Here is a 52149-nt window from a genome sequence, read left to right on the forward strand (position 1 = left end):
CATCTTAATCCTGACGGAGTTATGTTGTCAAATGGACCAGGTAACCCAGAAGACGTTCCACAAGCACTCGACATGATTCGCGGTGTGCAAGGGAAAATTCCAATCTTTGGTATTTGTATGGGGCATCAACTCTTCGCTATGGCAAACGGGGCTAAGACTTACAAGATGAAGTTTGGTCACCGTGGCTTTAACCATGCAGTACGTGAAATCGCAACAGGACGAGTAGACTTCACCAGCCAGAACCACGGTTATGCAGTCAGCCGTGAGGATTTGCCAGAGCACTTGATTATTACCCACGAAGAAATCAATGACAAGTCAGTTGAAGGTGTACGTCACAGATACCAGCCTGCTTTCTCTGTTCAATACCACCCAGATGCAGCACCTGGTCCACACGATGCAAGCTACCTATTCGACGAGTTTATTGAGATGATGGAAGCTTTTAAACAATCAAACTAAGAACGAGTAAAAGCTCGTCGGAGAATTTATTTAACTGAACACGGACGGAAAGCTCGGAATTTAGAGAAACCAACTTGGATTTTCAATCTTTCCTTGGTTTCCTAAAATTCAATCGCTTTCTATTCGTCCTTTGTATCTTATTTAATGGCAACCCGAGAGTTGCCGAATAGAAAGGCAGGTCGTTTCTTTTAGTCGCTATTTGGCGAACTAAAAACTCCCTGCACTAGATTTTTTACCGAAAAATATCGTTTCGCTAAAAAATCGTCGGAGAATTTATTTAATGTCGCTCAGTGAGGCGACGAATAGAAAGGAGAAGATACATTGTTCGCGGAAGTGAACACGCCCTAAGAACTGTGTGAAAAAGATAAACATCGTCTTGACGCTAAAGGCGTCTGCATCGAGTTTCCTATTTTCACTGTGTTCTTTACGGGCTTTGTATCATAAACTATGCCTAAACGTACTGATATTCAAAAAATTATGGTGATTGGTTCTGGTCCGATTATTATTGGTCAGGCTGCTGAGTTTGACTACGCTGGGACCCAGGCTTGCTTGTCTTTGAAAGAGGAAGGTTATGAGGTTGTCTTGGTTAACTCAAACCCTGCAACTATCATGACCGATAAGGAGATTGCGGACAAGGTCTATATCGAACCGATTACACTTGAGTTTGTAACGCGTATTCTTCGTAAGGAGCGTCCAGATGCCTTGCTACCAACCCTTGGTGGTCAGACAGGACTCAATATGGCCATGGAATTGTCTAAAAATGGTATCCTAGATGAGCTTGGAGTGGAGCTTCTAGGAACTAAATTATCCGCCATTGACCAAGCGGAGGACCGTGACCTCTTTAAACAATTGATGGAAGAGCTCAACCAACCAATTCCAGAATCTGAAATTGTCAACACAGTAGAAGAAGCAGTTGCCTTTGCAGCGACAATTGGCTACCCAGTCATCGTCCGTCCAGCCTTTACCCTAGGTGGTACTGGTGGTGGTATGTGTGCCAATGAGGAAGAATTGCGTGAAATTGCTGAAAATGGTTTGAAATTATCGCCTGTGACCCAATGTTTGATTGAGCGTTCTATTGCAGGTTTCAAGGAAATCGAGTACGAAGTCATGCGCGACTCAGCTGACAATGCCTTGGTTGTTTGTAATATGGAAAACTTTGACCCAGTTGGGATTCACACAGGGGATTCCATTGTATTTGCCCCTGCGCAAACCATGTCAGACTATGAAAACCAAATGCTTCGTGACGCAAGCTTGAGCATTATTCGTGCCCTCAAAATTGAAGGTGGATGTAATGTTCAGCTGGCCCTTGATCCCCACAGCTTCAAGTACTATGTCATCGAAGTAAATCCTCGTGTATCGCGTTCGTCAGCCCTTGCCTCTAAAGCGACAGGGTATCCGATTGCTAAGTTGGCTGCCAAGATTGCAGTTGGCTTGACCTTGGATGAGGTTATCAACCCAGTTACAGGTTCAACCTATGCCATGTTTGAGCCAGCCCTTGACTATGTAGTTGCCAAGATTCCACGTTTCCCATTTGACAAGTTTGAAAAAGGTGAACGCCGTCTTGGTACCCAGATGAAGGCTACTGGAGAAGTCATGGCGATTGGTCGAAACATCGAAGAATCTCTTCTTAAGGCTTGTCGTTCACTTGAAATTGGAGTTCACCACAATGAAATGCCTGAGCTTGCAGCAGTTTCTGATGATGCCTTGATTGAAAAAGTTGTTAAAGCCCAAGATGATCGTCTCTTCTATGTATCAGAAGCCATTCGCCGTGGCTACACACCAGAAGAAATTGCTGAATTGACTAAGATTGATATCTTCTATCTTGATAAACTCTTACATATCTTTGAAATTGAGCAAGAATTAGGTGCCCATCCACAAGATCTTGAAGTTTTGAAAACTGCAAAATTGAATGGATTTTCAGACCGTAAGATTGCTGAACTTTGGGAAATGACAGCTGACCAAGTTCGTCAACTTCGCTTGAAAAATAAGATTGTCCCAGTTTACAAGATGGTTGATACCTGTGCGGCAGAGTTTGACTCTGAAACACCATATTTCTATTCAACCTATGGATGGGAAAATGAATCTATCCGATCTGATAAGGAATCTGTACTTGTCCTAGGTTCTGGTCCAATCCGTATCGGTCAAGGAGTTGAATTTGACTACGCCACTGTTCACTCGGTTAAGGCGATTCAAGCTGCTGGCTATGAAGCTATCATCATGAACTCAAACCCAGAGACCGTTTCTACAGACTTCTCTGTATCAGACAAGCTTTACTTTGAGCCATTGACATTCGAAGATGTTATGAATGTCATCGACTTGGAGCAACCAAAAGGGGTTATCGTTCAGTTTGGTGGTCAAACAGCTATTAACCTTGCGGAGCCATTGGCAAAAGCAGGTGTAACCATCCTTGGTACACAGGTTGCTGACCTAGACCGTGCGGAAGATCGCGACCTCTTTGAGCAAGCTCTTAAAGACTTAGATATTCCACAGCCACCAGGACAGACAGCAACCAATGAAGAAGAGGCAGTGCTTGCAGCTCGCAAGATTGGTTTCCCAGTTCTTGTCCGCCCATCTTATGTACTTGGTGGACGTGCCATGGAAATCGTGGAAAACGAGGAAGATCTCCGTTCTTACATGCGAACAGCAGTTAAGGCTAGTCCAGACCATCCGGTTCTTGTTGACTCATACATCGTTGGGCAAGAGTGCGAGGTTGATGCCATTTCAGACGGAGAAACTGTTCTTATCCCTGGTATCATGGAGCATATCGAACGTGCTGGTGTCCACTCAGGTGACTCAATGGCTGTTTACCCACCACAAACCTTGTCGCAAAAGGTTCAGGAAACTATCGCAGACTACACCAAACGCCTAGCAATTGGTCTTAACTGTCTTGGTATGATGAACATCCAGTTTGTCATTAAGGATGAAAAAGTCTACGTTATTGAAGTCAATCCACGTGCCAGCCGTACGGTTCCATTCCTTTCTAAGGTGACCAATATTCCTATGGCTCAGGTAGCAACCAAGCTTATTCTTGGTCAAAGTTTATCAGAACTTGGCTACCAAGATGGTCTTTACCCTGAAAGCACCCGCGTTCATATTAAAGCACCAGTCTTCTCCTTTACCAAACTAGCTAAGGTAGACAGCTTGCTTGGTCCTGAAATGAAGTCAACAGGTGAAGTTATGGGTTCTGATACTACTTTGGAAAAAGCTCTCTATAAAGCCTTTGAAGCTTCTTACTTACACTTGCCAACCTTTGGTAACGTTGTATTTACTATCGCTGATGATGCAAAAGAAGAAGCCTTGGATTTGGCTCGTCGTTTCCAAAATATTGGCTATGGAATCCTCGCGACAGAAGGGACAGCTGCCTTCTTTGCCAGTCATGGATTACAAGCTCAACCTGTTGGTAAGATTGGTGATGACAATAAGGATATTCCAAGTTTTGTTCGCAAAGGAAGAATTCAAGCTATCATTAACACAGTTGGAACCAAACGAACTGCTGATGAAGATGGTGAGCAAATCCGCCGTTCAGCCATTGAACACGGAGTGCCTCTCTTCACAGCCCTAGATACAGCTAATGCCATGCTCCAAGTATTGGAAAGCCGTAGTTTTGTCACAGAAGCGATTTAAATAGAAAAATAAGTCGAACAAAAAATCTTGTAAGATAAGAAAAACGTATAATATCAGGTGTTGAAATCCTTGATATTATGCGTTTTGTTGTGAGAATATTTACTTCATTTACTGTAGAAGAATCAATCTTAAGCTGCTAAAAGGATCTATTTTTTGTACAATAATGCTATGAAAAAACTAAAACAATGTAGTCTTGGCTTTCTTAGTTTCATTCTTTTGTTCTTACTTGCTACATTTATCTTTCATCGTATCAGTTTAGAAAAGGAACAAGCCTCACTAACACCTATGGGGCAACAAGTTCTCGTCAATGGACATCAAATGAAGGTTTACGTTGAAGGGAATGGTCCTGAGACTATAGTACTTCTGTCAGGTGCTGGTATTGCATCTCCTATATTGGACTTTAAAGAAGTGTCGGAATCCTTATCGAAACTGTATAAGGTAGTCATCGTGGAACGAGTAGGGTATGGTTATAGTGATGATAGCAATCATTCCAGAGACGTGATGGAGGTTTTATCTGAGACGCGTCAAGCTCTTTCACAAGCAAATGTCAAAGGTCCTTTTATCATTTCGTCTCATTCCACGGCTAGTCTAGAGAGTCTGGCTTGGCAGAAGAAGTATCCTGATGAAGTAAAAGCTTTGATAGGACTTGATTGGGTACTGCCATCAAGTTATGAAGATTTAAAGGAGAATCAGACCTTGTTCACTGTGGCATATTGGAGCAGCAAGATTGGTTTATTACGCTACTTTCCTGAGTCTTTTTATATAAAAAATCCAACTCTGACCGAAAATGAACTAGAACAATATAAACTCCTAGCTTATAAGCAATTGATGCCACAAGCTATACTTCATGAATCCCGTTTAGTAAAGGAAAATGCTAAGAAAGTTCCCTCAAGTATCAATCCGAAAATTTCAGCCTTACTAATGGTTTCTAATGGTGATTGTACTAGCTTTAGCCAATCTGAGTGGTAACGTTATGCAGAGAGATTGACAAGCGACCAGCCTAATGTTCAAGTTGTGTATGTTAATGTACCTCATGATTTGTACTATTATCAAAGTAATGAAATAGCTTCTCAGATTGAAGATTTTTTAAAGAGTAATTGAGGGGTTAGAAATCTATTTATGTTGATGATATAGTTGCTTAGTTTTAAACGAGCATGTTATAATAAAGCTATGGCATATAGTACAGATTTTAAACAACGAGCATTAGATTACATAAAAGAAGAACATAGCCATGTCGAGGCTCATCCAGACGCTTTTTTACGGGAAATTGCGGCACATTTTGATTGTGCTGTCCCTTCAGTATGGGTAGCTTTAAAGCAGATTAAGGTCACTTTAAAAAAAGACGACTAGCTTTAAGGAATAAATACCACCTTATTCACCAGATTTGAATCCTATTGAGCAAGCTTGGGCTATCTTGAAAAAGAAAGTAACGGATTTATTAAGGGAAGTCCCAAATGTTTTTGAATGTTTGGAGTGCTTTTTTAAAACTAAATGACTATAATCACTTTGAAGTCTCAAATCTTAATTTTAAGTTTTCTTTAAGGAAACTATATTATTCTGAAGAACTCTAAAATTTCACAGCATTTATTAGTAATGACTACAGAATTCCTAGTAATTACTAGAAATGGTCCTGTTTCTTTGAATAATAGAACTGCTTAATCCTTCTATTCTAGAAAGGGAGGTCTAGTATTTCTTTTATGATAGGAATAGATTGTGGTATAATAGAGAGAATAAGTTTTTTTAGTAAGACAAAGGAGAAAATAGATGATTTATGCAGGAATTCTCGCTGGTGGAACTGGCACACGCATGGGAATCAGTAACTTGCCAAAACAATTTTTAGAGCTAGCTGATTGACCTATTTTGATTCATACAATTGAAAAATTTCTCTTGGAACCAAGCATTGAAAAATTGTAGTTGGGGTTCATGGAGACTGGGTTTCTCATGCAGAGGATCTTGTAGATAAATATCTGCCTCTTCATAAGGATCGTATCATCATTACAAAAGGTGGAGCTGACCGTAATACGAGTATTGAGAAAATCATTGAAGCCATTGATGCTTATCGTCCGCTTACTCCAGAGGACATCGTTGTTACCCACGATTCTGTTCGTCCATTTATTAGGCTTCGCATGATTCAGGACAATATCAAACTTTGTCAAGATCATGACGCAGTGGACACAGTAGTAGAAGCGGTTGATACTATCGTTGAAAGTACCAATGGTCAATTCATTACAGATATTCCAAATCGTGCTCACCTCTATCAAGGACAAACACCTCAAACATTCCGTTGCAAGGACTTCATGAACCTTTACGGCTCTCTCTCTACTGAAGAGAAGGAAATCTTGACAGATGCATGTAAGATCTTTGTAATCAAAGGAAAAGATGTGGCCTTGGCTAAGGGCGAATACTCAAACTTAAAAATCACAACAGTGACAGATTTGAAGATTGCAAAAAGTATGATTGAGAAAGACTAGTGATATGATTAATCAAATTTATCAACTAACTAAGCCTAAGTTTATCAATGTCAAATACCAGGAAGAGGCTATTGACCAAGAAAATCATATCCTTATCCGTCCCAACTACATGGCTGTCTGTCATGCGGATCAGCGTTACTATCAAGGAAAACGTGATCCAAAGATTTTGAATAAAAAGCTTCCAATGGCAATGATTCACGAGTCATGTGGAACCGTTATTTCTGACCCGACAGGAACCTAGGAGGTAGGGCAAAAAGTTGTTATGATTCTCAATCATCCTCCTATGAAGAGTGATGAAGAATTCTATGAGAACTACATGACAGGGAGCCATTTCTTGTCTAGTGGCTTTGATGACTTTATGCGAGAGTTTGTTTCTCTCCCTAAAGACCGTGTGGTGGCTTATGATGCTATCGAAGATACGGTTGCAGCCATTACAGAGTTTGTAAGTGTCGGTATGCACGCTATGAATCGTCTATTGACTCTTGCTCATAGCAAGCGGGACCGAATCGCCGTTATCGGAGATGGAAGTTTAGCTTTTGTGGTTGCTGATATTATCAACTATACTTTGCCAGAAGCAGAGATTGTGGTTATTGGTCGTCATTGAGAAAAATTGGAACTCTTCTCATTTGCTAAAGAATGTTATATTACTGATAATATTCCTGAAGATTTGGCCTTTGATCATGCTTTTGAGTGTTGTGGTGGGGATGGTACTGGACCAGCTATTAATGACTTGATTCGCTACATTCGTCCTCAGGGAACGATTCTCATGATGGGGGTTAGCGAGTATAAAGTCAATATCAATACACGCGATGCCTTAGAAAAAGGCTTGCTCTTGGTTGGGTCCTCTCGTTCTGGTCGCATTGATTTTGAAAATGCAATCCAAATGATGGAAGTCAAGAAATTTGCTAATCGTCTTAAAAATATCCTTTATCTAGAAGAGCCTGTAAGAGAAATTAAAGATATTCATCGTGTCTTTGCAACCGATTTAAATACAGCCTTTAAAACTGTGTTTAAGTGGGAAGTATAAGTGCTGGAGGTTAATTGTGGAGAAAATCATTAAAGAAAAAATTTCTTCCTTACTTAGTCAAGAAGAGGAAGTCCTCAGTGTTGAACAACTGGGGGGGATGACCAATCAAAACTATTTGGTCAAAACAACAAATAAGCAATACATTGTTAAGTTCTTTGGTAAAGGGACAGAAAAACTGATTAATCGTCAAGATGAAAAGTACAATCTTGAACTACTAAAAGATTTAGACCTAGATGTAAAAAATTATCTTTTTGATATTGATGCAGGTATCAAAGTAAATGAGTATATTGAATCTGCTATTACGCTCGATTCAACTTCAATCAAGACCAAGTTCGATAAAATTGCACCAATTTTACAAACCATCCATGCTTCTGGTAAGGAATTAAGAGGAGAATTTGCTCCTTTTGAAGAAATCAAAAAATACGAATCTTTGATTGAAGAAAAAATCCCTTATGCCAACTATGAAGCTGTTCGAGAAGAAGTCTTCTCTTTAGAGAAAAGACTGGCTGACTTAGGTGTTGACAGAAAATCTTGTCACATCGATTTGGTGCCTGAAAACTTTATCGAATCACCTCAAGGAAGACTTTATCTGATTGACTGGGAATATTCATCAATGAATGATCCAATGTGGGATCTGGCTGCCCTCTTTTTAGAGTCTGAATTCACTCCCCAAGAGGAAGAAGCCTTCTTATCTTACTATGAGAGTGACCAAACACCTGTTTCTCGAGAAAAGATTGCTATTTATAAAATTTTACAAGACGTTATTTGGAGTTTATGGACAGTCTACAAAGAAGAGCAAGGTGCAGATTTTGGTGACTATGGTGTGATTCGTTATCAAAGAGCTGTTAAAGGCTTGTCATATTATGGAGGTTCAGATGAAAAATAAAAATGGAGTTTCCTTCGGTCTACTCTCAGGTGTTTTCTGGGGATTAGGTCTAACGGTTAGTGCTTATATCTTTTCGATTTTTACAGAATTGTCGCCCTTTGTGGTGGCTGCTGCTCACGATTTTTTGAGTATCTTTATCTTACTAGCTTTTCTTTTAGTAAAAGAAGGAAAAGTTCGTCTCTCAATTTTTTTAAATATTCGCAATGTTAGTGTGATCATCGGAGCCTTGCTAGCTGGTCCTATCGGTATGCAGGCCAATCTTTATGCGGTTAAGTATATCGGAAGTTCCTTAGCTTCATCTGTATCGGCTATTTATCCTGCGATTTCAGTTTTATTGGCTTTCTTCTTTTTGAAGCACAAGATTTCAAAAAATACTGTATTTGGAATTGTCTTGATTATTGGAGGAATTATTGCTCAAACTTATAAGGTTGAACAGGTCAATTCCTTCTACATTGGGATTCTCTGTGCATTGGTTTGTGCCATTGCATGGGGAAGTGAGAGTGTTCTTAGCTCCTTTGCCATGGAAAGTGAATTGAGTGAAATCGAAGCCCTCTTGATTCGTCAAGTGACTTCATTCTTGTCCTATCTTGTGATTGTGCTCTTCTCTCATCAGTCCTTTGCAGAAGTAGCCAATGGACAACTGCTAGGTCTCATGATTGTCTTTGCAGCCTTTGATATGATTTCCTACTTGGCTTATTATATCGCTATCAATCGCTTGCAACCAGCCAAGGCTACAGGCTTGAACGTGAGCTATGTAGTTTGGACTGTCTTGTTTGCAGTTGTTTTCTTGGGTGCACCGCTAGATATGCTGACAATTATTACGTCACTTGTCGTCATTGCTGGAGTTTATATTATTATTAAAGAATAAAGGAGATTCGTGTGAAAGCCATCATCTTAGCAGCGGGATTGGGAACTCGCTTGCGTCCTATGACTGAAAATACCCCTAAGGCCTTGGTTCAAGTTAATCAAAAACCCCTGATTGAATACCAAATTGAGTTTCTAAAAGAAAAAGGAATCCATGACATCATCATCATTGTTGGTTACCTTAAAGAACAATTTGATTATTTGAAAGAAAAATACGGAGTTCGTCTCGTTTTCAATGATAAATACGCTGACTACAATAACTTTTACTCTCTCTATCTCGTAAAAGAAGAATTGGCTAACAGCTATGTTATTGATGCCGATAATTATCTCTTTAAAAATATGTTCCGCAATGATTTGACACGTTCGACTTATTTTAGTGTCTATCGTGAAGATTGTACCAACGAATGGTTCTTGGTCTATGGAGATGACTACAAGGTTCAAGACATAACTGTTGATAGCAAGGCTGGTCGCATCCTTAGTGGTGTATCATTCTGGGATGTTCCAACTGCAGAAAAGATTGTCAGCTTTATCGACAAGGCTTATGCAAGTGGTGAATTTGTTGATCTCTACTGGGACAATATGGTTAAGGACAATATCAAAGAGCTAGATGTCTATGTTGAAGAATTAGAAGGCAATAGCATCTATGAGATCGATAGTGTCCAAGACTACCATAAATTAGAAGAAATTCTTAAAAACGAAAATTAAAGATTTCAACATCTGACTGAAATAGTCGGATGTTTTTTTGATTTTTTACGAATAGATAGATGAGTAGAAAAAGAAATGGAGTTATTTATGAAAATCACAAACTATGAAATCTATAAGTTAAAAAAATCAGGTTTGACCAATCAACAGATTTTGAAAGTCCTAGAATACGGTGAAAATGTTGATCAGGAGCTTTTATTGGGTGATATTGCAGATATATCAGGTTGCCGAAATCCAGCTGTTTTTATGGAACGTTATTTTCAGATAGACGATACGCATTTGGAGAAGGAGTTTCAAAAGTTTCCATCTTTCTCTATTTTAGACGACTGTTACCCTTGGGATTTGAGTGAAGTATACGATGCTCCTGTACTTTTATTTTACAAGGGAAATCTTGACCTCTTGAAATTTCCTAAGGTAGCTGTCGTGGGCAGTCGTGCTTGTAGCAAACAGGGAGCTAAGTCAGTTGAAAAAGTCATTCAAGGCTTGGAAAATGAACTGGTTATTGTCAGTGGATTAGCTAAGGGCATTGACACAGCAGCGCATATGGCTGCTCTTCAGAATGGCGGAAAAACTATTGCAGTGATTGGAACAGGGTTGGATGTGTTTTATCCTAAAGCCAACAAACGTTTGCAAGACTATATCGGAAATGACCATCTGCTTCTAAGTGAATATGGGCCTGGTGAACAACCTCTGAAATTTCATTTTCCTGCCCGTAATCGCATCATTGCTGGACTTTGCCGTGGTGTGATTGTCGCAGAGGCTAAGATGCGCTCAGGTAGTCTTATTACCTGTGAGAGGGCAATGGAAGAAGGGCGCGATGTCTTTGCTATTCCTGGTAGCATTTTAGATGGCCTATCAGACGGTTGCCATCATTTGATTCAAGAAGGAGCAAAATTGGTCACCAGTGGGCAAGATGTGCTTGCGGAATTTGAATTTTAAGACGAAATTTTGCTTAATAGACAAACTTTTCTTCCATATATAGGAGCTAAGTCTTGACAGTTATGCCAAAATGGTTTACACTTTATAAAGTTTATTACTTTGAAAAGGTGTGATACTGTGGCTACGGCAACAAAAAAGAAAAAATCAACAGTTAAAAAAAATCTAGTCATCGTGGAGTCGCCTGCTAAGGCGAAAACGATTGAAAAATATCTAGGCAGAAACTACAAGGTTTTAGCTAGTGTCGGGCATATCCGTGATTTGAAGAAATCCAGTATGTCCGTCGATATTGAAAATAATTATGAACCGCAATACATCAATATCCGAGGGAAAGGTCCTCTTATCAATGACTTGAAAAAAGAAGCTAAAAAAGCTCATAAAGTCTTTCTGGCAAGTGACCCGGACCGTGAAGGAGAAGCGATTTCTTGGCATTTGGCTCATATTCTAAACTTAGATGAGAATGATGCCAACCGTGTGGTCTTCAATGAAATCACCAAGGATGCGGTCAAAAATGCTTTTAAAGAACCTCGTAAGATTGATATGGACTTGGTCGATGCCCAACAGGCTCGTCGTGTCCTAGACCGCTTGGTGGGGTACTCGATTTCGCCTATTTTGTGGAAGAAGGTCAAGAAGGGCTTGTCAGCAGGTCGCGTTCAGTCTATTGCGCTTAAGTTAATCATTGATCGTGAGAATGAAATCAATGCCTTTCAGCCTGAAGAATACTGGACCATTGATTCTATCTTTAAAAAGGGAACCAAACAATTTCAGGCCTCCTTCTATGGAGTAGACGGCAAAAAGTTGAAACTGACTAGCAATGATGATGTTAAGGAAGTCTTGTCTCGTCTGACTAGTAAAGACTTTTCAGTGGATCAGGTGGATAAGAAAGAGCGCAAACGCAATGCTCCTTTACCCTATACCACTTCATCTATGCAGATGGATGCGGCTAATAAAATTAACTTCCGTACTCGAAAAACCATGATGGTTGCCCAACAGCTTTATGAAGGGATTAATATTGGTTCTGGTGTTCAAGGTTTGATTACCTATATGCGTACAGATTCGACTCGTATCAGTCCTGTGGCGCAAAATGAAGCAGCAAGTTTCATTACGGATCGTTTTGGTAGCAAGTATTCTAAGCATGGTAGCAAGGTAAAAAATGCATCAGGTGCTCAGGATGCCCATGAGGCTATTCGTCCGTCAAGTGTCTTTAATACACCGGAAAGCATCGCTAAGTATTTAGACAAGGATCAGCTCAAGCTTTATACTCTTATCTGGAATCGTTTTGTAGCGAGTCAGATGACAGCTGCTGTCTTTGATACCATGGCTGTTAAATTGTCTCAAAATGGGGTTCAATTTGCTGCCAATGGTAGTCAGGTTAAGTTTGATGGTTATCTTGCCATTTATAATGATTCTGACAAGAATAAGATGTTACCAGATATGGCTGTTGGAGATGTGGTTAAACAGGTCAATAGCAAACCAGAGCAACATTTCACTCAACCGCCTGCTCGTTATTCTGAAGCGACACTGATCAAGACCTTGGAGGAAAATGGGGTTGGTCGTCCGTCAACCTACGCACCAACCATTGAAACTATTCAGAAACGTTACTATGTTCGCCTTGCAGCCAAACGTTTTGAACCAACAGAGTTGGGAGAAATTGTTAACAAGCTCATCGTTGAATATTTCCCAGATATCGTAAACGTGACCTTTACAGCTGAAATGGAAGGCAAGCTGGATGATGTCGAAGTTGGAAAAGAGCAGTGGCAACGTGTTATTGATGCCTTTTACAAACCATTTTCTAAAGAAGTCGCCAAGGCTGAAGAAGAAATGGAGAAAATCCAGATCAAGGATGAACCAGCTGGATTTGATTGTGAAGTGTGTGGCAGTCCAATGGTTATTAAACTTGGTCGATTTGGTAAGTTCTACGCTTGTAGCAATTTCCCAGATTGTCGTCATACCCAAGCAATCGTGAAAGAAATCGGTGTAGAGTGTCCAAGTTGTCATCAGGGACAAATCATTGAGCGTAAAACAAAACGTAACCGCCTCTTCTATGGTTGCAATCGCTATCCAGAATGTGAATTTACCTCTTGGGACAAGCCTGTTGGTCGTGACTGTCCAAAATGTGGCAACTTCCTCATGGAGAAAAAAGTCCGTGGTGGTGGCAAGCAGGTTGTTTGTAGCAAGGGTGATTACGAGGAAGAAAAGATTAAATAAGAGGAGGAGCCCGAAAGTAAATTTCAGGCTCTTTTTGAGTAAGTGCTTGACAAAATTCACCATTGTATGCGAAACTAGAAGAAGATTATTTTATACTCAATGAAAATCAAAGAGCAAACTAGGAAACTAACCGCAGGTTGCTCAAAGCACTGCTTTGAGGTTGCAGATAAGACCGACGAAGTCAGGAACCATACCTACGTCAAGGCGACGTTGACGCGGTTTGAAGAGATTTTCGAAGAGTATTAACTAGGAGAAGTTATGCGTTTTATCTATCTGATTATTGGTTTTTTATCGCTGGCCTTGGCTATTGTTGGGGTTGTCTTGCCCTTGTTGCCTACAACTCCCTTTCTTTTGCTGTCTATTGCTTGTTTTTCCAGAAGTTCCAAGCGTTTCGAAGACTGGCTTTATCATACCAAGCTCTATCAAGCATATGTAGCTGATTTTCGTGAGACTAAGTCTATTGCGCGTGAACGTAAGAAAAAAATTATCGTATCTATCTACATTTTGATGGGAATTTCAATTTATTTTGCCCCTCTCTTACCTGTCAAAATTGGTCTGGGAGCTTTGACCATCTTTATCACCTATTATCTCTTCAAGGTCATTCCTGACAAAGAATAAAAATAGTAGCTGTTTTCCTTGATATAAATGAAAGCATATTCACAACAATATGATATAATAAATTTAAAGTAATAATCAAGGAGAATCAAATGATTTACGAATTTTGTGCTGAAAATGTGACCTTGCTTGAAAAAGCGATGCAGGCTGGAGCTCGTCGAATCGAACTTTGTGACAATCTAGCAGTTGGTGGGACAACTCCCAGCTATGGAGTGACCAAGGCAGCGGTTGAATTGGCAACTAACCACGATACGACCATCATGACCATGATTCGTCCACGTGGTGGCGACTTTGTCTATAATGACCTAGAAATTGCTATCATGCTAGAAGATATTCGGTTGACTGCTCAGGCTGGAAGTCAAGGAGTTGTATTTGGAGCTTTAACTGCTGATAAGAAGTTGGATAAGTCTAATCTGGAGAAGTTAATTGCTGCATCAACAGGAATGGAAATTGTCTTCCACATGGCCTTTGATGAATTGAGCGATGATGATCAACTGGAAGCCATTGACTGGCTTAGTCAAGCTGGTGTCACTCGAATCCTGACTCGTGCTGGTGTATCTGGTGACTCCTTAGAAAAACGTTTTGCTCACTATCACAGAATTTTGGAGCACGCTAAAGGTAAGATTGAAATTCTACCAGGTGGAGGGATTGACTTGGACAACCGTCAAACCTTTATTGACCAGTTGGGCGTGACACAATTGCACGGAACCAAGGTTGTCTTTTAAAAAATAGAAAGGAACTGCTAGCTTTGGGTAGCAGTTTTCACTTATGTTTGAAATTTTTAAATCCTATCAGTTTAATCAAGAAAAGGCTCGTGTCTATGGTTTTGTAGAAAATAGTGGAGTCTGGACCTATAGTTGCCAGATTTTGCAAGGTGACTTTGTCATGACTGTGTCCGTCACTGCTACTGATGTGTGCTTTCAAGTCTTTGATCAGGAAACCGGTGACCTCTATCCACAAGTTCATATGGGAAGCATGAGGGGAAGTTTTGTCGGAAATGTCCGTGAGGCTTGTCTGGAGATTCTTTACCAAATTCGGAAGGCTTGTTTTGATGTGCAGGATTTTATCTGTCCTCAGACTAAGCGAATCATGACTCAGGTTCAGGAAAAATATGGTAATCAGCTGGAGTATTTGTGGGAGAAATCGCCTGAAACGGCAGTGTTAAGACATGAAGGCAATCAAAAGTGGTATGCCGTCTTGATGAAAATTTCTTGGGATAAGTTGGAAAAGGGCAGAGAAGGACAGGTGGAAGTAGTCAACCTCAAACATGACCAAGTAGCTGATTTGCTTTCAAATAAAGGTATTTATCCAGCCTTTCATATGAACAAACGCTACTGGATTAGTGTGGCGCTTGATGATACTTTATTAGATGAAGAAGTACTGGAATTGATAGAAAGAAGCTGGAATTTAACCTCTAAAAAATGAAATGTTTCAAGATTTTTCAAGAACTTTCAATTAGCGAAATATTCTCTACTGAAGAAATTTTCAGAAAATATTGGATTTTTTCTTGACAAGTGCTTTTGCCTATGCTAAAATACTAAACAAGATATCAAACGAAGGAGAAAGTCAAACATGAAAACAGCTAAGTTTAATCAATTTGCTTTGTTGTTGAGGTACTCGGGCTAGTGCAAAAAGCATTAGTCCTGTTTGGCTTACCAAGCGGGAGTAAATCAACATCTCGCTTGGACTTCTAAGCGAGATGTTTTTTTAAAACCACATTTGGAAAAGGGGAAATTTTATGAGAACAGTTGAATTTCTAGATACCAGCCTTCGGGATGGAGAGCAGACACCTGGTGTTAACTTTTCAATTAAGGAAAAAATTGCCATCGCAAGGCAGCTGGAGAAATGGGGTATTTCAGCCATTGAAGCTGGTTTTCCAGCTGCGAGTCCTGATTCATTCACAGCAGTTCAGGAGATTGCCAAGGTCTTGAAAAAGACGGCGGTGACTGGGTTAGCACGTTCTGTCAAGTCTGATATTGATGCTTGTTACGAGGCTCTCAAGGATGCCAAGTATCCACAGGTTCACGTCTTTATCGCTACTAGTCCGATTCACCGAAAGTATAAGCTCAATAAGAGCAAGGAAGAGATTTTGGAAGCTATTAAGGAGCATGTTTCTTATGCCCGTTCTAAGTTTGAAGTGGTTGAATTCTCTCCAGAGGATGCGACTAGAACAGAGTTGGATTTCCTCTTACAAGTCGTTCAAACAGCGGTGGATGCTGGTGCGTCTTATATCAATATCCCTGATACGGTAGGATTTACAACGCCAGAGGAATACGGAGCTATCTTCAAATACTTGATTGAAAATATCAAGACGGATCGTCAGATTATCTATTCGCCTCACTGTCACGATGACCTCGGAATGGCAGTGGCTAATAGCCTTGCTGCTGTCAAAAATGGGGCAGGACGTGTTGAAGGGACTATCAACGGTATTGGTGAGAGAGCTGGAAATGCTGCCCTTGAAGAAATTGCAGTTGCTCTCAATATTCGCCAAGATTACTATCAAGCAGTAACCAGTATTGTCCTAAATGAAACCATCAATACTTCTGAAATGGTTTCTCGCTTCTCTGGTATTCCAGTTCCTAAAAACAAAGCCGTTGTTGGTGGCAATGCCTTCTCTCACGAATCTGGTATTCACCAAGACGGAGTCCTTAAAAATCCTCTCACTTATGAAATCATTACACCTGAATTGGTTGGTGTTAAGAGTAATAGTCTTCCACTTGGAAAATTATCAGGTCGCCATGCCTTTGTCGAGAAACTAAGAGAATTGGCCCTAGACTTTACAGAAGAGGACATCAAGCCACTCTTTGCTAAGTTTAAGGCATTGGCTGATAAGAAACAAGAAATCACAGATGCAGATATTCGAGCTCTGGTAGCTGGTACAATGGTTGAAAACCCAGAAGGCTTCCACTTTGATGATTTACAACTGCAAACTCATGCGGATAATGACATCGAAGCGCTCGTTAGTCTAGCCAATATGGATGGTGAGAAAGTCGAATTTAATGCGACAGGACAAGGTTCTGTTGAAGCAATCTTTAACGCCATCGACAAGTTCTTTAATCAATCTGTTCGCTTGGTATCCTACACGATTGATGCGGTGACAGATGGAATCGATGCCCAGGCTCGGGTTTTGGTCACTGTTGAAAATAGAGATACAGAAACCATCTTTAATGCAGTAGGACTTGATTTTGATGTGTTGAAGGCTTCAGCTATTGCCTACATCAATGCTAATACCTTTATTCAAAAAGAGAATGCTGGTGAGATGGGACGTAGCGTTTCCTATCGTGACATGCCGAGTGTGTAAAGGAGAATGCTATGACAAAGAAAATAGTAGCTCTAGCAGGGGACGGAATTGGCCCAGAAATCATGGAGGCTGGTTTGGAAGTTCTGGAGGCTCTAGCTGAAAAAACAGGCTTTGATTATGAGATTGATAGGCGCCCTTTTGGAGGTGCAGGTATAGATGCAGCAGGGCATCCCTTACCTGATGAAACCCTCAAGGCAAGCGGGGAAGCAGATGCCATTCTCCTAGCGGCTATCGGTAGTCCTCAGTATGATGGGGCGGTCGTTCGGCCTGAACAAGGCTTACTGGCTCTCCGTAAGGAACTCAATCTCTATGCCAATATTCGCCCAGTCAAAATCTTTGAGAGTCTCAAGCATTTATCACCTCTCAAACCAGAACGAATTGCTGGTGTAGACTTTGTCGTGGTGCGTGAGTTGACAGGTGGAATCTATTTCGGAGATCATATTCTTCGAGAGCGTAAAGCGCGTGATATCAACGACTACAGCTATGAGGAAGTGGAGCGGATTATTCGCAAAGCCTTTGAAATCGCAAGAAGTCGAAGAAAAATCGTTACTAGCATTGATAAGCAAAACGTGTTGGCAACATCAAAACTCTGGCGTAGAGTAGCTGAGGAGGTCGCACAGGATTTCCCAGATGTGACCTTGGAACACCAGCTGGTAGACTCAGCTGCCATGCTTATGATTACCAATCCTGCTAAGTTTGATGTCATCGTGACGGAGAATCTTTTTGGAGATATCTTATCTGATGAATCAAGCGTTCTATCTGGTACGCTTGGAGTTATGCCATCAGCCAGTCATTCTGAAAATGGCCCAAGTCTCTATGAGCCTATTCATGGTTCAGCGCCTGATATTGCAGGTCAAGGAATTGCCAATCCTATTTCCATGATTTTATCAGTAGCCATGATGCTGAGAGATAGTTTTGGACGTTTTGAGGATGCGGAGCGTATCGAGTGTGCTGTTGAGGCAAGTCTAGCGTCTGGTATTTTAACAAGAGATATAGGTGGACAGGCTTCGACCAAGGAAATGACGGAAGCTATTATTGCAAGGTTATGAAGTTAGACGAAAAAATTACTCTAGTCCTTTTGATTTGGAATGTTATAGTTTTCTTGATTTATGGCATTGACAAATCCAAGGCGAGGAGAAGAGCTTGGCGCATCCCTGAGAAAATCTTACTCATTTTAGCCTTTACTTGTGGTGGTTTTGGAGCTTGGTTAGCAGGAGTTACTTTTCACCACAAGACTAGAAAATGGTACTTTAAAACAGTTTGGTTTCTTGGGATGGTGACTACACTAGTAGCCTTATATTTTATTTGGAGGTAATGGATGGCAGGAAAATCGATTTTTGATAAATTATGGAACCGTCATGTCATCACAGGAGAAGAGGGGCAGCCCCAACTCATGTATGTGGATCAGCACTATATCCACGAAGTGACCAGCCCTCAGGCTTTTCAAGGATTGCGAGATGCAGGTCGCAGATTGAGACGACCAGACTTGACATTTGGTACCTTTGACCACAATGTCCCAACGGTTAATATCTACGATATTCGAGATGTCATTTCCAAGGCACAAATTGATAAGCTAGCTGAAAATGTTGAGGAATTTGGAATTGAGCATGCGGCTCACGGTTCTGAAAAACAGGGAATTGTGCACATGGTTGGACCAGAAACAGGACGGACCCAACCAGGAAAATTCATCGTTTGTGGAGACAGCCATACGGCAACCCACGGAGCTTTCGGAGCGATCGCCTTTGGAATTGGAACTAGTGAGGTCGAGCATGTTTTTGCTACCCAAACCCTCTGGCAGGTCAAACCCAAGAAAATGTTGGTAGAATTCACTGGCGTTCCTCAAAAAGGAGTTTATTCCAAGGACTTCATTTTAGCCTTGATTGCCAAGTACGGCGTTGCCTGTGGTGTTGGATATGTGGTGGAATATCGAGGACAGGCTATTGATGCACTGAGCATGGAAGAGCGAATGACCATTTGCAATATGTCCATCGAGTTTGGATCTAAGATGGGAATCATGAATCCGGATCAAACCACCTTTGACTATCTCAAGGGACGGGAATGTGTTCCAGAGGATTTCGAAGAGGCTGTGGCGGATTGGAAAACAATTGTCAGTGATGATGATGCCGTTTATGATAAGGTTATCCGAATGGATGTCTCAGACCTAGCTCCTATGGTTACCTGGGGCACCAATCCTGCTATGGGGGTTGACTTTGATAGTAGTTTCCCAGAAATTAAGGATATGAATGATGAGAGAGCCTACAATTACATGGACTTGGAACCAGGTCAAAAGCCAGCAGATATTGAACTAGGTTATATCTTTATCGGCTCTTGTACCAATGCTCGTCTCAGCGATTTGCAACTGGCTGCGCGATTTGTCAAAGGGAAGAAAATTGCTCCTAATTTAACGGCTATCGTGGTTCCAGGCTCTCGTCCTGTCAAACGAGCTGCTGAGAAGTTGGGCTTAGACAAGGTCTTTCTAGATGCTGGCTTTGAATGGAGAGATCCAGGTTGTTCTATGTGTCTAGGGATGAATCCAGACAAGGTTCCTGATGGTGTTCACTGTGCCTCAACCAGCAATCGAAACTTTGAAGATAGACAGGGATTTGGTGCTAAGACCCATCTCTGCAGTCCAGCCATGGCAGCTGCGGCAGCTATTGCAGGGCGTTTCGTAGATGTTCGGCAAATGCCAGAAGCCCAGTAAGGAGAGGATATGGAGAAATTTACAGTTTATAGGGGAACGACTGTTCCTCTCATGAATGATAACATCGACACTGACCAAATCCTACCCAAGCAGTTTCTCAAGTTAATTGATAAAAAAGGATTTGGTAAGTACCTCATGTATGCTTGGCGTTATTTGGACGATAAGTATACTGAGGATCCAGACTTTGTCTTTAACCGACCTGAATATCGGAAAGCTAGTATTCTCATATCAGGGGATAACTTTGGCGCAGGGTCTTCGAGGGAACACGCAGCTTGGGCTTTAGCGGACTATGGTTTTAAGGTTGTGATTGCAGGATCTTTTGGGGACATTCATTACAATAATGAACTTAATAATGGCATGTTGCCTATTGTTCAGCCCAGAGAGGTTCGAGAGAAACTAGCCCAGCTACAACCGAGTGACCAGGTAACTGTGGACTTGGAACAACAAAAAATCATCTCACCAGTTGGAGAATTCACTTTTGAAATCGATAGCGAATGGAAACACAAGCTCTTAAATGGTTTGGATGATATCGGTATTACTTTGCAGTATGAAGACTTGATTGCTGCTTATGAAAAACAACGACCAGACTACTGGCAGGATTAGAAGAAAAATAGAAAAGGAAATAGAACTATGACAAAACACATTCAATGGAACGGAACACTTTCACAAGAAGGCTATGACATTTTAAAAGGTGAGGGCGGTTGTATCGTTTGCCCTACAAAAGTTGGTTACATCATCATGACTAGCGATAAGGCTGGTCTTGAACGTAAGTTTGAAGCCAAAGAACGTAACCGTAACAAACCAGGTGTTGTTCTCTGTGGTAGCATGGATGAACTTCGCACTTTAGCACAACTCAACCCAGAAATTGAATCCTTCTACCAAAAACATTGGGACGAAGATATTCTTCTTGGTTGTATCCTTCCTTGGAAACCAGAAGCTTTTGAAAAACTCAAAGCATACGGTGATGGTCGTGAAGAACTCATGACTGACGTGCGTGGTACTAGCTGTTTCGTTATCAAGTTCGGGAAAGCTGGTGAACAATTGGCTGCCAAACTTTGGGAAGAAGGCAAGATGGTCTACGCTTCATCTGCAAACCCATCTGGAAAAGGAAATCGTGGTAAGGTAGAAGGAATCGGAGAACGCATCGAAGGGGCAGTGGACCTTGTTATCGAGGCAGACGACTATGTGGCATCAATCCAGCCTGACAAAACGATTGAAACTCGCTACGAGCAAGGTGTGATGGTCTCTATGGTCGATAAAGATGGTAAACTCATCCCAGAACAAGGAGGAGCGCGATCAACTTCACCAGCTCCAGTTGTGATTCGCAAAGGGCTTGACATTGATAAAATCATGATGCACCTGTCAGACACCTTTAACTCATGGGACTACCGTCAGGGAGAGTATTATTAGGATAAAAAGAAGTCTAGTGTAACGAGGGAATAAAGCTTTCTACACTAGACTTTTTCTTTAGAAATTCTTTTCTTTTTCTATAGGATATGATATTCTATATATGAAATATATAGTTTTTTATTCGAACATTATTATAAAAGGAGTACGATTTATGCTGAAAAGAAAAGTTAGTTTAGAAGATTTTTATAAATGGTATAGTCAAAATAAAGAAGAGTTATTAAATAAGGCAACTGCTGGTGAAAAGTTTAATGATAAATTAAAAGAAGAGTTTCTCCAGGAATGGCCTTTGGATAGGATTTTAACAATGTCAATCGATGAATATATAATAGGAAAGGGACAGCAAAATAAGTCTTTGTGCTACGCTCTTGAGAAAGGAAAATACAAAAATCTATTTCTTGGAATTTCTGGTGGCTCAGCTTCAAAATTTGGTATTTATTGGAATAAAAAAACAAACAAATATAAAGATCAAGCTAATAATGAGATTTCAGAGTTGGATCAGCGATTTTCAAAATTAAAATCAGATTTGTATGAAATTATCAAAGAAGGTATTCGTTTTAACTTTGAAAATCCTATTTTTGATATGAAAAGATCAACAAATGAATTTATTGGTCGTTCTGCTATGGTGACAAAACTACTTTGTATCTATTCTGAGGGAGATCCTTTCTTTGGTGTAAATATTAATAGTCAGAAAGAATTTTGGAACCACTTTGTTTCTCAGACAAATCAAGGTGGACCTTATCTGCAAAATCATAAAATAATTGAACTGGTGTCCAAAACTTATCCTGAGTTGGAGCCATCGAAATTAGGAACTATGCTTTTTGAGTATTCTAAGCTTTTTATGGAAAATAAGGAAGACAATAGTACAATGGATTCATCAAACAATTTTCGTCATCAATTAACTCAATCTCTATTAAAGTCTCCAAACCTTATCCTCCGTGGGGCACCAGGTACGGGAAAAACACGCTTAGCCAAAGATATAGCCAAAGAGTTAACAAATGGTAATAAAGATCAAATAGGCTTTGTACAGTTTCACCCATCTTATGACTATACGGATTTTGTAGAGGGTTTAAGACCAGTATCTAATGGAGATGGTACCATTGAGTTTAAACTAGAGGATGGTATTTTTAAGAAGTTCTGTCAGAAAGCGAAAGAAGCTCAGAAAACTGGTGGACAAGATAATTTTGAGGAAACGTGGGCTAAACTAACGGATGCTATCAACGAGAAACAGGGACAATATTTGTTTCCTCGTAGTTCAGTCCCAGCTAGTTTAAATAGCCAAGGGAATGTGAAGTTTGATTCTCCTGTTGCCACTAAAGAAAATGTATATCTTTTATACAAGGGCGAGGAGACTCATCTAAAGCACCAAACTTACCACAAAATTGTTTTGGATCACATGAAAGAAAGTTATGGTTTATGTGATTATGTATCTCCAACAAATGACACAGACAAGAAATTCGTCTTCATCATTGATGAAATCAATCGTGGGGAGATTTCTAAGATTTTTGGAGAACTCTTTTTCTCTATCGACCCTGGTTATCGTGGTGAAAAGGGGAGTGTTTCTACCCAGTATGCTAATTTACATGAGACTGATAAGAAATTTTATATCCCTGAGAATGTCTACATCATCGGAACCATGAATGATATAGACAGATCTGTTGATACCTTCGATTTTGCTATGCGCCGTCGTTTCCGCTTTGTTGAAGTTACGGCTGAAAGTCGACTTCACATTCTAGATGAAGAACTAGGTGAGGATGCAAAAGAAGCTAAAATTCGATTAAGAAACTTGAACGCTGCTATTGAAAATATTCAGGAATTAAACAGTCATTACCATATCGGGCCAAGTTATTTCCTTAACTTGAAGGATGTAGATTTTGACTATGAATTACTCTGGTCTGATTACCTCAAACCGCTTTTGGAAGATTATGTACGTGGTTCTTATGATGAAGCTGAAACTCTTGAAACATTGAAGAAGGCATTTGATCTGACAAAGAATGAGCAAAAAGATCAGGCAGTAGCTGATGACAATGAAGGCGATGAAAACGATGATGCGGATAACCGATAATCAACACAAGATTGTTAAAGAAGAATTTGTTGAAGGCTATCCTAAACTAAGCAATCTTCTTTTAGATAGAACCTTGGAAAGTCTATCCCAAGATGAACGTATTTTTATTTTTCCAAATGATTTGAAAAATTCTCCTGACTTAGAAAAGGAACAAAAAATCTTTGAAACAGTTAATCAGAAAATCAAGACAGGAAATGTAATTGGTTTTCTGGGGTGTGGTCAGGAAAGATTAACAATTTCCTCTCGCTTTTCTGATGAGAGTAATGACTATTTTTTGTATTATCTTTTACAAAAGGTTTTTCATATCAATCTCACTAGTTTAGATGTAGCTTTGTCGAGTGAAGATAAGCTCTATCAACTTTTGATGTATCTCTTCCCTAAGTATCTACAAGCTGCTATTAGAAAAGGTCTTTATAAGGAATACCATCGATTTTCTTATAACGACAGTCATGTTAAGGGAGTGATTGATGTAAGAAACCATCTCAAGAAAAATCTTCCTTTCACGGGAAATATTGCCTATACAACGAGAGAGTTCACCTATGATAATCCCCTCATGCAGTTGATCCGTCACACTATTGAATACATTAAAAAACAGAAAGGCATTGGTCAAGGGGTATTTGATAATCTCTTAACTAGTCGTGAAAACGTAGCTGAAATCGTGCGTGTAACGCCCTCTTATAAACTAGCTGATCGTGCTAAGATTATTCGACGAAATCAATCTAAACTTTTGCGTCATGCATACTTTCACGAGTACAGAAAGTTACAAGAACTTTGTCTGATGATATTAAACCAAGAAAAGCACGGTTTAGGGTATCAAGATCAAAAAATCCATGGTATTCTTTTTGATGTTGCCTGGCTTTGGGAAGAGTATGTTCATACTTTATTGCCAAAAGATTTCATCCATCCACGGAATAAAGAAAAACTAGGTGGTATTTCGGTATTTTCTGTTGGGAAACGGAAAGTATATCCAGATTTTTATCAAGAAGAGCTTAAAATAGTATTAGATGCTAAGTATAAAAAACTGGAATTGACTGAAAAAGGAATCAACCGTGAGGACTTATTCCAGCTGATTTCCTATTCTTATATTTTAGAAGCTGAGAAGGCTGGTCTTGTTTTTCCGAGCAAGGACAAGATTGTTGATAATGAGATAGGAAAGCTAGCAGGTTATGGAGCTTTGTTGAAGAAATGGTCTATCCAAATCCCTCAGAAGTCTTCATCTTATCGTGAATTTTGTGAAATGCTGGAAAACTCCGAAGAAAGTTTTAAAAGGAATATTACTAAAGAAGTGGGGATAAAATAATCTCTCCACTTTTTTGTCTTTGATATAAGTAAAAACCGAACAATATATTTTAATTTATAACATTATTTGACAAAAACTGTACTTTGATTTATAATAAATTAAGGAAACGTCGGAAAAGACGTAGAGATGCGCAAGCATAGGTAGGTCATTATAAAAGAAACGAGACATCGATATGTTAAATGAATTCCCAATTTTTGATTACGAAGATATTCAACTGATTCCAAATAAATGTGTGATTAAAAGTCGTGCAGAAGCGGATACAAGTGTCACTCTAGGAAATCACACCTTTAAACTACCTGTTGTGCCAGCTAATATGCAGACGATTTTGGATGAAAATGTAGCAGAGCAACTGGCTAAAGGAGGTTACTTCTACATTATGCATCGTTTTGATGAGGCAGGACGCATTCCTTTTATTAAGCGTATGCATGAGCAAGGGCTCATTGCTTCTATCTCTGTTGGTGTTAAGGACTATGAGTATGATTTTGTTAGCCATCTCAAGGCTGACGCTCCAGAATACATCACGATTGACATTGCTCATGGTCATGCGGATAGCGTGATTTCTATGATTCAACACATCAAGAAAGAATTGCCAGATACCTTTGTCATTGCTGGAAATGTGGGAACACCAGAAGCTGTGCGTGAATTGGAAAATGCTGGTGCGGATGCTACTAAGGTCGGAATCGGTCCTGGTAAGGTTTGTATCACCAAGGTCAAGACTGGTTTTGGTACAGGTGGTTGGCAGTTGGCTGCTCTACGCTGGTGTGCCAAGGCTGCACGTAAACCGATTATCGCTGATGGAGGAATTCGTACTCACGGAGATATTGCCAAGTCTATCCGTTTCGGTGCCAGCATGGTTATGATTGGTTCCCTCTTTGCAGGACACATCGAAAGTCCAGGGAAAACGATTGAAGTAGACGGTGAACAGTTCAAAGAGTACTACGGTTCAGCCTCACAATATCAAAAAGGTGCTTACAAAAATGTGGAAGGCAAACGTATCTTGCTTCCTGCTAAAGGTCATTTGCAAGACACTTTGACTGAGATGGAACAGGACCTTCAAAGTGCTATTTCATACGCAGGTGGACGTCAGGTTGCCGACCTGAAACACGTTGATTATGTTATCGTGAAAAACTCTATCTGGAATGGGGATGCTTCCCACTAAGACGGGCTATCTCACTAGAAAAAAACTTGTTATTAGAGCAAATTTCTGTTATAATAAAACAAGTTTCCACCCTTAGTGTAATGGATATCACGTAAGATTCCGGTTCTTGAGATGGGGGTTCGATTCCCTCAGGGTGGATGTAAACATCCTAAAAAAGCCTTTAATAGGGCTTTTTCTTATTTGTCCCTAATACTCCATGAAAATCAAAGAGCAAACTAGGAAGCTAGCCGTAGGCTGCTCAAAGCACTGCTTTGAGGTTGTAGATAAGACTGACAAAGTCAGTCACATATATAATCCAAGGCGAAGCTGATGTGGTTTGAAGAAGTATAAAATTGAAAATCATATTCTATAGAATTCCCAAATCCCCTCCTGTCCCGTTTTAAAGTGACTCAGGGGGCTTTTTTTGATATAATAAAAAGGACTGTTGTCAGTTAGAAAGAGGTTGGTATGAAAGAATTACAAACTGTACTAAAGAACCATTTTGCAATCGAATTTGCAGACAAAAATTTACTGGAAACTGCCTTTACTCATACGAGTTATGCCAATGAGCACCGCCTCTTAAAAATTTCACACAATGAACGCTTGGAATTTTTAGGAGACGCTGTTCTACAGTTATTGATTTCAGAATATCTGTATAAAAAATATCCTAAAAAGCCTGAAGGTGACTTGTCCAAACTTCGTGCCATGATTGTCCGCGAGGAGAGTTTGGCTGGTTTTGCGCGTGATTGCCAGTTTGACCAGTTTATCAAGCTGGGAAAAGGGGAAGAAAAGTCTGGGGGTCGCAATCGTGATACCATTCTTGGTGATGCCTTTGAAGCCTTTCTTGGAGCCCTCCTTTTGGACAAGGATGTGACCAAGGTCAAGGAATTTATCTATCAAGTCATGATTCCTAAGGTTGAAGCAGGCGAGTTTGAGATGATTACAGACTACAAAACCCATCTCCAAGAGTTACTTCAGGTCAATGGGGATGTGGCTATTCGTTATCAGGTGATTTCTGAAACAGGACCTGCCCACGATAAGGTTTTTGATGTAGAAGTTCTGGTTGAAGGTAAGAGCATCGGTCAAGGTCAAGGTCGTTCTAAGAAATTAGCAGAGCAGGAAGCTGCCAAAAATGCCGTTGAGAAAGGGCTCGATTCATGTATTTAAAGGAAATCGAAATTCAGGGATTCAAGTCTTTTGCTGACAAGACCAAGGTCGTTTTTGACCAAGGTGTGACGGCAGTCGTTGGACCCAATGGCTCAGGAAAGTCGAATATTACAGAAAGTCTGCGTTGGGCCTTGGGAGAGTCTAGTGTCAAGAGTCTCCGTGGAGGCAAGATGCCGGATGTCATCTTTGCTGGAACAGAAAGTCGCAAACCGCTCAATTATGCTTCTGTAGTTGTGACTCTGGATAATAATGATGGATTTATCAAGGATGCAGGTCAAGAAATTAGGGTGGAACGCCATATCTATCGTAGTGGTGATAGCGAATACAAGATTGACGGTAAGAAAGTCCGTCTGCGTGATATTCATGATCTTTTCTTGGATACTGGCTTGGGACGCGATTCCTTCTCTATTATTTCTCAAGGGAAGGTTGAGGAGATTTTTAATTCCAAGCCTGAAGAACGCCGAGCTATTTTTGAAGAAGCTGCTGGAGTTTTAAAATACAAGACTCGTAGAAAAGAAACTGAGAGTAAACTGCAACAAACTCAGGATAATCTAGACCGTCTTGAAGACATTATCTACGAGTTGGATAATCAAATCAAACCTCTTGAGAAGCAAGCTGAGAATGCTCGTAAGTTTCTAGACTTGGAAGGTCAACGCAAGGCTATTTATTTAGATGTGCTGGTTGCCCAAATCAAGGAAAATAAAGCTGAACTAGACTCGACAGAAGAAGAGTTGGCACAGGTTCAAGAACTCTTGACTAGTTATTACCAAAAGCGTGAACAATTAGAAGAAGAAAATCAAGCTCTTAAAAAGCAACGCCAAGATTTACAGGCTGAAATGGCCAAAGACCAGGGCAGTTTGATGGACTTGACTAGTCTGATTAGTGATTTAGAGAGAAAATTAGCCCTATCAAAATTAGAATCTGAGCAAGTAGCCCTGAATCAACAGGAAGCACAAGCTCGTTTGGCTGCTTTGGAGGATAAGAGAAATTCACTCAGCAAAGAAAAATCTGATAAGGAAAGCTCTTTAGCACTTTTAGAGGAAAATCTAGTCCAAAATAATCAAAAACTCAATCGTTTAGAAGCTGAATTGCTAGCTTTTTCAGATGATCCTGATCAGATGATTGAGCTCTTACGTGAACGCTTTGTGGCCCTTTTACAGGAAGAAGCCGATGTTTCAAACCAGTTGACCCGTATCGAAAACGAGTTGGAAAATAGTCGTCAGCTTTCTCAAAAACAAGCAGATCAACTAGAAAAGCTGAAAGAACAGCTGGCTACAGCTAAAGAGAAGGCTAGTCAGCAAAAGGCGGAGCTTGAAACTGCCAAGGAGCAAGTTCAGAAATTATTGGCCGACTATCAAGCTATTGCCAAGGAGCAAGAGGAGCAGAAAGCTTCCTATCAAACCCAACAAAGTCAACTCTTTGACCGTCTGGATAATCTCAAAAATAAGCAGGCTAGAGCCCAAAGTTTGGAAAATATCCTGAGAAATCATAGTAACTTTTATGCAGGTGTTAAGAGTGTTCTTCAAGAAAAAGACCGCCTTGGTGGGATTATTGGTGCAGTCAGTGAGCATTTGACTTTTGATGTGCATTATCAAACAGCCCTAGAGATTGCGCTTGGAGCAAGCAGTCAGCACATCATTGTAGAAGATGAGAACGCGGCAACTAAGGCTATTGATTTCCTTAAACGAAACAGAGCCGGTCGTGCAACCTTCCTTCCGTTGACAACGATCAAGGCGCGTACGATTTCTAGCCAGAATCAAGATGCTATCGCTACAAGTCCAGGTTTCCTTGGCATGGCAGATGAGTTAGTGACATTCGATACTAGACTGGAATCTATTTTCAAGAATTTGCTAGCTACGACGGCTATCTTTGACACCGTAGAACACGCGCGTGCAGCCGCGCGCCAAGTTCGTTATCAGGTTCGTATGGTGACTTTGGACGGCACAGAGTTGCGCACAGGTGGTTCTTATGCGGGTGGTGCCAATCGCCAAAATAACAGCATTTTCATCAAGCCAGAGCTGGAGCAATTGCAAAAAGAAATTGCTGAAGAAGAAGCAAGCTTGCGTTCAGAAGAGTCGAGTTTGAAGACCTTGCAAGATGAGATGGCTAGATTGACAGAAAGATTAGAAGCCATCAAATCTCAAGGAGAGCAGGCTCGTATTCAGGAGCAAGGCTTGTCCCTCGCTTATCAGCAGACTAGTCAGCAAGTTGAAGAATTGGAAACTCTTTGGAAACTCCAAGAAGAAGAATTAAATCGTCTTTCCGAGGGAGATTGGCAAGCAGACAAGGAAAAATGCCAAGAGCGCCTTGCTACTATAGCCAGTGACAAGCAAAATCTGGAAGCTGAGATTGAAGAGATTAAGTCTAACAAAAACGCCATCCAAGAACGCTATCAAAACTTGCAGGAAGAGGTAGCGCAAGCTCGTCTGCTTAAGACAGAACTGCAAGGGCAAAAACGTTATGAAGTGGCTGACATTGACCGTCTAAGCAAGGAATTGGATAATCTGAATATTGAACAAGAAGAAATCCAGCGTCTTCTCCAAGAAAAGGTTGATAATCTGGAGAAGGTTGATACAGATCTGCTCAATCAACAGGCGGAAGAAGCCAAAATGCAGAAAACAAACCTCCAACAAGGTTTAATTCGCAAGCAGTTTGAGTTGGATGATATTGAAGGTCAACTAGATGATATTGCTAGTCATTTGAATCAGGCTCGCCAGCAGAATGAAGAGTGGATTCGAAAGCAAACACGTGCTGAAGCCAAGAAAGAAAAGGTCAGCGAGCGCTTACGCCATCTGCAAAGTCAATTAACAGACCAATACCAGATTAGCTATACTGAAGCCCTAGAAAAGGCGCATGAGTTGGAAAATCTCAATCTGGCAGAGCAGGAAGTTAAGGATTTAGAGAAGGCTATACGCTCACTGGGGCCTGTCAACTTGGAAGCTATTGACCAGTATGAAGAAGTGCACAACCGTCTGGACTTTCTAAATAGTCAGCGAGATGATATTTTGTCAGCGAAAAATCTGCTCCTTGAAACCATTACAGAGATGAATGATGAGGTCAAGGAACGCTTTAAATCAACCTTTGAAGCTATTCGTGAGTCCTTTAAAGTGACCTTCAAGCAGATGTTTGGTGGAGGTCAGGCAGATTTGATTTTGACTGAAGGAGACTTGCTGACAGCTGGGGTTGAGATTTCTGTTCAACCTCCAGGTAAGAAAATCCAGTCTCTTAATCTGATGAGTGGTGGTGAAAAAGCTCTATCGGCTCTTGCCTTGCTCTTCTCGATTATCCGTGTTAAGACTATCCCATTTGTTATTTTGGATGAGGTGGAAGCTGCGCTGGATGAAGCTAATGTTAAACGTTTTGGGGATTACCTCAATCGATTTGACAAGGATAGCCAGTTTATAGTTGTGACCCACCGTAAGGGAACCATGGCAGCGGCTGATTCTATCTATGGAGTGACCATGCAAGAATCAGGTGTCTCAAAAATTGTTTCGGTTAAGTTAAAAGATTTAGAAAGTATTGAAGGATGACAATTAAACTAGTAGCAACGGATATGGACGGAACCTTCCTAGATGGAAATGGTTGCTTTGATATGGATCGCCTCAAGTCTCTCTTGGCTTCCTATAAGGAAAAAGGGATTTACTTTGCAGTGGCTTCAGGACGTGGATTTCTATCTCTAGAAAAATTATTTGCTGCTGTTCGTGATGACATTATTTTCATTGCAGAAAATGGCAGTTTGGTAGAGTATCAAGGTCAAGACTTGTATGAAGCGACCATGTCTCGTGACTTTTATCTGGCGACTTTTGAAAAGCTGAAAACTTCACCCTATGTAGATGTCAATAAACTGCTTTTGACGGGTAAGAAGGGTTCATATGTTCTAGATACGGTTGATGAGACCTATTTAAAAGAGAGCCAGCATTATAATGAAAATATCCAAAAAGTAACGAGTTTGGAAGATATCACAGATGACATTTTCAAATTTACAACCAACTTCACAGAAGAAACTCTGGAAGCTGGGGAAGCTTGGGTCAATGAACATGTACCTGGTGTTAAGGCTATGACAACTGGTTTTGAATCCATTGATATTGTTCTGGACTATGTCGATAAGGGAGTGGCTATTGTTGAATTAGCTAAAAAACTTGGTATCACAATGGATCAGGTTATGGCTTTTGGAGACAATCTAAATGACTTGCATATGATGCAGGTTGTGGGACATCCTGTAGCTCCTGAAAATGCACGACCAGAAATTTTAGAATTAGCAGAGACTGTGATTGGTCACCATAAGGACCAGTCGGTTATAGCTTATATGGAGGACTTATAATGGCAGATATAAAATTGATTGCATTGGACTTGGATGGAACCTTGCTGACTACTGATAAAAGGCTGACGGATCGCACCAAGGCAACCTTGAAAGCTGCGCGTGATCGTGGTATCAAGGTCGTATTGACAACTGGTCGCCCTTTAAAAGCCATGGATTTCTTTCTCCATGAGCTAGGGACTGACGGTCAGGAAGATGAGTATACCATTACTTTTAATGGTGGTTTGGTTCAGAAAAATACAGGTGAAATCCTTGATAAGACAGTCTTTTCATATGATGATGTGGCACGCTTGTATGAGGAAACAGAGAAATTATCACTGCCTCTTGATGCCATTTCAGAAGGAACTGTTTATCAAATCCAATCTGACCAAGAAAGTCTTTATGCCAAATTCAATCCAGCTTTGACTTTTGTTCCAGTGGACTTTGAAGACTTGTCTAGTCAAATGACCTATAATAAATGCGTGACTGCCTTTGCTCAAGAAACCTTGGATGCAGCCATTCAGAAGATTTCTCCAGAATTATTTGACCAATATGAAATCTTTAAATCACGTGAAATGTTGCTAGAGTGGTCACCAAAGAATGTTCATAAAGCAACCGGTTTGGCCAAACTAATCAGTCATCTTGGAATCGACCAAAGTCAAGTCATGGCCTGTGGTGATGAAGCTAATGACCTTTCTATGATTGAATGGGCAGGGCTCGGTATTGCCATGCAAAATGCTGTTCCTGAAGTCAAGGCAGTCGCAAATGTAGTGACTCCAATGACCAATGATGAAGAGGCTGTCGCCTGGGCTATCGAAGAATATGTGCTAAAGGAGAACTAAGATATGGGATTATTTGACCGTCTATTCGGAAAAAAAGAAGAACCTAAAATCGAAGAAGTTGTAAAAGAAGCTCTGGAAAATCTTGATTTGTCTGAAGATACTGAGCCTGCATTTATAGAAGCTGAGAAAGTTTTTCAAGAAGAAGCAGAAGTTGAAAGTTCTGAAGAAGTTGCGCTCCAAGAAGAGGAAAATCAAGAGACAGTTGAAGAAAGTCAGGATTCAGAGCCAGTTGTAGAAGTTCAACAAGAAGAAGTCGCAGAGAAAGAGAATCCTGAACTTGAAGAATCTGTAGAAGAAAATAATTCTGAAGTTCTTGAGGCAGAAAGGCCTCAAGCAGAAGAAACTGTTCAGGAAAAATATGACCGCAGTCTTAAGAAAACTCGTACAGGTTTCGGTGCTCGCTTGAACGCCTTCTTTGCCAACTTCCGCTCCGTTGACGAAGAATTTTTCGAGGAACTGGAAGAACTGCTGATCATGAGTGATGTTGGTGTCCAGGTGGCTTCTAACTTAACAGAGGAGTTACGTTACGAAGCCAAGCTTGAAAACGCCAAGAAACCAGACGCACTTCGCCGTGTCATCATTGAGAAATTGGTTGAGCTTTATGAAAAGGATGGTAACTACGATGAAAGCATCCACTTCCAAGATGGCTTGACAGTCATGCTCTTTGTTGGTGTGAATGGTGTTGGGAAAACAACCTCTATCGGGAAACTAGCCCACCGCTATAAACAAGCTGGTAAGAAGGTCATGTTGGTTGCGGCAGATACCTTCCGTGCAGGGGCAGTAGCCCAGCTAGCTGAATGGGGACGTCGTGTGGACGTTCCAGTTGTGACTGGACCTGAAAAAGCTGATCCAGCTAGTGTTGTCTTTGATGGTATGGAACGTGCCGTGGCTGAGGGTATCGATATTCTCATGATTGATACTGCTGGTCGTTTGCAAAACAAGGACAACCTTATGGCTGAGTTGGAAAAGATTGGTCGTATCATCAAACGTGTTGTGCCAGAAGCCCCTCATGAAACCTTCTTGGCTCTTGATGCATCAACAGGTCAAAATGCTCTAGTACAGGCCAAAGAATTTTCGAAAATTACCCCTTTGACAGGAATTGTCTTGACTAAGATTGATGGAACTGCTCGAGGTGGTGTTGTTCTAGCCATCCGTGAAGAACTCAATATTCCTGTAAAATTGATTGGTTTTGGTGAAAAAATCGATGATATTGGAGAGTTTAACTCAGAAAACTTTATGAAGGGTCTCTTGGAAGGCTTAATCTAATCAGAAGCAAAAATCCTGCAAGGTAGAAACTTGCAGGATATTTTTTATTGTAAGAGCGATGAGTTGTAAATATTTTGAAATGAGTTTATTTTCCGTTAGAGTGGTGGTATCTTGTGATTCAATAGATTTCAATATTTCTTGTAATTTTTCAGATGGTTGATGGTTGAAAATCTTTAAAGCATCTTCATTTGTTAGCTTTATATCACATGTTAAACTGATTGTAGGCACTATCCTATCTCCTATCACTACTTAAATTTATTATAGCTTATTTCAAAAAGATTTTCAATTTTGAATTGAATAATCTTCCTAATTTTGTGCTGTGTAGCTGGATGATTTAACTTTTTTGGGAACTCTTATTAAGTGCTAGTAAACTGATTATATAAATCAGCAGTTGAATAATACCTATATATTGAAATATTTGCCAATTTTTAAAATCAATCCATGATGCAAACATAGTTCCGAAAGGAGCAAAGATACCACTGATAGTGAATATGATGCTAAAAATGCGTCCTAAGAAATTGGAATCTATAGAAACTTGGAGATGTGACATTAAATTCACATTGAACATTGAAACAGTTGTAGAGAACAGAGCAAATAGAATCAATAAGATAATTTGCGAGGATTGAAAAAGATTAATAAGTATTAAGGAGACTGCACCTGGCAATAAGAAATGAAGAAAGTATCTCGGTTCAATTTTTTTCTTGTTTAGACTGATGATAAGAGCTCCTAAGATACTTCCGATAGATTGAGAAACGAGAATATAAGCAAAAATTTGATGAAATTGAGAAAACGTTGATGTGAATGGAAGATAGAAGGAATAGATCGCATCTAAGAAATTTAGAAAGGCGGAAGAAATTAAAATGGTTAGGAGTGTTTTGTCTTCATAGAGGTAGGTAAAACCTTCTCTTAATCCAGTAAAAAATTTTGATTGGATAGTATTATGGTGATGTAAAATGTGAAAACGATATTCACACAAAGCTGAAATAATAAAAGAGAAAGAATTAATCAGCATACCATATCTAAATCCAAATTGATGGATAACAAAGACGGAAGCTAGCGGTGCTCCAACTCCAACAATCTCAGCCACTATTTTAGAAATAGAGTTATAGGTAAAGATTCCATCGCTGGAAAGAAGGTCTTTTATAATAGCCTTATAAGCTGGACCGTTAAAACTAAATAAAATAGCCAGTAATATATTGACAACAACCAATATCCAGATATTTTGCGGATTATAAAATAAAAATAGTAAGAAAGTTGCAATTGCAGCAATCACATCTGTTAGAATGAGCATACGTTTTCTATCGCTAAAATCAGCAACATATCCTGCAAATAGATTAAATAGTAAGCGAACAATGGATTCGCTAGACTGATAAAGCATCATAAAGAATGAGGATTGAACGGTAAGATTTGCGATTAATAGTTTATTGGCATAATCAAAAATAATATTACCCAAGTTTGTTGTTTGTCCCCTGATAATCAGTAGTAGGATATTTTTATTCTCTTTGTTCATACTTATATTCCTCAAGTAGCTCGTTTATGAGTGTAAATTCCTTCTCATTCTTTACACTAGTAGTGATGAGATAGCGTAAATCATCTAGTGAATGAGCAGGACAGTTTATCTTTTCAGGATATTCTCTAAAAAATTCGATAGGGATAGGGAGCTTTGGAGGAGCTTGATGATGGCCATTCTGAAAAATAGCTAAAGTCAGTGCAATTTTACTGGGCGATGTTGGAATCTCTGCTGGTATAGAAACACTATTTATAAGGTTCCAGTAAGTATCTAGGATATCAATTTGAAAGGCACATTTGATAAGCAAAGGAATATTTCCTCCACCAAACCGCTTTCCAATTTCACAAAAGCTTACCTCATCTGTAGTGGAGTTATAAAAGAACTCTGCATGGAAAGGATGTATTTTCTCAGTTCCTAAACTGTCCAATACTTTTTGGGTCTCAGTTTTTAATCGTTGAATGAAGAGGGGATTATTATAGTGAGAGTTTGTACGGACGATATTGATGAAGGTTGTTTTAATATCTAGGATATTTCCTATATATTCATGTGTAAAAAAGTATTGGATTTTTCCATTAATAGCTATACCATCACAAGTAAACATGGTATCAAATTGTTCCTGACTTTCTAAAAGAAAATTCTCAGCTGTATAATACTCTGGTATTTGAGAGATAATATGAATATCTTTGCCAGAAGCTTCACATCTAGGTTTAATCAGAAAGGTATTAGGAAGACTATCATTTGGGTTCAATAGTTGAGGTTGACTGATTTGTTCACTCAGCTGAGTGCGCATGATTTTCTTGTCTTTATAAGTATAAGCGATTTTCCAAGCCTCTTTATCGGAGGTAAAAAGCGATTTTAAGATACCGACAATATGCATGAGTCCTTCATCTAGTGTGAAAATATCCTCTATGTTCTGTATATCTTTGAAAAAAAAGAGTAGATTAATTTGGCTAAAATCATCTATACAAAAAATTTGGTTCTTTAAAAATCCAACTGAAAGATAATTTTTTTCTTGTCTGCTAGGACAGATAATACCTAAATTTTCTTTTGCTTTAATACCAATACTTGCAGGAGAAAAGCGATAAATAAAATATTTCATTTCTTATACCTCGTGTTTTCTAACACCCAAGTCTCAGCTCCTAAGAGATTGTTTTTTGTTTCTCGGAATGTTGAACCATGACAAGAAAAACCGACAACAGCATCTGCACTGTGAAAAGCAGAATGCAACTGTTTACCAATTTGCGTGTAAGTAATATAGTCAAAGATAGAATACTGTTCTTTTATCGTTTCCGTTAGTTCTGGGAGTTGTTGGATGACTCCTTCCTTTTTGGCAGTTAGGAGCCAGCCAGTAACTGGAAATACGGTTGGAAGTATGGGTAAGGTGTCATTACAGATGGCTGTCAAGAGAAGCTCAAGTGGATTGTAGGTCAGTTTATATTGTAGATTTTGACGAATCCGTGCACCACCAATGCGTGAAGCAATTTCCAAAAAAATGATTTCGTGTCCATCGTAAAACACCTCTAAGTGAAAAAGAAATGTTCCGTCTGGGTAGAGTTTTTTAGACAGTTCAGAGGCGTAATCAACAAGTTTTTTGAAATGTTTTGAAGTGTGATCCAAGGAAACTCCCGCAGCTGAAATTCCTTCTTTAATTAGCAAGGGATTGAAGATATATTGGGACGGTTCACAATAAATGATATTTCCATGCGATACAAATCCATCTATGTGATAAACATCTGAATAAATATATTCTTGAACCAATACAGTCTTATCTCCCCAAAAGTTATCGGAATCAAAAGGACTTAAGTCGTTATCACTTTTTAAGTGGAAAGTGTCAACAGAACCAGCTCCATCCAAAGGTTTTAGAATAATATCTCCATGTTGTTTGAAAAAGTTTTTCAATTCCGCATAAGATGATATTTTCCAAGAATGGGGGATTTTAAAACCTAGTTCACTGACTTTCTGTGTCATTTTGTCTTTATCACGGAAAGTTTTAGCTTGACTGACTGATTGACCCTTAATATGAAATTGTTCTCGTAATTCTGCAGCCAATACCATATCAAACTCATCTAAAGCAACAATCGCATCGAAATGAGATTGTTGTAGTATTCCTTGTGAGGTTTCTTTTCTCTTTTCAGGATAATGTTGGGTAGTAACTAGAGTGACATTGGTTGGTTTATTCGTTTCAAATGATTCTACTTTGCTATCATCAATCAGGAGTGTATAGTGATGATTTTTGGAAAGACAAGAGTAAATATCGGTGTAAGTTTCACGATAGGGGTGTAAGATAAGTAATTTTGCCATGATTATTTATAACTTTCTATTGGATTTTGATAGAGGTTTTTATGCGAATCTCTATAATAAGCAAAGTTGCTCGGCAACTCAGGTAGTTTGTAAGTGGGATCAATCTGATTTTTGTAGAGTTTATAAGGAATACCTAATGTCTGATAGGCATAATCTGCCCTCATTGTATCCCTACTCTTTTTGACTTTCTTTAATGCTTTATTGATATTCCGAGAATATTCCTTGTACTGTTTTAGCAATTCGATTTTAATCGTTGAAAACTCATTTAAGACGTCCTCTAGTGAGATATTATGAATATCACATTCCAAAAAGATTTCTCTAGCTAGTTTTTTTAGGGCATAGCTGTGTCTATGATTGCCAAATGTTCCAATTTCCGGGAATAAAATGGTTAAAGCTTCTAGTTGACTGATGAAAAAATGCGTCAGTTCATGACTACTAGAAAATTTATATAACTTATTGTAGGTGGCTAGAAAATTTTGCGACTCGTAAATAGATTTCGCTTGTTCACGAATCATATCTAATCTTAAAGGGAAAAGAACACTGTCTATTTGTGATTGAAGTCCTCCTTGATAATTTATCAGCACAAAATTTGCCAGAGTCACTAGACCGTTATGGTATTGGACGCAAATTTTAATGTAGTAGTGATTTCCAGACAAGGGAACATCACATCGTAGACGTTCTTTATCAATTTCGATAATATGGTTGGTAACTTTGTACAGTTGCTCAAGAGCATCAGTAATTTTGGGACAGATAATGTAAATATCATCAAAAGGAATCCATTTATTTAAAAACTTAGTAATAAAAGTTTCAATAATTTGTCCATATTTCTCTTCATAGAATGAAAATAAACTAATTAACGTTTGGCATGGGGTAGAGATAGGGTTTACTAAGTTAGCAGGGTAGACATTTCGGAAACAAACTTGTTCTTTTACATATAAACCATATTTCTTTTCTTTAAAATACTCTAGCTCATCTTGAATGGGTGAAAAAGTAAATAAGTTCTTTTCTTCTCTTATCAAAGGCGATGATGGGAGAGTCTGAGCTTTAAAGATATGTTGTAAATCGTCACTATAAGTATTCTTTACCATTGATTTTACCTCGGCTATCGACTTTGTTGATTGCAAATGGTTTGTGGGGTGTATCTAATAGATAATCCTTGTTAATTTCTTTAACAATGTGTTTAGATACATCTGCAATTAGCTTTACAGAAGGATGCCTTCCATCCTCTTGGAAAGGATGATTATTTTTTTCAACATAGTATTTGAATAGTTCATATTCAGGAAAGTAATAGTCGTACCCTAATTCCATAATAGCATCTTTGATAATCCGATAATTTTCAGTTGTAGCTAGATGAAGATTTTGAAATTTTTCAGAAGTTTTAAGAAGTACATAGGGGATTGAAAATTGAATCTTAATGTCAGGATTGATAAGATGCACGATTCGCATAATTTCCTTAGAAAAGTTAAGAATATCGTCGGAGGATAGATAAACATTTTTAATCTCTGGGTTGAAAAACTGATTTTTTGGAAGTCTGTTCATTACGTGTTTAGACTTAGACCACATTTCAACGGATCCGAGAGAGACGATTAGTAAATCTGATTCAGTTATTGCTCTCTTAACACAAGTATCAATCTGTAAATTTTCGTTTATGACCTTTTTAAAACTCTCTGAACGATTCCAAAAACGAACTTCATCATAAAATACTTTTTGTTTGGTATCTATCGAGATATGATGATTCAATTCAAATGCAATGATTTCTAAATCCTTTAGTAAGGATGGTGCATTAAAAACGGTATCATAAGGAGAAAAAGTTTTAATTTGACTGTTGGAAAAATAGTCAATTCCAAGGGCTAGATTTTGAGCAGTGCATGCACCTAAGAAACAAGTTGTCTTGGGAAGATATGTCAGAAATTTCGTAGATTTCTTTGATGAGTAAAAGTGTAGGTTATCCATAAATCTCTCCTTTATATCCTAATGAACTTAATACCTTTTGTATGTTTCCGAATCCGTGAAGAACAGTGTCAAAATTTGATAGCATCGCTTTATCAAGATGAACTTGAATGATTCCCATCAAGATAGCCATACCTGCACATGTATCATTTAAATGATACATTTTTAAATTTGTGTCAATATCTGATAGTTTGTCTTGTGTTTTTAATGCACCGTTACTCAAAACTTTTATTCTAATTCCCAATTTGTGTAATTCTGCAATATGATTGATTCTTTGAATAAATACTTCATCAAATAGGATGGATGATATATTGTGAAATGCTAAAAATTCTGATAGAATAGGACCTAAATCACTTGTAATAAATGGTGCAGCACCTAAACGTAAAAATTCAAAGTACTCGGACTCTATTTGAGATGCTTTTTTGAACTGAATTGTGTGTTTGTCTTCAATGATATCTAGTCCTAATTTTGTAAAAAGGTCAATGTAACTTTGAGGAATATCTCTGATAAATACATTGTCAAAAATGATATTTTCTAACTCATCCCAGAATAGCAAGACATAGGATACAAGCATAGACATATCGGGAGGTAATGTGATTTCTGTATCTTTAATTTCAATAGAATCCACTTTGGAAATGACAATTTTATCAGATGTTAGATATTGCACTGTACGATTAGTTGAAGACTCTAGTAATGTAATGAGATAGGACACAGTAGGGTCTGGTGATAGACCGTTGATTCGAATTTCGTTTGGATAAAAGTAAGCCAAGCTAATAGCATTGAAAAAAGCTCCCACACTCTTGCTACCATCTGCGTAACAATTTAAGGATATGTTTTTATTTAGCAAGTCATTCTTCTCAGAATAAAAGATTTTATTCTCTTCTTGATAGGTATAGCTCGCTACGGTAGAGAGAATATCAAGGTGTAAGTCAATAGGTCTGAAACAAAAATCGTCTCCTCCAGGAAATGCAAATAAAAGATGGTGATAGCGATAAGTCAAAGCTGTTATAGTACCAATGCTAGCTCTACTAATTTTATTGAGAGATGTAATATCTGTAGGCATCCTTTTAGAGCTAACCTCGATAGTATCTTCATAGGCGAAAGAATCAGACAACTCATTCTTTCCAAATTCATAGAGTATATTTAGAAAATCAAAGGCAGTAGGGCAGTTTCTAATTATTAACTTGTTTTTATTCAAAAATAAACAAGATAATAGAATATGAACGCCGATAACTTTATCTCCTTCGATTTTAACGTGAATCTTTTGAGTGCTGGTAGCTTCAGTCTGCTCTTGTCTTTGTAATTTTAAATTAAAATGCTTGGGTACAACGCCATCTGATATTTTAGATATGCTTTCTTTAGTTAAAGCACTTGGTTGATTTAAACTAACTTCTAAATCTTCGAAGGATATTTCTAGTAGCTTTGCATAAGCTATTAAGTCTCTAACATTGATATCACGAGAGTCATTTTCCCAATTTGAAATAGCCTGTCGGCTTAGTTTTAATTGATTTGCTACAAATTCTTGAGTAAACCCCATTGCTAATCTACGTTGCTTTAGAAAGTCACCAATCATAGGCGTATGCCTCCCTTATGTTAATTTAATTCTTATTATACTCGCATCAAAATAAATTTCAAGAATTTTCAGGCAACAATTTGTTGCGTAGCATGATGATCTAATATCTTCAGTAAACGGGCACACTTGTTTATGTCTAGGAGGGACTGATGCGTCAGCTCTCCCGTTTTTATTTATGTGACTATTAGTCCGTCTCGCTCCGCTAGGTGCGAGACAAAAAAACCACCCGCTATGCGGGTGCGCGTCGAAGGTTATACTCAAAAAACTCCAAACGCGATACAATAAAGGTGTTCAAGCCAATTGTAAAGCGAAAGGAGAAAAATATGGCGCAAAAGGCACATAGTTTATCACACACAAAGTGGATGTGTTCTATCACATTGTGTTCACCCCTAAGTATAGACGAAAAGTCATTTATAATCAATATCGAAGCAGTTTGGGAGAAATATTTTACCGATTATGTAGTTATAAAGAAAGGAGTTGAAATTATCGAGGGTCATTTAATGCCAGACCATGTACATATGTTAGTAAGTATTCCACCAAGGATAAGTATTTCGAGTTTCATGGGTTATTTAAAAGGTAAAAGTGCACTCATGATGTTTGACAAACACGCCAATCTCAAGTACAAGTTTGGTAATCGGCATTTTTGGGCGGAAGGTTATTATGTGAGTACAGTAGGTCTTAATGAAGCCATAATTAAGAAATATATTCAAGATTAAAGAAATTATCTATTGGATGATTTCTTCACGAGTATGAAAATTTGAGAACGAGTAAAGCATGATATAGCACTAGATAAATTAAGTGTAAAAGAATATGAGGATCCCTTTAGGGATAGTGGTAAGTAATACTAAAGCCTCTTTAAGAGGCAAGTGACGAGTCAAGAGCAATAAGGCTTGAACAACGTGAAAGCCAGCGTCTTTAGGCGCTGGCTGGTGATTTGGGCTTATAGCCCTAGTGCAAGACACCTATTTGACGGGTGGTCATGATTCTAAACGACCATCTTGACGGTAGGCGATATCTGGTTGCCAAGTCCATCTGGCATCGAATTTTTCAAGTAAGTCAAAGCTTGCTTGAGGTCCCATGCTTCCGGCCTTGTAGTCGTGAAGTGGGGCACCGTTTTCAGCCCAGAGTTCTTCGATACGGTCAATCAATTTCCATGACGCACCAACTTCATCCCAGTGGCTAAAGTTAGTTGAGTTGTTATTTAAGACATCATAAATCAATTTCTCGTATGGTTCTGGAGAAGCACCAGTTGCGGTCGCATCTGTACGGTAATCAAGCGAATTTGGAGCCAAGTTGAATTCTTCACCAACCTCTTTACCATTTAGGCTAAGAGAAAAGCCTTCTGTTGGTTGGATATAGATGGTCAAAATGTTTGGAGCAAGTGGTTCTCCAAAGATAGAGTCCATTTGTTTAAAGACGATGTTGACATGAGTTCCTTTCTCAGTCAGACGTTTACCAGTACGGAAGAAGAAAGGAACACCACGGAAGCGATCGCTGTCTACAAAGAAAGCACCAGATGCAAAGGTTTCAGTTGTTGATTCTGGATTTACATTTGGTTCACTACGGTAAGAGATATACTTCATACCATCAATTTTACCAGAACGGTACTGACCACGAATAAACTGTTCTTTAAGTTCTTCATCAGTTGGATGATAGAGGTTTTTAAAGACCTTAATCTTTTCAGCTCGAATCTCATCTTTTGTGAAACTTGCTGGTTTATCCATAGCAAGAAGGGATAGGAGTTGGAGCGTATGGTTTTGAACCATATCACGAAGGGCTCCTGATTCATCATAGTAGCCACCGCGTTCTTCAACACCCAAGCGTTCAGCAAAGGTAATTTGTACATTATCAATATGCTCACGGTTCCAAACATTCTCAAAAATCATGTTAGCAAAACGAACCGCAAAGATGCTTTGAATCATTTCTTTACCAAGATAATGATCAATACGGAAAATTTGTTCTTCGTCAAATGTTGCTAGGAGCTCATCATTCAACTTGCTGGCAGTTGCGTAATCTGTACCAAATGGTTTTTCAACGATTAAGCGTTCAAAACCTTTACCATCTACAATGTTTTCAGACTTGAGGTGTTTAGCAATGGTTCCAAAGAACTGAGGTGCCATAGACAAGAAGAAGAGCTTGTTGTGTTCAGCTTGGTACTTGTCATTTAGTTCAGCCTGCAATTGACGTAGAGCAATGTAGTGTTCTGTATCATTGACATCATGACTTTGATAGTAGAAGTGGCTAGCGAACTCCTGAGCCTGTTCGGTACTATCTGCCAAATCAAGGATAGATTCGACAACAACAGATTCAAAATATTCCTTGCTCCAAGGACGACGGGCAGTTCCAATAACTGCAAAGTGCTTGGAAAGATTGCCGGATTTATAAAGTCTAAAAAGGGAAGGGTAGAGCTTGCGTTTAGCCAGGTCTCCACTCGCACCGAAAATTGTAACAATAACCTTAGATGACATCTAGCTACCTAATTTCTATTTTTATTCCTAGTCTTGCTAGGTATGAGGAAATCTCATTTCATAAACTTAATTCTAACATAATTTTCCGAAAAATCAAAAAATCCAATACGAGATAGAAAAAAACTGCAAGGAAATCCTTACAGTTTGAGTTTAAACGTTTAAGACCTTGTCCAAGAACTCTTTCAGACGTGGGTGTTGAGGGTTATCAAAGATTTGATCAGGTGTTCCGTCTTCAAGGAACTCACCATCTGCAGTAAAGATAACGCGGTTGGCAACCTGACGGGCAAATCCCATCTCATGGGTTACGATAATCATGGTCATACCTTGCTCAGCCAATTCCTTCATAACGTTCAGTACGTCTCCGACCATCTCAGGGTCAAGGGCAGAAGTTGGTTCATCAAAGAGCATGATGTCTGGATTCATTGCTAGTCCACGAGCGATGGCCACACGTTGTTTTTGACCACCTGATAGGCTATCTGGGTTAGCATTAGCTTTATCTGCTAGCCCAACCTTTTCAAGCAATTCCATTCCCAATTTCTCAGCTTCTTCCTTAGTCATCAACTTGTGCTCAATTGGAGCAAAGGTAATGTTGTCCAATACGGACATGTGTGGGAAGAGGTTGAAGTGTTGGAACACCATACCGATATTTTCACGGACGTGGTCAACGTTGGTTGTTTTTTCAGTTAAGTCATAGCCGTTCACAGTGATGTGACCGCTCGTAACTTCTTCTAGAAGATTGAGGCTACGGAGGAAGGTCGACTTACCAGAACCTGAAGGCCCGATGATACAAACAACATCTCCTTCATAGAACTTAGTCGTAATTCCTTTTAGGACCTTATTTTTTCCATATTGCTTATGTAAATCATTTACATCAATTTTTAATTTTGCCATTAACGAATCCTCTTTTCTAAGCGTTTCGCTAGTCTAGTCAAAAGTGTGATAATTACAAGATAGAAGATAGCAAGGATTGCATACATCTTGAAACTTTGGTAGTTACGGGCAATGATAATCTTACCAGTTTGGAAGAGTTCCACCAAACCGATAGCAGATACGATGGTTGTATCTTTAAGAGCGATAACGAATTGGTTAACAAAGTTTGGCAACATCAATTTAGTTGCTTGTGGCAAGATAATCTTACGCATGGTTTTTCCATAAGAGATACCCAAGCTTCGGCTGGCTTCCATTTGGCCAACTGGAACGGCCTGAATACCACCACGAACGATTTCAGCGATATAAGCTGCTGCGTTGAGTGAGAGGGCAATAGTACCAGCTACGAAGTCATTAATTGGGCTTTGTTGCCCTGTCATAGATTCGATGAAGTTTGGAATTCCCCAGAAGATGAAGGCTGCAAGAATCATCAATGGAATACCACGGATAACGTCAACGAAAATCTCAGAGATCACGCGAAGAGATTTGTAGGGGCTAACGCTAAACATACCGAAGATAATCCCGATAACAATGGCAATAGCAAATGAGATAAGAGCTAGAGCAAGGGTGATACCAAGCCCGCTAAGGAGTTGTTTGTAGTTGTTTTGGAGCAAGCCCCAGATAGTTGTCTCATCAACAGTGCTTGTTGAAGCAGATGAAGATTCGCTAGCTAGGTACTTATCAAGAATCTTTTGAAATTCACCGTTTGCTTTGAGGTTTGCAAGTCCGTTGTTGAACATTTGAATCAGTTCTGGATTTGCTCCTTTTTTAACGGCAAAGGCTGTTTCACCGATTGGTGTTCCAGCGATTGGTGTTTTCAATTTTTGTCCTTGGCTGATAGAATATTTGAGAACAGGTTCATCATCCATAACGGCATCAATGGCACCAGTGTTTAAACTGTCATACATTGACGAACCATCAGCAAAGGTTTTAATTTTGTAGCCGTATTTACTTTGATTTTCTGTTAGGAAGGTTTGAGAAGCAGTTCCGTTTTTAACACCAACTGTCTTCCCTTTCAAATCTTCATAAGAAGCAATAGTGCTTGATTCCTTGACACCAAGGATAGTATTGGCAGTGTAGTATGATTCTGAGAAGTCAAAAGTTGCCTTACGAGCATCTGTGACAGACATACCAGCAATGATACCATCTGCTTGACCAGCTTGGACAGCGCTAATCGCTGCATCGAAACCTGGGTTAGTAATTTCAATTTCAAAACCTTGGTCCTTAGCGATTGCCTTAATCAATTCCATATCAATACCAGTGTATTGGTTGCTTGAATTTTGGAAAACAAAAGGTGCAAAAGAAGAATCGCTGGCAATGATGTATTTAGCTTTAACAGGAATGGCTTTTAATCCTGCTAGAGTAGTTGTAGTTGGCACTGCTGAAGATGATGAAGCAGTCCATTTCTTGATGATTTTATCAAGACTACCATCTTTTTTCATTTCAGCCAAGGCTTGGTTAAATTCAGTAACCAAGTGCTCGTATTTGCTTCCTTTTTTAACACCGAAAGCAAAACTTCCTACAGCTTCACCATCCATTTCAATATGGAGGTCTTGACCTTGGTTAATGGCATACTCGATAACAGGTTTATCATCCATCATGGCATCGATGGCACCAGCACTCAAGCTGTTGTTCATTAAGTCACCAGTATCAAATGTTTTAATAGTAAAGCTGTATTTATCTTTGATTGTTTCAAGGAAACGTTGAGCGGCTGTTCCGTTTTTAACACCAACGGTTTTGCCAGTTAATTGGTCATATTTACTAATCTTGTGTGCCTTTGTAGTTGCAATGACAACTTTTGTATCATAGTAAGTATCAGACATGGTGAAGACTTTTTCACGTTCTTTCGTTTTTGTCATTCCTGCCATGATAGCGTCAGCTTGGCCAGCTTGAACCGCATTTACCGCTGCGTCAAATCCAGGATAGGACATCTGAATGTTCCATCCTTTAATCTCAGCGACTTTATTGATAATGTCAACATCAATTCCTTTATAAGTTTGATCTGAATCTTTAAACTCAAAAGGTGCATAGGCGGTATCAGATACAATCTTAATTGTTTCAGCTTTCGCAATACCTAATGAGAAAATTGGGAATAAAATTAGCAAAAATGCTAGAAATTTTTTCTTCATTTTTAGTCTCCTTTTCCGAATATTTTCCCATTATATCAGAAAAAGTAAAAAAAGGCAAATTTTTATATTTTTGTGTCAGAAAATGTAACATTGTTTTTTCTTTTCTTTCTTGAATTGCTATTAAAAAGTGCTATAATAATAGTATATAATGGAAGAAAAGAGGACAGGGATATGAAGGATAAAAGAATATTTAAAGACTTCCAAGCTTCAAAAATGAGATTAAACATTTACACAAGTCCCTTATTAGCCTTTGTTTTTGTCTTTATAGGAGAGTTTGTGGCTTATACTTTGTATGGTATTATCTTGTTAGCTCTCATCGGACTTGCTAGGAATTTTGGAGAGACTGGTCAAAATCTTGCAAGCTACTTGCAGACATTGCAGCAGAGCTTGATGGATAAAACAAGTGACATCCATTTAATATTTGAATTATTGTCCTTTGGTTTTATCATCTTAACTGTGTTCAGATGGACTAGAAAAGTTGAGAAAAGACCTATTCGAACTTTGGGATTTTATAGAGAGAATTTCCTCAGCAATCTTGTTAAAGGATTTGGGCTAGGTCTGGCACTTTTTCTTCTTACTTTGTTAGGTTTAGTGGCCTTGGGGCAATATCGTTTGGAGTCCATTCGCTTGAATCCTTATTCGTTTTTCTTTGTTATTTTTACTATCCCATTTTGGATTTTACAGGGGACAGCAGAAGAAGTGGTGTCCCGTGCTTGGCTCCTTCCTCAGTTGGCTTCAAGAACCAATTTAAAACTTGCTGTTGTCATATCTAGCATACTTTTTACCCTGCTTCATATGGGCAATTCTGGTCTAACACCTCTATCTCTAGTGAATCTCTTCTTATTTGGAGTTGCCATGTCTCTTTACCTTCTCAAAACCGATACTGTCTGGGGTGTTGCAGGTATTCATGGAGCCTGGAATTTTGCTCAGGGCAATCTTTTTGGCATTTTAGTTAGTGGTCAACCGTCAGGAACGTCTCTGATGACCTTTTTACCACAAGGCAATCAAGGCTGGTTATCAGGTGGTTCTTTTGGTATAGAAGGTTCTATCATGACAAGTCTGGTCTTGTTACTTTTGATTGTCTATCTCGCTTACCAATTAAAGAAAGAAAATGAAAGGATGTGACTTCGGTCCGTCCTTTTCTTCGTGAAAATGCTGTAAGTATGCTAAAATAGAAACAGCACATCGAAAGAGGATTCTTATGATTAACCGCATTACTGACAATCAATTTAAACTAGTATCAAAATATCAACCCTCAGGAGATCAACCTCAAGCTATTGAGCAGTTGGTAGATAATATCGAGGGTGGAGAAAAAGCTCAGATTCTGATGGGGGCGACCGGAACAGGGAAGACCTATACCATGAGTCAGGTTATTTCCAAAGTCAATAAGCCAACTCTGGTCATTGCCCATAATAAGACTTTGGCTGGTCAGCTCTATGGGGAGTTTAAAGAATTTTTCCCTGAAAATGCTGTTGAGTATTTCGTATCCTACTATGATTATTACCAGCCAGAGGCCTATGTCCCTTCTAGCGATACCTATATTGAGAAGGATAGTTCTGTCAATGACGAGATTGACAAACTCCGACACTCAGCGACTTCAGCCCTTTTGGAGCGTAATGATGTTATTGTCGTGGCCTCAGTCTCTTGTATCTATGGTTTGGGTTCGCCCAAGGAATACGCTGATAGTGTCGTTAGTCTCCGTCCAGGTCTTGAAATTTCTCGTGATAAACTCTTGAATGACTTAGTTGACATCCAGTTTGAACGTAATGATATTGATTTCCAAAGGGGAAGATTTCGCGTTCGTGGGGATGTGGTGGAGATTTTCCCAGCCTCTCGTGATGAGCATGCCTTTCGAGTAGAGTTCTTTGGCGATGAAATCGACCGTATTCGTGAAGTGGAGGCTTTGACAGGTCAAGTCCTTGGCGAAGTGGATCATTTGGCGATTTTCCCAGCTACTCACTTTGTGACCAATGACGACCATATGGAAGTTGCCATTGCTAAGATTCAGACCGAGTTGGAAGAGCAACTAGCTGTCTTTGAGAAGGAAGGCAAACTGCTTGAAGCCCAGCGTTTGAAACAGCGGACAGAATATGATATCGAAATGCTGCGTGAGATGGGCTATACCAACGGGGTTGAGAATTATTCACGCCACATGGATGGACGGAGTGAAGGAGAGCCTCCTTATACGCTTCTCGATTTCTTCCCAGATGATTTCTTGATTATGATTGACGAGAGCCACATGACTATGGGACAAATCAAGGGCATGTACAATGGAGACCGTTCGCGTAAAGAAATGTTAGTAAATTATGGTTTCCGCTTGCCGTCTGCTCTGGACAATCGTCCTCTCCGCCGAGAGGAGTTTGAAAGCCATGTCCATCAGATTGTTTACGTTTCAGCGACACCAGGTGACTATGAAAATGAACAGACCGAGACAGTGATTGAGCAAATCATTCGTCCAACGGGACTCTTGGATCCTGAGGTGGAAGTCCGTCCGACTATGGGACAGATTGATGATCTTTTGGGTGAAATCAATGCCCGTGTTGAGAAAAATGAGCGTACCTTTATCACAACCTTGACCAAGAAAATGGCAGAGGACTTGACCGACTACTTCAAGGAAATGGGCATCAAGGTTAAGTACATGCACTCAGATATCAAGACTTTGGAACGGACGGAGATTATCCGTGACCTGCGCTTGGGTGTCTTTGATGTCTTGGTCGGAATCAATCTGCTCCGTGAAGGGATTGACGTTCCTGAAGTGAGTCTCGTAGCCATTCTTGATGCTGACAAGGAAGGTTTCCTTCGCAACGAACGTGGACTCATCCAGACCATTGGTCGTGCTGCTCGTAATAGTGAGGGACATGTCATTATGTATGCGGACACTGTTACCCAGTCTATGCAACATGCTATTGATGAAACAGCCCGCCGTCGCAAAATCCAGATGGCCTATAATGAAGAACATGGTATTGTACCTCAGACAATCAAGAAAGAAATCCGCGACCTGATCGCTGTGACTAAGGCAGTTGCCAAGGAAGATGACAAGGAAGTTGACATCAATAGCCTTAACAAACAAGAACGCAAAGAACTGGTCAAGAAACTAGAAAAACAAATGCAAGAAGCCGTCGAAGTGCTTGACTTTGAACTAGCAGCTCAGATTCGTGATATGATGTTGGAAGTCAAGGCGTTGGATTAGGATGTTAGGAGGAGATGAAATGGCAAAGTTAAATTATTTTACAGATGAATTTAGTGAATTTGAATTAGAAGATCATTTTGATTCCCTGAATAAAGAAAAACTGAAATCCGAACTTGAAAATTTTATAAATCAATATTTAGATTTATCTGAAGAAGAACAATTGAAATATACTGAAACTGTTCTTTATGTCTGTAGAAATCTTTTAGAGAAAAATGATAAAACTATCCAAAAAAAGATTTTAGAAACTATAAACATAATACAATCAAAAAAATCACAAGGATATAGTTGGGATGAAATCTTTGAATATTTATCAAATCTTTTTTCATATTTACTTGAAACAAACGATTATGAAGAATATTCTAAATTGTTTGAAAGTGAGAGTTATTTCTTCAAAATTCTTTCTTTATTATTAAAAGATAATCTAGAGGATAGAGAATTCTTTTCTTCAGACTTACTTTCAGTTTTTGTTGTATTATTTGAAAAAGATAGTTTGCCTGAAGAAAGAAGAAACTATTTTAAGAAGGAATTAGAATCATTCATTAGCTTTATATTTAAAGATAATGATTTTGAAGATAATGATTTTAAACACATTGTATATTGGTATTTTGAGTTAGACAAACTTGTTTCAATTTTTAAATTTGAGCACTTAAAGAAAATTAATAACTATTATATTAATAACACTCAATCTGATGATGTTGAGGAATACTTGGATTTTGTTTCAAGACACTTTGATGACGTAATTAAAAGTTCGATTGATGTTGTTCGAAAGATAGAAGAAGAAAATGATTCGGATATCATCCTAAACAAAGCTATTAAGTTAATTGAGAAGTATGATAATGATTATTTAAATGAGAAAAGTGACCCAGAAGCTATCTCGTCATTAGGAGCTGATCAACTTTTAGAACAAGCGGACAAGATTATATACTATATACGTTCTAAATTGACTGTTGATGCAAATGAGTTGAAAGAAATAGGTTCCTTTGGACATTATACTAAGATTGACACATTAACAAATTATCTTATAAAAGCTGACTGGAAAGATGACAATAAAAATGAAAATGATTCTAAAGAAAAATCTCCCTTTTTACGACTGACTAATCTAAAACAGTTAAATGACCCAATGGAAGGAAGAGTAATATATGATTATTTGGGTATAAATAATACGTTTTTCAAACAATATCAAACTTCCAATGTTTTTATATCCTCTCTAACCACGGTATCTGATAGTTTACCTATGTGGAAGGAATATGCAGATTCATCTCAAGGCGCTTTCCTTGAATATGATCTATCTTATCTTGAGGATATAGTTGCTCATAAATCGATAGAGTTTGTTAAAGTTCATTATTTAGATTTAATGTCAGAGAATAAAGATGAAACAGATGTTGGTAAATCTCTTGATAAATTAAAACAGCTATTTGAAAAATTGCAAGAGCTGGAAGCTGAAAAAGAATTGATAAGTTTTGCTGAGAAATTAAAGAAGATTTCTTACCTTTTTAAAGTTAAAGACTATGAGTATGAGATGGAGTATCGTATTCTAATCAATCTAGATGATACTTCTGTAAAAACACTTATTGAAAATCATAATAAAAGTTTAGATAAAGATAAGGATTTATTAAAAGATAAGGGTTTATTAAATGAAAAGTACTTGAAGAAAGAAGAAATTGGGTTAGAAATTTTTGATAAAGTTAACTATAATGATTTTAGGAAGTATATCGTATTAAGCCCAAAAGATAATGGCAGATATGATTTATTTGTATATATCAATCTGGCTCCTTTGAAATACTCAAAAGTTATTCTGGGGCCAAAGGTCACGGATGCAGACTATATTGCTCCTTATCTCAAACTTGCCAATCCTGATATAGAGATAGAAAGTTCAAAGATTCCTTATCGTTAAGTTGAGAACGATTTAGAGCAGAAGATGGAATGGCAGAATTTATTTCAAACGGATAGATAATTCAGAGATACCAGATTCCTTATATGAGTTTTCTTACCACTATTGTGCTAAAGGATGGCGTTCAGTTAGTAGTGTCTCTTAACAGTTTCATAGTTATAAGGTAATTAAGTTTAAAGTGAAATATAATCCAAAATTAGAAAGCGAGTAAATTTATGTCCCGTTCCCAATTAACGATTTTAACAAATATTTGTCTGATTGAAGACCTCGAAACGCAGCGCGTGGTGATGCAGTATCGCTCTCCTGAAAACAATCGCTGGTCTGGTTATGCCTTTCCAGGAGGCCATGTAGAAAATGGCGAATCTTTCGCAGAGTCTGTCATTCGTGAAATCTATGAAGAAACAGGGTTGTCTATCCAAAATCCTCAACTTGTCGGCATTAAAAATTGGCCACTAGATACAGGTGGGCGCTATATTGTCATTTGTTATAAAACGACCGAGTTTACTGGAACTCTTCGCTCTTCAGATGAAGGAGAAGTTTCTTGGGTGCAAAAAGACCAGATTCCAAACTTGGATCTGGCCTATGATATGTTACCCTTGATGGAGATGATGGAAGCTCCTGACAAATCAGAGTTTTTCTACCCTCGCCGTACAGAAGATGATTGGGAAAAGAAAATCTTCTAGTCTTTTACTAAATAACCGAGCTAATCCAAGGCCTCCTCGATATAGTGGAGGTCTTGTTGTGTTTCCTGTCTAATAGTAATAGAAGATTTGGAAAAAAAGTATATATACTTGCTAAAATTAAATGCTAAAGGTAAATTCCCAAACTAAGTTCCACCGCTAGTAGAAGTGGAAGTTAGTCTGATAAAAATCGTAAAAACCAGTGGAAATCCGTTTCAGGGTAAGTTCCACTGGTTTTACTAATGCTTGATTTCATC

Annotated in this window: 38 protein-coding genes, 1 tRNA gene and 7 pseudogenes (1 of these 46 only partly in view); 36 read left to right on the top strand and 10 right to left on the bottom strand. The window is 39.0% G+C overall.

Annotation, left to right across the window (positions count from 1 at the left end):
* From GEZ84_RS00870 to ftsY, 31 genes and pseudogenes are all read left to right on the top strand, one after another.
* On the top strand, nt 1-456 hold the final stretch of the coding sequence (locus GEZ84_RS00870) for a carbamoyl phosphate synthase small subunit (protein ID WP_000166853.1). 624 nt of this gene lie to the left of the window's left edge; 456 of the gene's 1080 nt are visible here — the last part of the coding sequence; its start codon lies beyond the left edge, outside the window; the stop codon is at nt 454-456.
* A 447-nt stretch (nt 457-903) separates the two neighbouring features.
* Complete coding sequence (gene carB / locus GEZ84_RS00875) at nt 904-4080, top strand: carbamoyl-phosphate synthase large subunit (RefSeq protein ID WP_153222922.1); 3177 nt, start codon at nt 904-906, stop codon at nt 4078-4080.
* Nucleotides 4081-4248: 168 nt separating this feature from the next.
* Nucleotides 4249-5181, top strand: a pseudogene (locus tag GEZ84_RS00880) (alpha/beta fold hydrolase).
* A gap of 69 nt (nt 5182-5250) precedes the next feature.
* On the top strand, nt 5251-5430 hold the full coding sequence (locus GEZ84_RS00885) for an IS630 transposase-related protein (RefSeq protein WP_153222923.1): 180 nt from the start codon (nt 5251-5253) through the stop codon (nt 5428-5430).
* 13 nt (nt 5431-5443) lie between these two features.
* A pseudogene (locus GEZ84_RS00890) lies at nt 5444-5575 on the top strand (transposase); the annotation flags it as partial.
* Nucleotides 5576-5937: 362 nt separating this feature from the next.
* Nucleotides 5938-6551 (top strand): annotated as a pseudogene (locus GEZ84_RS00895) (D-ribitol-5-phosphate cytidylyltransferase).
* Between the two features lie 4 nt (nt 6552-6555).
* Nucleotides 6556-7578, top strand: a pseudogene (locus GEZ84_RS00900) (ribitol-5-phosphate dehydrogenase).
* Nucleotides 7579-7594: 16 nt separating this feature from the next.
* Nucleotides 7595-8464, top strand: a complete 870-nt coding sequence (locus tag GEZ84_RS00905; RefSeq protein ID WP_319946399.1) for a phosphotransferase family protein — start codon at nt 7595-7597, stop codon at nt 8462-8464.
* Entirely contained in the window at nt 8454-9332 is an 879-nt protein-coding gene (locus tag GEZ84_RS00910; RefSeq protein ID WP_125451316.1) for a DMT family transporter, read from the top strand. Before GEZ84_RS00905 ends, GEZ84_RS00910 begins: the two co-directional genes overlap by 11 nt.
* An 11-nt stretch (nt 9333-9343) precedes the next feature.
* Nucleotides 9344-10033 carry a sugar phosphate nucleotidyltransferase gene (locus GEZ84_RS00915; RefSeq protein WP_319946400.1) on the top strand — a complete coding sequence of 230 codons (690 nt, stop codon included), beginning with the start codon at nt 9344-9346 and terminating at the stop codon, nt 10031-10033.
* An 87-nt stretch (nt 10034-10120) separates the two neighbouring features.
* Nucleotides 10121-10969 (top strand): DNA-processing protein DprA, encoded by an 849-nt coding sequence (dprA, locus tag GEZ84_RS00920; RefSeq protein ID WP_153222925.1) that lies wholly within the window; start codon nt 10121-10123, stop codon nt 10967-10969.
* A 117-nt stretch (nt 10970-11086) separates the two neighbouring features.
* A complete protein-coding gene (gene topA / locus GEZ84_RS00925) occupies nt 11087-13174 on the top strand; it encodes a type I DNA topoisomerase (RefSeq protein ID WP_319946401.1) in 2088 nt (695 codons plus the stop codon).
* A gap of 258 nt (nt 13175-13432) precedes the next feature.
* Nucleotides 13433-13792 (top strand): YbaN family protein, encoded by a 360-nt coding sequence (locus GEZ84_RS00930; RefSeq protein WP_084929549.1) that lies wholly within the window; start codon nt 13433-13435, stop codon nt 13790-13792.
* An 89-nt stretch (nt 13793-13881) separates the two neighbouring features.
* Complete coding sequence (locus GEZ84_RS00935) at nt 13882-14514, top strand: copper homeostasis protein CutC (RefSeq protein WP_153222927.1); 633 nt, start codon at nt 13882-13884, stop codon at nt 14512-14514.
* Between the two features lie 43 nt (nt 14515-14557).
* A complete protein-coding gene (locus GEZ84_RS00940; protein ID WP_153222928.1) occupies nt 14558-15214 on the top strand; it encodes an MmcQ/YjbR family DNA-binding protein in 657 nt (218 codons plus the stop codon).
* A gap of 313 nt (nt 15215-15527) precedes the next feature.
* On the top strand, nt 15528-17090 hold the full coding sequence (locus GEZ84_RS00945; RefSeq protein WP_153222929.1) for a 2-isopropylmalate synthase: 1563 nt from the start codon (nt 15528-15530) through the stop codon (nt 17088-17090).
* Between the two features lie 11 nt (nt 17091-17101).
* Complete coding sequence (leuB, locus tag GEZ84_RS00950) at nt 17102-18139, top strand: 3-isopropylmalate dehydrogenase (protein ID WP_153222930.1); 1038 nt, start codon at nt 17102-17104, stop codon at nt 18137-18139.
* Entirely contained in the window at nt 18136-18405 is a 270-nt protein-coding gene (locus GEZ84_RS00955; protein ID WP_153222931.1) for a DUF1294 domain-containing protein, read from the top strand. The genes leuB and GEZ84_RS00955 overlap by 4 nt, the downstream gene beginning before the upstream one ends.
* Before the next feature lie 3 nt (nt 18406-18408).
* Nucleotides 18409-19791 carry a 3-isopropylmalate dehydratase large subunit gene (gene leuC / locus GEZ84_RS00960; protein WP_153222932.1) on the top strand — a complete coding sequence of 461 codons (1383 nt, stop codon included), beginning with the start codon at nt 18409-18411 and terminating at the stop codon, nt 19789-19791.
* Nucleotides 19792-19800: 9 nt separating this feature from the next.
* Nucleotides 19801-20394 carry a 3-isopropylmalate dehydratase small subunit gene (gene leuD / locus GEZ84_RS00965; protein WP_153222933.1) on the top strand — a complete coding sequence of 198 codons (594 nt, stop codon included), beginning with the start codon at nt 19801-19803 and terminating at the stop codon, nt 20392-20394.
* A gap of 27 nt (nt 20395-20421) precedes the next feature.
* Nucleotides 20422-21201, top strand: a complete 780-nt coding sequence (locus GEZ84_RS00970; protein ID WP_153222934.1) for an L-threonylcarbamoyladenylate synthase — start codon at nt 20422-20424, stop codon at nt 21199-21201.
* 151 nt (nt 21202-21352) lie between these two features.
* Nucleotides 21353-22397, top strand: a pseudogene (locus GEZ84_RS11105) (AAA family ATPase); the annotation flags it as partial.
* 212 nt (nt 22398-22609) lie between these two features.
* Nucleotides 22610-23263: pseudogene (locus GEZ84_RS11110) on the top strand (AAA family ATPase); the annotation flags it as partial.
* Complete coding sequence (locus GEZ84_RS00980; RefSeq protein ID WP_194252002.1) at nt 23244-24563, top strand: McrC family protein; 1320 nt, start codon at nt 23244-23246, stop codon at nt 24561-24563. The pseudogene GEZ84_RS11110 and the gene GEZ84_RS00980, both read left to right, overlap by 20 nt.
* Before the next feature lie 172 nt (nt 24564-24735).
* Nucleotides 24736-25722 carry a GMP reductase gene (locus GEZ84_RS00985; protein WP_153222937.1) on the top strand — a complete coding sequence of 329 codons (987 nt, stop codon included), beginning with the start codon at nt 24736-24738 and terminating at the stop codon, nt 25720-25722.
* 66 nt (nt 25723-25788) lie between these two features.
* Nucleotides 25789-25860: transfer RNA gene (locus tag GEZ84_RS00990), tRNA-Arg, on the top strand.
* A gap of 309 nt (nt 25861-26169) precedes the next feature.
* Nucleotides 26170-26868, top strand: coding sequence for a ribonuclease III (rnc, locus tag GEZ84_RS00995; RefSeq protein WP_000661493.1), 699 nt, complete (start codon nt 26170-26172; stop codon nt 26866-26868).
* Nucleotides 26859-30398 (top strand): chromosome segregation protein SMC, encoded by a 3540-nt coding sequence (smc, locus tag GEZ84_RS01000; RefSeq protein WP_153222938.1) that lies wholly within the window; start codon nt 26859-26861, stop codon nt 30396-30398. Before rnc ends, smc begins: the two co-directional genes overlap by 10 nt.
* Nucleotides 30395-31189: a Cof-type HAD-IIB family hydrolase gene (locus GEZ84_RS01005; protein WP_153222939.1), complete on the top strand. Its 795-nt coding sequence runs from the start codon at nt 30395-30397 to the stop codon at nt 31187-31189. Before smc ends, GEZ84_RS01005 begins: the two co-directional genes overlap by 4 nt.
* On the top strand, nt 31189-32007 hold the full coding sequence (locus GEZ84_RS01010) for a Cof-type HAD-IIB family hydrolase (RefSeq protein WP_153222940.1): 819 nt from the start codon (nt 31189-31191) through the stop codon (nt 32005-32007). Before GEZ84_RS01005 ends, GEZ84_RS01010 begins: the two co-directional genes overlap by 1 nt.
* A 3-nt stretch (nt 32008-32010) precedes the next feature.
* Entirely contained in the window at nt 32011-33273 is a 1263-nt protein-coding gene (ftsY, locus tag GEZ84_RS01015) for a signal recognition particle-docking protein FtsY (protein WP_153222941.1), read from the top strand.
* On the opposite strand, the gene GEZ84_RS01020 is transcribed toward ftsY, so the two are convergent.
* The 7 genes from GEZ84_RS01020 to GEZ84_RS01050 all read right to left on the bottom strand — a co-directional run bounded on the left by GEZ84_RS01020 (nt 33274) and on the right by GEZ84_RS01050 (nt 40607).
* Nucleotides 33274-33501, bottom strand: coding sequence for a hypothetical protein (locus GEZ84_RS01020; RefSeq protein ID WP_153222943.1), 228 nt, complete (start codon nt 33499-33501; stop codon nt 33274-33276).
* Between the two features lie 106 nt (nt 33502-33607).
* The gene (locus GEZ84_RS01025) at nt 33608-34783 is read right to left on the bottom strand and encodes an MFS transporter (RefSeq protein ID WP_153222945.1); all 1176 of its coding nucleotides are present in this window, start codon (nt 34781-34783) and stop codon (nt 33608-33610) included.
* On the bottom strand, nt 34767-35882 hold the full coding sequence (locus GEZ84_RS01030) for a biotin carboxylase (protein WP_102211146.1): 1116 nt from the start codon (nt 35880-35882) through the stop codon (nt 34767-34769). Before GEZ84_RS01030 ends, GEZ84_RS01025 begins: the two co-directional genes overlap by 17 nt.
* Entirely contained in the window at nt 35879-37084 is a 1206-nt protein-coding gene (locus tag GEZ84_RS01035) for an ATP-grasp domain-containing protein (protein ID WP_153222947.1), read from the bottom strand. Before GEZ84_RS01035 ends, GEZ84_RS01030 begins: the two co-directional genes overlap by 4 nt.
* A gap of 2 nt (nt 37085-37086) precedes the next feature.
* Nucleotides 37087-38172, bottom strand: a complete 1086-nt coding sequence (locus tag GEZ84_RS01040) for a hypothetical protein (protein ID WP_153222949.1) — start codon at nt 38170-38172, stop codon at nt 37087-37089.
* Nucleotides 38153-39037, bottom strand: coding sequence for a GSCFA domain-containing protein (locus GEZ84_RS01045; RefSeq protein ID WP_153222951.1), 885 nt, complete (start codon nt 39035-39037; stop codon nt 38153-38155). Before GEZ84_RS01045 ends, GEZ84_RS01040 begins: the two co-directional genes overlap by 20 nt.
* On the bottom strand, nt 39030-40607 hold the full coding sequence (locus GEZ84_RS01050; protein ID WP_153222952.1) for a helix-turn-helix domain-containing protein: 1578 nt from the start codon (nt 40605-40607) through the stop codon (nt 39030-39032). The genes GEZ84_RS01045 and GEZ84_RS01050 overlap by 8 nt, the downstream gene beginning before the upstream one ends.
* A gap of 323 nt (nt 40608-40930) precedes the next feature.
* Here GEZ84_RS01050 and tnpA point away from each other — a divergent pair.
* A pseudogene (gene tnpA / locus GEZ84_RS01055) lies at nt 40931-41449 on the top strand (IS200/IS605 family transposase).
* A gap of 135 nt (nt 41450-41584) precedes the next feature.
* Here tnpA and zwf read toward each other — a convergent pair.
* The 3 genes from zwf to GEZ84_RS01070 form a co-directional block, all read right to left on the bottom strand.
* Entirely contained in the window at nt 41585-43075 is a 1491-nt protein-coding gene (gene zwf, locus GEZ84_RS01060) for a glucose-6-phosphate dehydrogenase (protein ID WP_153222954.1), read from the bottom strand.
* Between the two features lie 150 nt (nt 43076-43225).
* The gene (locus tag GEZ84_RS01065) at nt 43226-43966 is read right to left on the bottom strand and encodes an amino acid ABC transporter ATP-binding protein (protein ID WP_001096324.1); all 741 of its coding nucleotides are present in this window, start codon (nt 43964-43966) and stop codon (nt 43226-43228) included.
* Nucleotides 43966-46131, bottom strand: coding sequence for an ABC transporter substrate-binding protein/permease (locus tag GEZ84_RS01070; RefSeq protein ID WP_153222956.1), 2166 nt, complete (start codon nt 46129-46131; stop codon nt 43966-43968). Before GEZ84_RS01070 ends, GEZ84_RS01065 begins: the two co-directional genes overlap by 1 nt.
* 171 nt (nt 46132-46302) lie before the next feature.
* Between GEZ84_RS01070 and GEZ84_RS01075 the strand changes: the two genes are divergently transcribed.
* The 4 genes from GEZ84_RS01075 to GEZ84_RS01090 all read left to right on the top strand — a co-directional run bounded on the left by GEZ84_RS01075 (nt 46303) and on the right by GEZ84_RS01090 (nt 51895).
* Nucleotides 46303-47256, top strand: a complete 954-nt coding sequence (locus GEZ84_RS01075; RefSeq protein WP_153222958.1) for a CPBP family intramembrane glutamic endopeptidase — start codon at nt 46303-46305, stop codon at nt 47254-47256.
* A gap of 76 nt (nt 47257-47332) precedes the next feature.
* Nucleotides 47333-49321, top strand: a complete 1989-nt coding sequence (gene uvrB, locus GEZ84_RS01080; RefSeq protein ID WP_153222960.1) for an excinuclease ABC subunit UvrB — start codon at nt 47333-47335, stop codon at nt 49319-49321.
* A gap of 19 nt (nt 49322-49340) precedes the next feature.
* Nucleotides 49341-51215, top strand: coding sequence for a DUF2971 domain-containing protein (locus tag GEZ84_RS01085; protein WP_153222962.1), 1875 nt, complete (start codon nt 49341-49343; stop codon nt 51213-51215).
* Between the two features lie 212 nt (nt 51216-51427).
* A complete protein-coding gene (locus tag GEZ84_RS01090; protein WP_153222964.1) occupies nt 51428-51895 on the top strand; it encodes an 8-oxo-dGTP diphosphatase in 468 nt (155 codons plus the stop codon).
* The last annotated feature ends 254 nt before the right edge of the window (nt 51896-52149 follow it).

It is taken from the genome of Streptococcus mitis, assembly GCF_009496155.1.
Taxonomy (GTDB): domain Bacteria; phylum Bacillota; class Bacilli; order Lactobacillales; family Streptococcaceae; genus Streptococcus; species Streptococcus mitis_BQ.

Bases quoted from the DNA above. Each gene is read 5' to 3' on its own strand.
- carB (WP_153222922.1), top strand. From the start codon at position 904: ATGCCTAAACGTACTGATATTCAAAAAATTATGGTGATTGGTTCTGGT.
- GEZ84_RS00885 (WP_153222923.1), top strand. From the start codon at position 5,251: ATGGCATATAGTACAGATTTTAAACAACGAGCATTAGATTACATAAAA.
- GEZ84_RS00910 (WP_125451316.1), top strand. From the start codon at position 8,454: ATGAAAAATAAAAATGGAGTTTCCTTCGGTCTACTCTCAGGTGTTTTC.
- dprA (WP_153222925.1), top strand. From the start codon at position 10,121: ATGAAAATCACAAACTATGAAATCTATAAGTTAAAAAAATCAGGTTTG.
- GEZ84_RS00930 (WP_084929549.1), top strand. From the start codon at position 13,433: ATGCGTTTTATCTATCTGATTATTGGTTTTTTATCGCTGGCCTTGGCT.
- GEZ84_RS00935 (WP_153222927.1), top strand. From the start codon at position 13,882: ATGATTTACGAATTTTGTGCTGAAAATGTGACCTTGCTTGAAAAAGCG.
- GEZ84_RS00940 (WP_153222928.1), top strand. From the start codon at position 14,558: ATGTTTGAAATTTTTAAATCCTATCAGTTTAATCAAGAAAAGGCTCGT.
- GEZ84_RS00945 (WP_153222929.1), top strand. From the start codon at position 15,528: ATGAGAACAGTTGAATTTCTAGATACCAGCCTTCGGGATGGAGAGCAG.
- leuB (WP_153222930.1), top strand. From the start codon at position 17,102: ATGACAAAGAAAATAGTAGCTCTAGCAGGGGACGGAATTGGCCCAGAA.
- GEZ84_RS00955 (WP_153222931.1), top strand. From the start codon at position 18,136: ATGAAGTTAGACGAAAAAATTACTCTAGTCCTTTTGATTTGGAATGTT.
- leuC (WP_153222932.1), top strand. From the start codon at position 18,409: ATGGCAGGAAAATCGATTTTTGATAAATTATGGAACCGTCATGTCATC.
- leuD (WP_153222933.1), top strand. From the start codon at position 19,801: ATGGAGAAATTTACAGTTTATAGGGGAACGACTGTTCCTCTCATGAAT.
- GEZ84_RS00970 (WP_153222934.1), top strand. From the start codon at position 20,422: ATGACAAAACACATTCAATGGAACGGAACACTTTCACAAGAAGGCTAT.
- GEZ84_RS00980 (WP_194252002.1), top strand. From the start codon at position 23,244: ATGATGCGGATAACCGATAATCAACACAAGATTGTTAAAGAAGAATTT.
- GEZ84_RS00985 (WP_153222937.1), top strand. From the start codon at position 24,736: ATGTTAAATGAATTCCCAATTTTTGATTACGAAGATATTCAACTGATT.
- rnc (WP_000661493.1), top strand. From the start codon at position 26,170: ATGAAAGAATTACAAACTGTACTAAAGAACCATTTTGCAATCGAATTT.
- smc (WP_153222938.1), top strand. From the start codon at position 26,859: ATGTATTTAAAGGAAATCGAAATTCAGGGATTCAAGTCTTTTGCTGAC.
- GEZ84_RS01005 (WP_153222939.1), top strand. From the start codon at position 30,395: ATGACAATTAAACTAGTAGCAACGGATATGGACGGAACCTTCCTAGAT.
- GEZ84_RS01010 (WP_153222940.1), top strand. From the start codon at position 31,189: ATGGCAGATATAAAATTGATTGCATTGGACTTGGATGGAACCTTGCTG.
- ftsY (WP_153222941.1), top strand. From the start codon at position 32,011: ATGGGATTATTTGACCGTCTATTCGGAAAAAAAGAAGAACCTAAAATC.
- GEZ84_RS01025 (WP_153222945.1), bottom strand. From the start codon at position 34,783: ATGAACAAAGAGAATAAAAATATCCTACTACTGATTATCAGGGGACAA.
- GEZ84_RS01030 (WP_102211146.1), bottom strand. From the start codon at position 35,882: ATGAAATATTTTATTTATCGCTTTTCTCCTGCAAGTATTGGTATTAAA.
- GEZ84_RS01035 (WP_153222947.1), bottom strand. From the start codon at position 37,084: ATGGCAAAATTACTTATCTTACACCCCTATCGTGAAACTTACACCGAT.
- GEZ84_RS01040 (WP_153222949.1), bottom strand. From the start codon at position 38,172: ATGGTAAAGAATACTTATAGTGACGATTTACAACATATCTTTAAAGCT.
- GEZ84_RS01045 (WP_153222951.1), bottom strand. From the start codon at position 39,037: ATGGATAACCTACACTTTTACTCATCAAAGAAATCTACGAAATTTCTG.
- GEZ84_RS01050 (WP_153222952.1), bottom strand. From the start codon at position 40,607: ATGATTGGTGACTTTCTAAAGCAACGTAGATTAGCAATGGGGTTTACT.
- zwf (WP_153222954.1), bottom strand. From the start codon at position 43,075: ATGTCATCTAAGGTTATTGTTACAATTTTCGGTGCGAGTGGAGACCTG.
- GEZ84_RS01065 (WP_001096324.1), bottom strand. From the start codon at position 43,966: ATGGCAAAATTAAAAATTGATGTAAATGATTTACATAAGCAATATGGA.
- GEZ84_RS01070 (WP_153222956.1), bottom strand. From the start codon at position 46,131: ATGAAGAAAAAATTTCTAGCATTTTTGCTAATTTTATTCCCAATTTTC.
- GEZ84_RS01075 (WP_153222958.1), top strand. From the start codon at position 46,303: ATGAAGGATAAAAGAATATTTAAAGACTTCCAAGCTTCAAAAATGAGA.
- uvrB (WP_153222960.1), top strand. From the start codon at position 47,333: ATGATTAACCGCATTACTGACAATCAATTTAAACTAGTATCAAAATAT.
- GEZ84_RS01085 (WP_153222962.1), top strand. From the start codon at position 49,341: ATGGCAAAGTTAAATTATTTTACAGATGAATTTAGTGAATTTGAATTA.
- GEZ84_RS01090 (WP_153222964.1), top strand. From the start codon at position 51,428: ATGTCCCGTTCCCAATTAACGATTTTAACAAATATTTGTCTGATTGAA.